Source organism: Beduini sp., from assembly GCF_047239305.1.
Lineage (GTDB): Bacteria > Bacillota_I > Bacilli_A > Erysipelotrichales > Coprobacillaceae > Beduini.
On record NZ_JBKTEM010000010.1, the window covers coordinates 1 to 57,546 of the forward strand.

Annotated in this window: 60 protein-coding genes and 1 other annotated feature (1 of these 61 only partly in view); of the genes, 42 read left to right on the top strand and 18 right to left on the bottom strand. The window is 34.6% G+C overall.

From position 1 onward, the window contains the following. The first annotated feature begins 188 nt into the window (after window positions 1-188). From ACLRVU_RS11935 to rlmH, 4 genes are all read left to right on the top strand, one after another. Window positions 189-1,460, top strand: coding sequence for a UDP-N-acetylglucosamine 1-carboxyvinyltransferase (locus ACLRVU_RS11935; protein ID WP_147550892.1), 1,272 nt, complete (start codon window positions 189-191; stop codon window positions 1,458-1,460). 123 nt (window positions 1,461-1,583) lie between these two features. Continuing rightward, complete coding sequence (gene rpmE / locus ACLRVU_RS11940; protein ID WP_041138092.1) at window positions 1,584-1,787, top strand: 50S ribosomal protein L31; 204 nt, start codon at window positions 1,584-1,586, stop codon at window positions 1,785-1,787. 66 nt (window positions 1,788-1,853) lie between these two features. Then, entirely contained in the window at window positions 1,854-2,663 is an 810-nt protein-coding gene (locus tag ACLRVU_RS11945) for an MBL fold metallo-hydrolase (RefSeq protein WP_147550894.1), read from the top strand. Beyond that, a complete protein-coding gene (rlmH, locus tag ACLRVU_RS11950) occupies window positions 2,602-3,081 on the top strand; it encodes a 23S rRNA (pseudouridine(1915)-N(3))-methyltransferase RlmH (protein WP_147550896.1) in 480 nt (159 codons plus the stop codon). The genes ACLRVU_RS11945 and rlmH overlap by 62 nt, the downstream gene beginning before the upstream one ends. A gap of 34 nt (window positions 3,082-3,115) precedes the next feature. Here rlmH and ACLRVU_RS11955 read toward each other — a convergent pair whose 3' ends face one another. Next, window positions 3,116-3,460 carry an ArsC/Spx/MgsR family protein gene (locus ACLRVU_RS11955; protein ID WP_147550898.1) on the bottom strand — a complete coding sequence of 115 codons (345 nt, stop codon included), beginning with the start codon at window positions 3,458-3,460 and terminating at the stop codon, window positions 3,116-3,118. 156 nt (window positions 3,461-3,616) lie between these two features. Between ACLRVU_RS11955 and ACLRVU_RS11960 the strand changes: the two genes are divergently transcribed. Beyond that, a complete protein-coding gene (locus ACLRVU_RS11960) occupies window positions 3,617-3,979 on the top strand; it encodes a VOC family protein (RefSeq protein ID WP_412096876.1) in 363 nt (120 codons plus the stop codon). A 337-nt stretch (window positions 3,980-4,316) separates the two neighbouring features. Here the strand turns inward: ACLRVU_RS11960 and ACLRVU_RS11965 are convergent, their stop codons facing one another. After that, window positions 4,317-4,742 (bottom strand): hypothetical protein, encoded by a 426-nt coding sequence (locus tag ACLRVU_RS11965; protein WP_147551022.1) that lies wholly within the window; start codon window positions 4,740-4,742, stop codon window positions 4,317-4,319. A 228-nt stretch (window positions 4,743-4,970) separates the two neighbouring features. Between ACLRVU_RS11965 and ACLRVU_RS11970 the strand changes: the two genes are divergently transcribed. The 9 genes from ACLRVU_RS11970 (at window position 4,971) to ACLRVU_RS12010 (ending at window position 15,465) form a co-directional block, all read left to right on the top strand. After that, a complete protein-coding gene (locus tag ACLRVU_RS11970; protein WP_147551024.1) occupies window positions 4,971-5,813 on the top strand; it encodes an HAD family hydrolase in 843 nt (280 codons plus the stop codon). A 94-nt stretch (window positions 5,814-5,907) separates the two neighbouring features. Then, window positions 5,908-8,100, top strand: a complete 2,193-nt coding sequence (locus ACLRVU_RS11975) for a SpoIIE family protein phosphatase (protein ID WP_147551026.1) — start codon at window positions 5,908-5,910, stop codon at window positions 8,098-8,100. A gap of 68 nt (window positions 8,101-8,168) precedes the next feature. Further along, a complete protein-coding gene (locus ACLRVU_RS11980; protein WP_412096877.1) occupies window positions 8,169-8,861 on the top strand; it encodes a GNAT family N-acetyltransferase in 693 nt (230 codons plus the stop codon). 9 nt (window positions 8,862-8,870) lie between these two features. Further along, complete coding sequence (gene tilS, locus ACLRVU_RS11985; RefSeq protein WP_147551030.1) at window positions 8,871-10,124, top strand: tRNA lysidine(34) synthetase TilS; 1,254 nt, start codon at window positions 8,871-8,873, stop codon at window positions 10,122-10,124. A 30-nt stretch (window positions 10,125-10,154) separates the two neighbouring features. After that, window positions 10,155-10,688 (top strand): hypoxanthine phosphoribosyltransferase, encoded by a 534-nt coding sequence (gene hpt, locus ACLRVU_RS11990; RefSeq protein WP_147551032.1) that lies wholly within the window; start codon window positions 10,155-10,157, stop codon window positions 10,686-10,688. Window positions 10,689-10,699: 11 nt separating this feature from the next. Further along, window positions 10,700-12,715, top strand: coding sequence for an ATP-dependent zinc metalloprotease FtsH (gene ftsH, locus ACLRVU_RS11995; protein WP_147551034.1), 2,016 nt, complete (start codon window positions 10,700-10,702; stop codon window positions 12,713-12,715). A 205-nt stretch (window positions 12,716-12,920) separates the two neighbouring features. Then, a complete protein-coding gene (hslO, locus tag ACLRVU_RS12000) occupies window positions 12,921-13,793 on the top strand; it encodes an Hsp33 family molecular chaperone HslO (RefSeq protein ID WP_412096879.1) in 873 nt (290 codons plus the stop codon). A 224-nt stretch (window positions 13,794-14,017) separates the two neighbouring features. Beyond that, window positions 14,018-15,034, top strand: coding sequence for a tRNA dihydrouridine synthase DusB (gene dusB / locus ACLRVU_RS12005; RefSeq protein WP_147551038.1), 1,017 nt, complete (start codon window positions 14,018-14,020; stop codon window positions 15,032-15,034). Further along, window positions 15,022-15,465, top strand: a complete 444-nt coding sequence (locus ACLRVU_RS12010; RefSeq protein WP_147551040.1) for a DUF188 domain-containing protein — start codon at window positions 15,022-15,024, stop codon at window positions 15,463-15,465. Before dusB ends, ACLRVU_RS12010 begins: the two co-directional genes overlap by 13 nt. A 15-nt stretch (window positions 15,466-15,480) precedes the next feature. Here ACLRVU_RS12010 and ACLRVU_RS12015 read toward each other — a convergent pair whose 3' ends face one another. Then, window positions 15,481-15,930: a GNAT family N-acetyltransferase gene (locus tag ACLRVU_RS12015; RefSeq protein WP_412892035.1), complete on the bottom strand. Its 450-nt coding sequence runs from the start codon at window positions 15,928-15,930 to the stop codon at window positions 15,481-15,483. Window positions 15,931-16,097: 167 nt separating this feature from the next. On the opposite strand from ACLRVU_RS12015, the gene ACLRVU_RS12020 reads away from it, so the two are divergent. The 3 genes from ACLRVU_RS12020 to ACLRVU_RS12030 are packed head-to-tail and all read left to right on the top strand — an operon-like array spanning window position 16,098 to window position 18,017. Beyond that, window positions 16,098-16,955 carry an ABC transporter ATP-binding protein gene (locus tag ACLRVU_RS12020; RefSeq protein WP_412892036.1) on the top strand — a complete coding sequence of 286 codons (858 nt, stop codon included), beginning with the start codon at window positions 16,098-16,100 and terminating at the stop codon, window positions 16,953-16,955. A 1-nt stretch (window position 16,956) separates the two neighbouring features. Next, on the top strand, window positions 16,957-17,595 hold the full coding sequence (locus ACLRVU_RS12025) for an ABC-2 transporter permease (RefSeq protein ID WP_412892037.1): 639 nt from the start codon (window positions 16,957-16,959) through the stop codon (window positions 17,593-17,595). A gap of 53 nt (window positions 17,596-17,648) precedes the next feature. Next, the gene (locus tag ACLRVU_RS12030; protein ID WP_147551046.1) at window positions 17,649-18,017 is read left to right on the top strand and encodes a GntR family transcriptional regulator; all 369 of its coding nucleotides are present in this window, start codon (window positions 17,649-17,651) and stop codon (window positions 18,015-18,017) included. Window positions 18,018-18,074: 57 nt separating this feature from the next. Here ACLRVU_RS12030 and ACLRVU_RS12035 read toward each other — a convergent pair whose 3' ends face one another. The 3 genes from ACLRVU_RS12035 to ilvD are packed head-to-tail and all read right to left on the bottom strand — an operon-like array spanning window position 18,075 to window position 21,706. Beyond that, the gene (locus tag ACLRVU_RS12035; protein WP_147551048.1) at window positions 18,075-19,010 is read right to left on the bottom strand and encodes a sugar kinase; all 936 of its coding nucleotides are present in this window, start codon (window positions 19,008-19,010) and stop codon (window positions 18,075-18,077) included. Beyond that, window positions 19,010-19,978 (bottom strand): bifunctional 4-hydroxy-2-oxoglutarate aldolase/2-dehydro-3-deoxy-phosphogluconate aldolase, encoded by a 969-nt coding sequence (locus ACLRVU_RS12040; RefSeq protein WP_147551050.1) that lies wholly within the window; start codon window positions 19,976-19,978, stop codon window positions 19,010-19,012. The genes ACLRVU_RS12035 and ACLRVU_RS12040 overlap by 1 nt, the downstream gene beginning before the upstream one ends. A 12-nt stretch (window positions 19,979-19,990) precedes the next feature. Continuing rightward, window positions 19,991-21,706: a dihydroxy-acid dehydratase gene (ilvD, locus tag ACLRVU_RS12045; RefSeq protein ID WP_147551052.1), complete on the bottom strand. Its 1,716-nt coding sequence runs from the start codon at window positions 21,704-21,706 to the stop codon at window positions 19,991-19,993. A gap of 109 nt (window positions 21,707-21,815) precedes the next feature. On the opposite strand from ilvD, the gene ACLRVU_RS12050 reads away from it, so the two are divergent. The 7 genes from ACLRVU_RS12050 (at window position 21,816) to ACLRVU_RS12080 (ending at window position 26,726) form a co-directional block, all read left to right on the top strand. Then, complete coding sequence (locus tag ACLRVU_RS12050; RefSeq protein ID WP_147551054.1) at window positions 21,816-22,493, top strand: FadR/GntR family transcriptional regulator; 678 nt, start codon at window positions 21,816-21,818, stop codon at window positions 22,491-22,493. A 91-nt stretch (window positions 22,494-22,584) separates the two neighbouring features. Then, entirely contained in the window at window positions 22,585-22,854 is a 270-nt protein-coding gene (locus tag ACLRVU_RS12055; RefSeq protein WP_147551056.1) for an autorepressor SdpR family transcription factor, read from the top strand. Then, window positions 22,847-23,494, top strand: coding sequence for a DUF1648 domain-containing protein (locus ACLRVU_RS12060; RefSeq protein ID WP_147551058.1), 648 nt, complete (start codon window positions 22,847-22,849; stop codon window positions 23,492-23,494). The genes ACLRVU_RS12055 and ACLRVU_RS12060 overlap by 8 nt, the downstream gene beginning before the upstream one ends. A gap of 80 nt (window positions 23,495-23,574) precedes the next feature. Then, window positions 23,575-23,810, top strand: a binding site (T-box leader). A gap of 39 nt (window positions 23,811-23,849) precedes the next feature. After that, complete coding sequence (gene lysS, locus ACLRVU_RS12065; RefSeq protein ID WP_147551060.1) at window positions 23,850-25,334, top strand: lysine--tRNA ligase; 1,485 nt, start codon at window positions 23,850-23,852, stop codon at window positions 25,332-25,334. Window positions 25,335-25,619: 285 nt separating this feature from the next. Next, window positions 25,620-25,919, top strand: coding sequence for a hypothetical protein (locus ACLRVU_RS12070; RefSeq protein WP_147551062.1), 300 nt, complete (start codon window positions 25,620-25,622; stop codon window positions 25,917-25,919). A 276-nt stretch (window positions 25,920-26,195) separates the two neighbouring features. Further along, on the top strand, window positions 26,196-26,474 hold the full coding sequence (locus ACLRVU_RS12075; protein ID WP_147551064.1) for a hypothetical protein: 279 nt from the start codon (window positions 26,196-26,198) through the stop codon (window positions 26,472-26,474). 24 nt (window positions 26,475-26,498) lie between these two features. Then, window positions 26,499-26,726 (top strand): DUF4177 domain-containing protein, encoded by a 228-nt coding sequence (locus ACLRVU_RS12080; RefSeq protein WP_147551066.1) that lies wholly within the window; start codon window positions 26,499-26,501, stop codon window positions 26,724-26,726. A gap of 509 nt (window positions 26,727-27,235) precedes the next feature. On the opposite strand, the gene ACLRVU_RS12085 is transcribed toward ACLRVU_RS12080, so the two are convergent. Next, window positions 27,236-28,078: a deoxyribonuclease IV gene (locus tag ACLRVU_RS12085; RefSeq protein ID WP_147551068.1), complete on the bottom strand. Its 843-nt coding sequence runs from the start codon at window positions 28,076-28,078 to the stop codon at window positions 27,236-27,238. A 710-nt stretch (window positions 28,079-28,788) separates the two neighbouring features. Between ACLRVU_RS12085 and ACLRVU_RS12090 the strand changes: the two genes are divergently transcribed. Both ACLRVU_RS12090 and ACLRVU_RS12095 read left to right on the top strand, forming a co-directional pair. Continuing rightward, window positions 28,789-29,184, top strand: a complete 396-nt coding sequence (locus ACLRVU_RS12090) for an ATP-binding cassette domain-containing protein (protein ID WP_412096882.1) — start codon at window positions 28,789-28,791, stop codon at window positions 29,182-29,184. Window positions 29,185-29,373: 189 nt separating this feature from the next. Next, a complete protein-coding gene (locus tag ACLRVU_RS12095) occupies window positions 29,374-30,576 on the top strand; it encodes a class I SAM-dependent rRNA methyltransferase (protein WP_147551070.1) in 1,203 nt (400 codons plus the stop codon). A gap of 629 nt (window positions 30,577-31,205) precedes the next feature. Here ACLRVU_RS12095 and ACLRVU_RS12100 read toward each other — a convergent pair. From ACLRVU_RS12100 to ACLRVU_RS12130, 7 genes are all read right to left on the bottom strand, one after another. Beyond that, the gene (locus ACLRVU_RS12100) at window positions 31,206-31,931 is read right to left on the bottom strand and encodes an HAD family hydrolase (protein WP_147551073.1); all 726 of its coding nucleotides are present in this window, start codon (window positions 31,929-31,931) and stop codon (window positions 31,206-31,208) included. Window position 31,932: 1 nt separating this feature from the next. Further along, entirely contained in the window at window positions 31,933-33,105 is a 1,173-nt protein-coding gene (locus ACLRVU_RS12105; RefSeq protein WP_147551075.1) for a methyltransferase domain-containing protein, read from the bottom strand. Window positions 33,106-33,227: 122 nt separating this feature from the next. Beyond that, window positions 33,228-33,992 carry an ABC transporter ATP-binding protein gene (locus ACLRVU_RS12110; RefSeq protein ID WP_147551077.1) on the bottom strand — a complete coding sequence of 255 codons (765 nt, stop codon included), beginning with the start codon at window positions 33,990-33,992 and terminating at the stop codon, window positions 33,228-33,230. Next, window positions 33,989-35,281, bottom strand: coding sequence for a hypothetical protein (locus tag ACLRVU_RS12115; RefSeq protein WP_147551078.1), 1,293 nt, complete (start codon window positions 35,279-35,281; stop codon window positions 33,989-33,991). The genes ACLRVU_RS12110 and ACLRVU_RS12115 overlap by 4 nt, the downstream gene beginning before the upstream one ends. Then, window positions 35,278-36,033: an ABC transporter ATP-binding protein gene (locus ACLRVU_RS12120; protein ID WP_412892038.1), complete on the bottom strand. Its 756-nt coding sequence runs from the start codon at window positions 36,031-36,033 to the stop codon at window positions 35,278-35,280. Before ACLRVU_RS12120 ends, ACLRVU_RS12115 begins: the two co-directional genes overlap by 4 nt. Window positions 36,034-36,369: 336 nt before the next feature. Further along, window positions 36,370-36,924, bottom strand: coding sequence for a nitroreductase family protein (locus ACLRVU_RS12125; protein WP_412892039.1), 555 nt, complete (start codon window positions 36,922-36,924; stop codon window positions 36,370-36,372). Between the two features lie 97 nt (window positions 36,925-37,021). After that, window positions 37,022-37,702 (bottom strand): PHP domain-containing protein, encoded by a 681-nt coding sequence (locus ACLRVU_RS12130; protein WP_412892040.1) that lies wholly within the window; start codon window positions 37,700-37,702, stop codon window positions 37,022-37,024. 248 nt (window positions 37,703-37,950) lie between these two features. Here ACLRVU_RS12130 and ACLRVU_RS12135 point away from each other — a divergent pair, with 248 nt between their 5' ends. The 3 genes from ACLRVU_RS12135 to ACLRVU_RS12145 all read left to right on the top strand — a co-directional run bounded on the left by ACLRVU_RS12135 (window position 37,951) and on the right by ACLRVU_RS12145 (window position 41,070). Next, the gene (locus tag ACLRVU_RS12135) at window positions 37,951-38,931 is read left to right on the top strand and encodes an ROK family protein (protein ID WP_412892041.1); all 981 of its coding nucleotides are present in this window, start codon (window positions 37,951-37,953) and stop codon (window positions 38,929-38,931) included. Continuing rightward, on the top strand, window positions 38,931-39,821 hold the full coding sequence (locus tag ACLRVU_RS12140; protein WP_412892042.1) for a PHP domain-containing protein: 891 nt from the start codon (window positions 38,931-38,933) through the stop codon (window positions 39,819-39,821). The genes ACLRVU_RS12135 and ACLRVU_RS12140 overlap by 1 nt, the downstream gene beginning before the upstream one ends. A 76-nt stretch (window positions 39,822-39,897) precedes the next feature. Beyond that, the gene (locus tag ACLRVU_RS12145; protein WP_412892043.1) at window positions 39,898-41,070 is read left to right on the top strand and encodes an MFS transporter; all 1,173 of its coding nucleotides are present in this window, start codon (window positions 39,898-39,900) and stop codon (window positions 41,068-41,070) included. A 353-nt stretch (window positions 41,071-41,423) separates the two neighbouring features. Here ACLRVU_RS12145 and ACLRVU_RS12150 read toward each other — a convergent pair whose 3' ends face one another. Both ACLRVU_RS12150 and msrB read right to left on the bottom strand, forming a co-directional pair. Beyond that, window positions 41,424-43,022: an amidohydrolase gene (locus ACLRVU_RS12150; protein WP_412892044.1), complete on the bottom strand. Its 1,599-nt coding sequence runs from the start codon at window positions 43,020-43,022 to the stop codon at window positions 41,424-41,426. 112 nt (window positions 43,023-43,134) lie between these two features. After that, window positions 43,135-44,088 carry a peptide-methionine (R)-S-oxide reductase MsrB gene (gene msrB / locus ACLRVU_RS12155; RefSeq protein ID WP_412892045.1) on the bottom strand — a complete coding sequence of 318 codons (954 nt, stop codon included), beginning with the start codon at window positions 44,086-44,088 and terminating at the stop codon, window positions 43,135-43,137. A 165-nt stretch (window positions 44,089-44,253) separates the two neighbouring features. On the opposite strand from msrB, the gene ACLRVU_RS12160 reads away from it, so the two are divergent. Further along, complete coding sequence (locus ACLRVU_RS12160) at window positions 44,254-45,681, top strand: deoxyguanosinetriphosphate triphosphohydrolase (RefSeq protein WP_412892046.1); 1,428 nt, start codon at window positions 44,254-44,256, stop codon at window positions 45,679-45,681. Window positions 45,682-45,714: 33 nt separating this feature from the next. On the opposite strand, the gene ACLRVU_RS12165 is transcribed toward ACLRVU_RS12160, so the two are convergent. Further along, the gene (locus ACLRVU_RS12165) at window positions 45,715-46,635 is read right to left on the bottom strand and encodes an AEC family transporter (RefSeq protein ID WP_412892047.1); all 921 of its coding nucleotides are present in this window, start codon (window positions 46,633-46,635) and stop codon (window positions 45,715-45,717) included. 76 nt (window positions 46,636-46,711) lie between these two features. After that, complete coding sequence (locus ACLRVU_RS12170) at window positions 46,712-47,128, bottom strand: DUF2871 domain-containing protein (RefSeq protein WP_412892048.1); 417 nt, start codon at window positions 47,126-47,128, stop codon at window positions 46,712-46,714. A gap of 192 nt (window positions 47,129-47,320) precedes the next feature. On the opposite strand from ACLRVU_RS12170, the gene folD reads away from it, so the two are divergent. From folD to ACLRVU_RS12230, 12 genes are all read left to right on the top strand, one after another. Further along, the gene (gene folD / locus ACLRVU_RS12175; RefSeq protein ID WP_412892049.1) at window positions 47,321-48,172 is read left to right on the top strand and encodes a bifunctional methylenetetrahydrofolate dehydrogenase/methenyltetrahydrofolate cyclohydrolase FolD; all 852 of its coding nucleotides are present in this window, start codon (window positions 47,321-47,323) and stop codon (window positions 48,170-48,172) included. A gap of 12 nt (window positions 48,173-48,184) precedes the next feature. After that, a complete protein-coding gene (locus ACLRVU_RS12180; RefSeq protein WP_412892050.1) occupies window positions 48,185-48,385 on the top strand; it encodes a DUF951 domain-containing protein in 201 nt (66 codons plus the stop codon). Between the two features lie 138 nt (window positions 48,386-48,523). Next, window positions 48,524-49,447, top strand: coding sequence for an ROK family protein (locus tag ACLRVU_RS12185; protein ID WP_412892051.1), 924 nt, complete (start codon window positions 48,524-48,526; stop codon window positions 49,445-49,447). Window positions 49,448-49,456: 9 nt separating this feature from the next. Then, complete coding sequence (locus ACLRVU_RS12190) at window positions 49,457-50,374, top strand: aldo/keto reductase (protein ID WP_412892052.1); 918 nt, start codon at window positions 49,457-49,459, stop codon at window positions 50,372-50,374. Window positions 50,375-50,402: 28 nt separating this feature from the next. Beyond that, the gene (locus ACLRVU_RS12195) at window positions 50,403-50,879 is read left to right on the top strand and encodes a GNAT family N-acetyltransferase (RefSeq protein WP_412892053.1); all 477 of its coding nucleotides are present in this window, start codon (window positions 50,403-50,405) and stop codon (window positions 50,877-50,879) included. Then, window positions 50,860-51,639: a radical SAM protein gene (locus tag ACLRVU_RS12200; RefSeq protein ID WP_412892054.1), complete on the top strand. Its 780-nt coding sequence runs from the start codon at window positions 50,860-50,862 to the stop codon at window positions 51,637-51,639. The genes ACLRVU_RS12195 and ACLRVU_RS12200 overlap by 20 nt, the downstream gene beginning before the upstream one ends. 211 nt (window positions 51,640-51,850) lie before the next feature. Further along, window positions 51,851-53,143: an immunoglobulin-like domain-containing protein gene (locus tag ACLRVU_RS12205; RefSeq protein ID WP_412892055.1), complete on the top strand. Its 1,293-nt coding sequence runs from the start codon at window positions 51,851-51,853 to the stop codon at window positions 53,141-53,143. Window positions 53,144-53,431: 288 nt separating this feature from the next. Beyond that, window positions 53,432-55,420 (top strand): immunoglobulin-like domain-containing protein, encoded by a 1,989-nt coding sequence (locus tag ACLRVU_RS12210; protein WP_412892056.1) that lies wholly within the window; start codon window positions 53,432-53,434, stop codon window positions 55,418-55,420. A 9-nt stretch (window positions 55,421-55,429) separates the two neighbouring features. Continuing rightward, the gene (locus ACLRVU_RS12215) at window positions 55,430-55,804 is read left to right on the top strand and encodes a hypothetical protein (RefSeq protein ID WP_147551118.1); all 375 of its coding nucleotides are present in this window, start codon (window positions 55,430-55,432) and stop codon (window positions 55,802-55,804) included. Then, the gene (locus tag ACLRVU_RS12220; RefSeq protein WP_156133040.1) at window positions 55,804-55,968 is read left to right on the top strand and encodes a hypothetical protein; all 165 of its coding nucleotides are present in this window, start codon (window positions 55,804-55,806) and stop codon (window positions 55,966-55,968) included. The genes ACLRVU_RS12215 and ACLRVU_RS12220 overlap by 1 nt, the downstream gene beginning before the upstream one ends. Window position 55,969: 1 nt before the next feature. Next, window positions 55,970-57,142, top strand: coding sequence for an ATPase, T2SS/T4P/T4SS family (locus ACLRVU_RS12225; protein WP_412892057.1), 1,173 nt, complete (start codon window positions 55,970-55,972; stop codon window positions 57,140-57,142). After that, window positions 57,129-57,546 carry the 5' portion of a hypothetical protein gene (locus tag ACLRVU_RS12230; protein ID WP_412892058.1) on the top strand. Its footprint extends 359 nt past the window's final position, so only the first 418 of its 777 coding nucleotides appear in the window; it begins with the start codon at window positions 57,129-57,131; its stop codon lies beyond the right edge, outside the window. Before ACLRVU_RS12225 ends, ACLRVU_RS12230 begins: the two co-directional genes overlap by 14 nt.

The window sequence follows — 57,546 nt, forward strand, 5'->3', positions numbered from 1 at the left end:
TCGCGAAAATAGCAGATTGCCGGGTAAGAGAAGAGAGGAGGGTTTCCTCCTTTTTCTTTATCACAAAAGTAAGTACTGCATATAATAAGTAATAAAGTTGTTTTATTTGACTATTTCATTTATAATAGTCAAGAGTATAAAAATATTATATGTGATAAATATAAAGAGACAGGATTGAGGAGATTACTATGTCAGAAAAGATTATTATAGAGGGTGGGCATAAATTAAATGGTACGGTAATGATGAGCGGTGCTAAAAATGCGACTGTTGCATTGATTCCTGCAATCGTTTTAGCCGAAGGACCGGTAACTGTTTTTGGTGTGCCTGAAATATCGGATGTAGAAGCCTTAGCGACGTTGCTAAGAGAATTAAATTGTAATGTAGAAACATTTGAAAATCACATTATTGTGGATCCTACCCATTTGCAAAGTGTCCCTTTAGTAAGTGATGCAGTAAATAAATTGCGTGCCTCTTATTATTTTATGGGGGCTCTGCTAGGGCGTTTTAGCTATGTTAAAATGAAAATGCCGGGAGGATGTTATTTAGGTCCTCGTCCAATTGACTTACATTTAAAAGGATTTGAAGCTTTAGGTGCTAAAATTACTTGTGATGAGGATGGAACTTATGAAATCTATGCTGAAGAACTGGTAGGTACTAAAATTTACTTAGATTTCGCCTCTGTTGGTGCGACAATTAATATTATGCTAGCGGCTGTAAAAGCGAAAGGCAGAACAGAAATTGAAAATGCGGCTAAAGAGCCGGAAATTATTGATGTAGCGAACATGCTGACAAAAATGGGGGCTAAGATTCGTGGTGTTGGAACAGACACGATTACAATTGAAGGTGTAGATCATTTAGGGGGATGCTATCATGAGATTATCCCTGACCGCATTGAGGCGGGAACTTTTTTGATTTTAGCTGCGGCGGCAGGTGAAAGAATTGTTATACAGAATGTTATTCCTCAGCATTTGGACTCATTGATTTCTAAATTGAAAGAAATGGGAGTTAAAATGGAGGTTTCTGGAGATAGTGTGGTTGTTTATGGATTAGAGTCTTCTTTGAAAGCAGTGGATATTAAGACTCAGCCTTATCCGGGGTTTGCTACCGACTTACAGCAGCCTTTAACAACGCTTTTAACACAGGCTACGGGGCAATCTAGTGTAGAGGAGACCATTTATCCGGAAAGATTCAAACATTGCGCAGAATTGAATAAAATGGGAGCAGATATTGATATTCATTCAGGTTATGCCAATATTAATGGCAAGACAAAATTAAAAGGAGCGAATGTTTGTGCGACTGATCTGCGCTGTGGTGCTGCTTTAGTTATTGCAGCATTGATTGCCGAGGGAGAAACAGAGATTGGCAATGTCTATCATATTGATCGAGGCTATGATAACATCGATCATAAATTAATTATGCTTGGTGCAAGAATTACCAGAATTGAGCGGGAAGATGATTAATCTCTATCTTTATAATAAAAAATACTGAATAATACTTGTAAAATTTAATTGAAGATGCTATTATAATTCAGTAACTTACTTTGGAGTTAGACAAAAAATTTCAAGGCGGAAGGAGAAAGAGCAATGAAAAAAGGAATTCATCCAGATTATAAAAAAGTAAAAGCAGTATGTACATCTTGCGGAGCTGAATTTGAAACTGGTTCAGTTTTAAATGAAATTCGTGTGGATACTTGTTCAAACTGTCATCCTTTCTATACAGGAAAACAACGTTTTGCAAGTGCTGATGGACGTATCGATAAATTCAACAAAAAATACGGACTTAAATAATAAAGTGGCAGATTTGCCACTTTTTATTTTTTCGTGATATAATGAGTTAACGGAAGGAGCGATAAGATGGAATATCATGTTTTAGCGAGTGGATCAAAGGGAAACAGTACCTTTATATACAGCAATGGTTTTGGGATATTGATCGATTGCGGTATTTCTAAAAAGCAATTAGTGACGCGTTTAAATCAAGTGGGGTATAGTGAATCGGATATAAACTGCGTTTTATTAACACATGATCATAGTGACCATAAAAAAAATATACATATATTTGATCCTTCTATAGTATATGCGGGTCTAGGATGCTTGGAAGGACTGTCTTCACGCCATATTCTTAAACCTTATCAGTCAATTGGATTTGAAAATATAGAAATTACTCCTTTATCTATTTCACATGATGCAACCAGTCCACTGGCATTTGTTGTGAATGACACGGTTTCAAAGCTTGTCTATATGACTGATACGGGTTATGTGAGCAAAAAAAATATGGGCTTCATAGAAAATGCTAACTATTATATCATTGAAAGCAATCATGATATTGATATGCTGATGAACAGTGCCCGTCCCATCTATCTGAAAAAACGTATTTTGTCAGATGTAGGCCATTTATCAAACGATTACAGCGCTCGCTTAATGTGCAAAGTTTTAGGTGATCAGACACGGGACATTGTATTAGCTCATTTATCTCAGGAGGCGAATACTCCGGAATTAGCAATGGACTGCTACTGTAAAGTGTTTGAGTACAGTCAGATTAATATTGAAAATTATAATATAAAAATTGCGAGCCAAGTAGAAGTTGTAAGTGGAGGAGATACTATTGAAAATCAGGATCGTCAGTATTGGCAAGATCAAAGAGAAGTACTTGTTGGCGGGGATTAATGAATATAAAAAGCGTTTAGGTGCTTTTACTAAAATAGAGATAGTAGAATTAGAGGATGAAAAAATTTCTGATAAGGCTTCTTTAGCGGATGAACAGCTGGTCTTAGATAAAGAAGGCAGAAAGATCTTAGATCGAATAAAAGACGATGAATATGTCATTCTTTTGGATCTTCATGGAAAAGAAATAGACTCTGTTCAATTATCTAAACTAATTGAAACAAAGATGATTGAAGGGAAAAGCACGATTACTTTTGTTGTCGGGGGATCGCTTGGTCTCGCAAAAGATGTTGTTGCACGCAGTAATTTTCGTATTTGCTTTTCTAAACTGACTTTTACACATCAGATGATTCGTTTATTTTTACTGGAACAGATCTACCGTTCTTTTAAGATTATGAATAATCACACCTACCATAAATAAAAAACCAAGCAATGATACAATTGCTTGATTTTTACTATCTTGGCAGAAAAGCGCGGATATCCTCACTGTTATAACCGGCTAAAAAACGTTTATCATCAAATATAATCGGTGTTTTTATTAGTTTAGGATCACTGATCAGAATTTTGACTAGTTCACTTAAACGCAAATGATCAAAGTGATGAACTAAAGAACGTACACTATCCGACTTTATGGATAAGATCGAAGTCACTTCATCGGGATTCTTTTCTAAAATATCAATCATCTCATCCTCAGTCATTTTGGAACTGATTTTAATTTGCATGACAGGAATCTGGTAATCGTCAAAAAATTGACGCGCATTTCTTGAAGAACGGTTGTTGGAAATATACATTGTTATCATCTTTATCACCTCGAGATTATTATAGCGGAAATAAAGTTAAGAACAGGGCAGCAACTATCATTCAACACCAATATACTGGTGTTATAATTTTTTTGTTCAATGTCCTTTTAAATTGTGAGTAATCTTGCTATTATGAAAAAAGGAGGACGATATATTATGAAAGCGATCTTTAATCACTGCAATATTAATGTTACTAATTTAGATCGAAGCCTTGCTTTTTATAAAGAAGCATTGGGCTTAGAGGAAATAAGAAGAAAAGAGACGGAACATTTTACTCTTGTCTATTTAGGCGATGGAATAACGCCTTTTAGCTTAGAGTTAACTTGCCTGAACGATCACCCGCAGCCATATGAACTGGGAGAAAATGAGAGTCATATTTGTTTTACCGTAGAGGATTATGATGCGGCTCATGCTTTGCATGAAAAAATGGGATGCATCTGTTTTGAAAATACAGCAATGGGATTGTATTTTATTCATGATCCTGATGACTACTGGTTTGAGATTTTACCAAAACGTTAAAAGTGCCTATAATAAGGCACTTTTTTAATCTGATAACTATTTCTTTTTTGCTGAATACACCATTATAACCAAAATTTGAACCACAAATAATACAAGTGTAATTATGGTGTAATGAACAATTCTCAGAAATACCGAAATAAGGTATATTAAACCAGTCCATGTGTAATAATGCTTTTTTTGAGTTTTACTGCCTAAATGATATAAATAGAGAGCTATTAGTTGAAGAATGTTGAAAAATAAACCATATTCATCATACATATTAATCATCTCCTTTAATTAAAGTTAAGAAGAAAATGAACATAAAACTTAATTTTGTCAAATCATCTAAGACTTGTTTTTATAGAGACTGAAATAGTTTTACAGCTTCTTCATTATATTCAGTTTTCATTATCGCAAAGCCATTGTTTACCACTATTTCAAAATCACCAAAGCCTTCAAGTGTAATGATTCCCTCTGATTCAGCTTTTTTATAGGCATCACTTGTCTTATCAAATTCGTAAAATTCTAAACTGCCCTTGTCTGTTTTATATTTAAATCCACTTTTAGCGCCAATCATTGACGCCGCCATTTCGGTTTCTTCACTGATTGTATAGCCGTTATCCTCATATACTTTCTTTATCGTATCAAAAGACAGCTCTTTATTAGTTTCTTCTTTTGTTGGTGTATCGGTATTTGTCTCTTTCTTTCCGTCGTCTTTTGGACTACATCCAGCTATTCCAAACAACAATACTGCAACTAATAATAATGAGAATCCCTTTTTCATTATGCTATTCCTCCTATATATCTTTATTATACTACAATTATCACTATAAATGATAATTTTGCCGATAATGAATAAAAATTATAAATAAAGCTAATGTGGGAAACCAGGTAAACAAATAGAGATTTAAAAAGAACCTTACATAGTCTAATCAAACGTTAATTTTCATATCGTAAAAAAGCGACAAGAAAAAAATAAAAATGATTATAATAATACAAAAGGGGGAATTCCATGAATAAAAAGATAGTGTTTTTTGATATCGATGGAACCTTAGTTGGGGCTTCCAGAAAAATAACTGAAAAAAATAAAGAAGCAATTCATTTGCTAAGAGAAAATGGGCATTTAGCCTTTTTATGTACGGGACGCGCACCTGCTTCAATTGAGCCTTCATTAACAGACATTGGGTTTGACGGGGTAGTAGCATCAGCTGGCGGACTGATTAAAATTGGCGGTGACTATGTTTTTGAGAATTTTATTAATCAATATTTATTAAGTGAAATTATGCTGCTGTTCACTAATCATCAGGTTTTATTTTCATTGGAAACAAAGGAAGCTATTTATCAGGCACCGGGAATTAAAAATTTTTTTGATACAATCAATAAAGAAAAGTTTAAAGATAATCTTGAACTGGCACGTACGTTTGAAGACCGTGAGAAAAACTTCAGACGTAAAACGTTAAAGGATTTTGATATAATGACAACACCAGTAATGAAGATGTGTTTTATTTCTCCGGATAAAGAAAAGTTCTTTCAATGTGAATCCTTTCTGAAAGAATTCTTTAATATTGTGATCTTTAGTGATCCTAAAGAAAGCTACATCAATGGGGAAATCATATTAAAGCATTGTACTAAAGGCGATGGGGTAAAATTTGTCACTGAATACTACGGTATACCTATTGACGACAGTATTGGCTATGGGGACAGCATGAACGACTATGAGATGCTTCAGGTTGCAGGGTATAGTGTTGTATCTGAAAAATCTTCTGACATGCTGAAAGAATTAGCTGATGATCTTTTTGAAGAACCTGACCATGATGGAATCTATAAACACCTAAAAAAACTCAAATTAATCTAACTATGGAAAATTTTCATAGTTTTTTTTTATTTCTTACCTAATATGACAAATAACTACGAACCATATCTATATAATTCAAGTTGAGGTGAGAATCATGCAACTAACAAAGTCTATTGAGATGAAAAAAGTCAAAAATCTAGTAAGAAAGGGTATATTTTTTATTATCGTCGGTTTACTTAGCCAGGTACCGCTTTTTGGGATAAAAGGGTTATTAGGGATGACCATGCTTTCTATCGCTTATGTATCAGGTTATGAATTTGTTTTAATGTATTTTGTAGCGATGGGATTATCTTTTAATGTTCCTTTAGTGATCCTAAGCGTAGGAATATATGTATTATTGGAATTAACCAATCTGCTTCATTTATTAAAAAGTTTTCTAGTTCCCATTGTGGTATCGTTATTAATCGGGATCTATATCAACTTAATGTATTTTGATTTCTCGATTGCGGGAATTAGTGAGAGCTTACTTATTCTCTTATCCCAATATATGTTACAAACCATAAATTTAGAACTTACTAATTTCTTTGTACATACCCATGCAAGAAAGGTAACAAAACGGGAATATACATTGCTGCTGTCATTGTTGATTGTAGCTTTAATGAATGTGGTTCCTTATAATGCTAATCTGGTTTTAACACTCGTTTATGCAATCATTCTTTATTCAGCCTACAGTCTCTCTTTAACAAGTGCATCGTATTTAGGACTGTTTTCTTTATTCTTATTTATATTTATGCAGCTGGGCAGCGTTTATGACTTAGTCACGATGATGTTCCCGATGATTGTATTTAATGTCTACAAGCCCAAAAATAAATTTATATTTGCTTTCTTATTCATCTTATCTAATGCATGGATTCCATTTTTATCAATAGAAACCTTAAAAATACAAGCTATAAAAATCGGTATTGCCACCTTAATATTCTTGATCGTTCCAGCTATTAAAAACAGTGCGCTTGAAGCACGTTTATCAACTTCTGCTCAGTTAGAAAACGATCGTGGAAAAATGAAAAGAAAAGTATTGGAATTTAGTGAGTTGTTCAATAAAATCACCTCTTCTTTCCAAATCGAGACAACACCGACCAACACTAAACTTTATGTAGGACACCTATATGATGAAGTCTGTAAAGAATGTACTTGTAAAGATCAATGTTTCGATCGATATAACGGAAACCATCGTTTAATTAAGTTATTTATGAAAGGTTTAGATACCAAGCTGCAGCTTCATGAGATGAAATATGTGCAGAACTATTGTTTAAATGCTAAGCAATATAAAGATCAGCTGAAAGTAGAGACGACTCTATTTGAACAGCAGGAAAAAATGAATAAAGAATATGATTTGTTGAAGAAAAATCTATATGAACAGCTAATGGTTGTTTCAAGTATGCTGACAGATTTCCAAAACAATTTAACGAATCAATACACCAGTCAAGATGATTATGTCATGGATCTGTTGAAGGGCTATCATTTTGATGTGGAATATCTGCATTGTGAAACGATTGCCAACAATCAGTATGAGCTTGATTTAGGTGTTAAAAATATTACGGCTAATGAGGTGATTGATGATTTAATTCCATTGTTGAATTTAGGGTACAATACAACCTTCCGTTTAAAAAAGCAAACAATTCCAAAACACAAGGGGTATGTTCATTTAGTATTAGAAAATAAAACATTATCTTATTTAACCTATGGAGTTTTTCAATCTTCAAAGGATGATAAATACTGTGGGGATCAGTATGCTGTGTTTGATTACGGCAATAAAAATGTACTGGCTATCAGTGATGGTATGGGACACGGTAAAGTAGCTTATGATGAAAGTTCATTCCTGCTTGATGTTTTACAGAAACTGATTAAGACTGGAGTGGGTATTGAAAAAAGTATTACCACTATGAATGCGCTTCTAAAAATTAAAAACCGCTCAGATATGTTTACTACTTTAGATTTAGCTGTGTTTAACCCGTATAAAAATGAAATAGAATTTTATAAAAACGGCAGCATGCATTCCTTTATTATCAGGGATGAAGCGATCGTTGAAATTGAAGGCCGTACGCTGCCAATAGGAATCATGAGTGAAGTTGAAACCAAACATGAGAAATATGAATTGCGTATTGGTGACTATATTGTGATGTTAAGTGATGGAATCGATGAAGGCGAAGAAACTCGCATTATTGATTATATCATTGAACATAATAAGCAAAATCCACAAATGATTGCTTCCACCTTCTCTACCTCCCTAGAAGAAGCTTCGGCAATTGATGATGTGACACTGCTTGTTATGAGAGTAGAGGGCTAACCTCTACTTTTTCTTTTATTCAATTGCTTAATCGACTATAATAATAGAAGCAATGCTAGGAGGTCATGATGAAAAAGATCGCATTAGATTATTTATTAAAAAATGAACAGTTACATATTGATATGCTAGAAACGATGCGTCATGAACGTAATCAATTAGTGTTTGCCAGTGATAAAGGTGTTTTGCTGTTCAATGAAACAGCAAAAATATATATGCTTACTACAGAGGACTTAAATCTTGGAGAAGAGTTAATTAGGCAGCATTTGAAAGCAGGGACAGGGATTGTTATTCATCAAAGAGACCTGGAACCTGTTGTTAGAAAATATTTTAAAGTGAATGAACGATTGGAATGCTATCAGGAGATATTTCCTAAAACAGAGTTAATGACATTGCCCGGGCAATTGGAAATTAGAGCGATGACAGATACGAAGAAGGTATGCCAATATTACAGCCATGACAGTGATCCGGAATATATTCAAGAAATTATTGCCAGCGGCTGGATGTTTGGACTTTATGAAAATGAGACCTTGGCTGGTTTCATAGGGCGCCATACGGATGGCAGCATGGGGCTTTTAGAGATTTTGCCTGAATATAAACGCAAGCACTATGCGACATATTTACTTAACTATATGTGCGTTCAATATCAAAACAGGGGCTGGACAGCTTACTCACAGGTAGAAATACAAAATGAAGCTTCTTTGCATTTACATATAAAGGCGGGAGCGATTAAATCAGATACAGCGATTATTTGGCTGATGTAAGGAGAAAATATGGAAGCAAAGTTAAAACAGCGTTTAAAACAGTATCCTAAAGATATTCCATATATTGTAGGGGTATCCGGCGGGTGTGATTCGATGTGTTTATTAGATATTTTATATAAAGAAGGATATCAAGTCATTGTTTGCCACGTGAATTATCGTTTGCGACCTAAAGCAGAGACGGACAAAGATTATCAAATTGTCAGTGATTTCTGCAAATTACGTCATATTGCTTTTTACTATAAAGAAGTAGATAAATATCAAAAAGATAACTTTCAGCAGCTAGCCCGCCATATTCGCTATGATTTTTATTTTGAAATTGGTAAAATTTACCATACTAATAAAGTATTTTTGGGTCATCATAAAGATGATGTCTACGAAACGATCCTCATGCAAAAAGAGCGTGGCGGAGAAGAACTTTATTGGGGCATCAAAGATGAAAGTGAAGTTCGAGGAAATCAGGTTTATCGTATTTTTTTAGATGTGACAAAAAAAGAAATTATGGAATACAGCCATAAATATAATATTGAATATCATGATGACTATACTAATTTTGAAACACATTATAAGCGTGATTATATTCGCAATGTTGTTCTGCCGAAAATGACAGATCAGGAAAAAGAATGGCTATTGATAGAGGCTAAAGCACATAATGAAGCATTACATCTAAAAAGAGAACGAAGCAAATTATTGTTACAAACGCATCTGATTGATCAGCGTCTTTATTTTAAAAATCTGGATGAAGCGGACTTACCTGAAGTTGTTCATCGATATTTAGAAATGTATTTGCCTAGTAAGCGTATTTCTAAGATGTTAATCGGTGAAATTTTAAAGGTAATAAAAAATAACCGTCCAAATTTAAAAATAACTCTGCCAGTTAATCTTAGGTTCATAAAAGAATACGATAATGGATACATTCAAACAAGTGGCGAGAAGGTGAATTATGAGTATTGTTTTACTCATTTTTACGAGTTTGAATGCGACTATTTTGAATTGGCGGCAAGTGGACAGCTTAATGAAGGCATTTATTTATCTAAAGAGGATTACCCTATCACGATTCGTAATTTTAGACCAGGTGACATCGTTCATACAAAGTTTGGACATAAGAAAGTCAGCCGATTATTCATTGATAATAAAATACCGCAGATTCAACGTATGACTTGGCCGATTTTATTAAATAAAAATGGTGAGATTCTGCTAATTCCTCATATTGTGAAAAACTTGAGGTATATGGATACAAAAGCGAACGTTTTTGTGGTAAAATGAATAATAAATTTACTGGAGGTATTTTTAGGGATGCATAAGGATGTAGAGCGTATTTTATTCTCAGAAGAACAGATAGTTGAAAAATGTAAGGAACTTGCATGTCAGATAGATGACTTTTATAAAGATGCAGATCATATTTTTACGGTAGGCTTACTGAAAGGATCTATTCCTTTTATGGCAGAGCTGTGTAAACATCTGCAGACACCATTGACGATGAACTTCATGCAGGCGAGCAGTTATGATGGTGTGGAATCTAAGGAATTAAAGATTAAACATGATTTAGAAGCAAGTGTCGAAGGAGAACATGTTTTAATTATTGAAGATATTTTGGATACCGGTAAAACATTGTCAAATGTGAAAAAATTACTGGTTGACCGAGGTGCAAAGGATGTTACGGTGGTGACTTTATTAGATAAAGTAGAAGGACGTACATTCGATTTTAAAGCGGATTTTTATGGTTTTGTTTGTCCAAATGAATTCGTTATCGGATTTGGTTTGGATTTTAATGAGAATTATAGACAATTACCTTACGTAGGGGTATTAAAAGAGTCATGTTATAAGTAAAGGAGAAGTGTATGAAAAGTAAACCAACGAGTTTAATTAAAACGATATTGCCTTGGCTGTTACTGTTAATCTTAATTGGTGCTGCATATACCATGCTTAATCCTAGTACAAGCAAGACATTAACGACTAGCGAATATGAAGCATTGGTAGAAAGCGGAACAAAGATTGAAGAAGCTGAAATTACACCAAGTGATCTCGTAATCAGTATGACGGGGGTATATAAAGAAGACGGGAAACCAGTTAAATTCTCAGTCACTTTACCGAATACAGAAACTCAGATGAACGAATTGCAGGCAGCTTTGGCAGCAAGCGGAACGTTGTATACAGTACGTGATGCTTCCGGTGATGGAATGTTCATGTCTGTCATTATGACCTTCTTGCCGACTATTCTGTTGATTGGTGTTATGTTCTTTATGATGACTAAAATCGGTGGCGGTGGCGGAAACGCGAAAGCCTTTGAATTTGGTAATTCAAGAGCAAAATTAGAAAAAGATCAAAAGACACGTTTTACAGATGTAGCGGGTGCTGATGAAGAAAAAGAAGAATTGAAAGAATTAGTGGAGTTCCTTAAAAACCCTAAGAAATTTGCCGCTATGGGCGCAAAAATTCCTAAAGGGGTATTATTGGTAGGGCCGCCAGGTACCGGAAAGACATTGCTTGCTAGAGCGGTTTCCGGAGAGGCTAATGTACCATTCTTCTCTATTTCAGGTTCTGAATTCGTCGAAATGTTTGTCGGAGTTGGTGCCGGCAGAGTTAGAGATATGTTTAAAAAAGCAAAAGAAAATGCACCATGTATCATCTTTATTGATGAAATTGATGCTGTAGGACGACAAAGAGGTAGTGGTATCGGTGGCGGACACGATGAACGTGAACAAACATTGAACCAGCTATTAGTTGAAATGGACGGATTTGCCGGAAATGAAGGAATTATCATTTTAGCGGCAACAAACCGTGCGGATGTATTAGATCCTGCATTATTGAGACCAGGTCGATTTGACCGTCAAATTCAGGTAGCAAATCCGGATAAACGTGCACGTGCACAAATCTTGCAGGTACATGCCAGAAATAAAAAGTTTGCAGCAGATGTAAACTTTGATAATATTGCGGCTCGTACACCAGGATTCAGCGGTGCCGAATTACAGAACGTATTAAATGAAGCCGCTTTATTAGCAGTTCGTTTAGGACGCGATGTTATAACAATGGATGATATTGATGAAGGGATCGACCGTGTTATCGGCGGACCAGCTAAAAAGTCACGTAAATATACTGAAAAAGAACGTAAATTGGTGGCTTACCATGAAGCAGGCCACGCTATTATCGGGTTAACATTGGAAGATGCCAATAAGGTACAAAAGGTAACCATTATTCCACGTGGAAATGCCGGTGGGTATAACCTGATGACTCCTAAAGAAGAAACCTACTTCCAAACAAAAAGTCAATTAGAGGCTAGTATTACCGGATTTATGGGTGGACGTGTAGCTGAAGAAATCTTCTTTGGCGATGTAAGCTCAGGGGCACAAAATGATATTGAACAAGCAACACGTTTAGCTCGTTTAATGGTTACTGAACTGGGAATGTCTGAATTAGGTCCAATCAAATATGGTAGCGGACAAGATTCTGTGTTCTTAGGAAGAGACTATACTTCAACGAATAACGATCATTCTGGGCAGGTTGCCTTTGAAATCGATCAGCAGGTACGTAAGATTATAGATGAATGCTATAAAGAATGTACGCGTATTATTAATGAAAATAAGGATAAGTTAGAATTGATTGCTGCTGCTTTATTAGAATATGAGACGTTAGCAAACGAACAAATTGAAGCTTTATATACAACGGGCAAAATGCCGGAAGTCAGTGGTAAGACAGCAAATGGTACAGATGTTATTTTACCTGCTGAAATTACATTCGGTGATCAGGAAGAAGAAAAAAAAGCAGAGGAAAGTGAAACTGCACCGGCTGAAGAACCAAGAGTGCGCAAGCCTGTTTCTTATGAAGATTTAGATGATTTAATTGATGATATGAAATAATAGATTTGGGGTTGGCGAAGCCAGCTCCTTATTAATTTCAATAATTACTTTTTTTTACAAGTACTTTTGTATATAATGAGATAGGTGATAACAATGACAAAAAACAATCGTAAAAAAGTAAATAAATTCTTGGTAATCATGATCATTTTCGCAATGGTCGTTCCCAGCCTAATTACGGCTTTGATTATCTTATTTGGAGGATAGTATGAAAGATTATTTAGTAAGAGGGATAGTAGACAGTAAAAATGTACGCGTATTTGCTTGTTCTACGACGAACCTTTTAGAAGAAGCAAGACAAAAACATGGACTTTGGCCTACTGCCTCTGCAGCATTAGGAAGAATGATGTCTGTGGTTTTAATGATGGGAAGCATGATGAAAAGCGAAAAGAGCTTATCATGTACAATTAATGGCGGCGGTCCGATCGGAACGATGATCTGCAGCACTAAAGGTGATGGTAAGGTCAAAGGCTTCGTTGCAAATCCGGAAGTTCATTATACTTATAATGATACTGGAAAATTAGCGGTAGGCGTTGCAGTTGGAAAAGAAGGCTATTTGGAAGTGGTACGTGATATGCAGCTTAGAGAAGCATTCAGCGGTCGTGTAGCTTTGCAGACCGGTGAAATCGGTGATGATTTCTCTTATTATTTTGCAGCCAGTGAACAAGTTCCTTCTGTCGTTTCAGTAGGTGTCTTAGTAAATGATACAAATGAGATATTAGCAAGCGGAGGTTTTATTATTCAATTACTGCCTGATGCAACAGATGAGGATATTGAGTACATTGAAGAAAAAATGAAGGATTTCCCTGCTGTTTCTGCTTTAATCCATGAAGGAAAAACTCCGGAACAAATCTTAGAGATGATTTTTCCTGATGTTAAAATACTGGATCATCAAGACCTATCTTTTGAATGTGACTGTTCAAGAGAAAGAATGGCAGAGGCCTTATACAGTATAGGTAAAGATGAATTAACGGCTATGATCGATGAAGATCATGGATGTGAAATCAAATGTCATTTCTGTAATACGGCATATCAGTTTAATGAAGAAGAACTGTCAGCAATTCGTGATTCAATTAAATAAAAAAATACAAAACCAGCATTAAGCTGGTTTTGCACTATATTAGGAATAAACTAATGATTAGATAACTTACGTCTATTTTAAATTGGGGGAGGAAAAATAGAGGGGAATCGGTAAGTTATCTGTACTAATTATGCCCCAATTAAAAAGTTATTATACATTTGTTTTTGCATATTTTTAAAAATATATTATAATTTGTTAAGTATAAAAATGAAGGAAGTGAAAACATGCATATTGGTAATGTAGAGATTAAAAATAGAATTATTATGGCACCCTTGGCAGGTATCACGAATATTGCGTTTCGTAAGATTATTAAATCATTCGGAGCCGGACTTGTTTATTCCGAGATGGTAAGTGATAAAGCGATTATATATGGAAATAAAAAAACATTAGAAATGCTTCAAGTAGATGAAAGTGAGCATCCAATTAGTATGCAGGTATTTGGCGGGGATAAGGAATCAATCGTGGAAGCCGCTCAATTTATTGATCAGCATTCTAATTGTGATATTATTGATATTAATATGGGATGTCCGGTGAATAAAGTATTAAAGTCAGATGCCGGAAGTAAGCTTTTGCTTTATCCTGATAAAATATACGATATTGTTAAAGCAACGGTAGAGGCAGTAAGTAAGCCGGTAACGGTTAAAATTCGCAGTGGCTTTGATTTTGATCATATTAATGCAGTGGAAGTAGCAAAACTGATTGAAAAAGCAGGAGCTAGTGCGATCGCTATTCATGGACGAACTCGTTCTCAAATGTATGAAGGAAAAGCAGATTGGAGCATTATTAAACAAGTTAAAGATGCTGTGAGCATTCCTGTTATTGGAAACGGAGATGTCAAAACAGCAAAGGATGCGCAGCGCATGTTAGACGAAACCGGTGTGGATGCAGTTATGGTGGGACGTGCGGCATTAGGAAACCCATGGGTTATTCAGCAGATGGTGGCTTATGTAGAAAACGGAATTGAGCTTGCTGATCCAACCTATGAGGAAAGAATTGAACAATGTTTAAAACATGCTCGGGAACTGATTGAATTTGAGGGAGAGCGTTTAGCGATTCGCGAAATGCGCGGACACGCACCTTGGTATATAAAAGGGGTTAAATCTTCAAGCTACGTTAAAAATCAATTGTCAAAGATTGAAACATATCAGCAATTAGAAGAAATCTTAAACGATTATTCGCAGTATTTAAACACCGGAGATAAAAGTATTATTGAGAAATGGGATAAACAATGCGACTCTTAGTTGATGGAGATGCCTGCCCTGTATTAAGTATTGTTGAAGAGATGGTGCAAGAAAAACATTTGGAACTGGATATTTTCTGTGATATGAATCATGCCTTATACAGTGACATTGGAAGGGTACATATCATTGATCAGGGAGCAGATGCCGTTGATTTTGCCTTACTAAAAGCAGTCAGCAAAGGAGATATTGTAATTACACAAGATTATGGTTTAGCAACCCTCGTCTTATCTAAAGAGGCAAAAGCCTTGCATCCTGATGGGCGTATCTATGATAATGATAATATTGAAGAAATGCTGTTTGGTCGCTATGTGAGTAAAAAACAGCGCCAATCCAAACAAAAAGTCCACTTACGCGGACCGAAAAAACGAACTCGAGAAGATGATGAACATTTTTATGAGCAGCTTCTGCTATTAATTGAAACCAATCAGTAACTGGTTTCAATTTTTTTACAGATTTTTTAAAAAAGCTTTTTTTGCATTAGAATCAAAACCACAGTCTTTATAAAAGTTAAGTGTACTTTTTTCTTTGGAACCAGTCATCAGCATCACTTTATAACAATCTGCCTCTTTTGCAATCGTGACTGCTTGATCAATCAGCATAGAAGCATAATGTTGACCACGATAATCACTATGTGTAACAACGTTTTCAATGAGGGCATAAGGACGATGGTTATGTGTTAAATTTTGAATAATAATAAGGGTGACTGATGATACAACATGCTGATCTTTGATTCCGACAAGCAAGTGGTAATAAGGATCTTTCTCAAATGAGGCTATCATCTTTTTCCAAACATCAATATCCTGTGGCTCTTGCGATGGTGTTGACGTTAAATGTTTTAAATAAAGTTCTTTCAAATCTTCAGCGTCATGTATACATGCTTTTCTAATTTCAATCATAAAAATCTCCTTTTCTTTAATTTATATATAGTTCTGATAGGAAGTCAATAGTACTGATAGTCTCTCTATTAAAAATTTAATATTGTTTTATAAATCTATTGACAAATAATAGATATAACATTATATTGTATATATACGATATATACAATATATAAGGAGAGATGAAAATGACACAGTTACTATCAGTAAAAAATTTAAACAAGCGTTTTCCTAATTTTCAGTTAAAAAATATAAATGTGAAGTTAGACGGTGGTTTGGTTTTAGGATTGATCGGTGAAAATGGTGCCGGTAAAACAACCTTCTTAAAGTGTATCTTGAATATGATGCATATCGACAGCGGCGAAGTTTTAATACTCGGGCAAAATATGAATAATGCCGAAAAGGATGTAAAAAAAGAGCTTGGAGTAGTTTTTGAGCAGTGTCCGTTTGGAGATCATATAGAAATCAAAGATGTGGCAGACATCATCAGAAGAATGCACCCAAAATTTAATGAAACGAAGTTTTATGATTACACAGAGCATTTTGGACTGCCTAGAAAACAGAAAATAAAAACTTTTTCAAAAGGAATGAAAATGAAGCTGTCAATCGTGACTGCATTGGCGTGTGATCCAAAGTTACTTATATTAGATGAACCTACCAGCGGATTAGATCCTGTAGTTCGAGGTGAAATTTTGGATATCTTCTCTGATTTTGTCAGTGATGAAGAACATGGCATCATCTTTTCGAGTCATATTACCAGTGATATTGAGCAGATTGCGGATTATGTTGTTTATATTGACCATGGACAAATAGTCTTTAATAAGGAAAAGGATGAAATCAGAGATAACTTTGCTATTGTTAAAATGACGGCAGAACAATTTAGTCATTTTGACTCACAGCTTTGCTTAGGGTATGAAAAAAATCAGTTTGGCGTTGAAGCATTGGTAGAAAATAAATCAGATATTCAGGAAGCCTATCCGGAATTAATATTTGAACGTGTGAATCTTGATCAAATCATGAGATACCATAGTAAGGGAGGAAAATAAAATGACAGGATTAATGTTTAAAGATCTAATAAATTTGAAATCTTATGCTAAATCTGTTGGCTTAATGTGTGCTGTTTTCTTGGTTATCAGTATTATGAATGAATCACCGGCTTTCTTTACCGGATATATTCAGATGCTGAGCATTGTTCTTATTTTAGCTACATTTGGATATGATGAAAGAGTAGAATGGGATCACTACGCAATGACCTTGCCAATCAAGCGAAATGATATTGTTAAATCTAAATATATCCTTGCGTATAGCACGGTTCTTCTTATGACGATTATCGGAGCAATAACTATTGTTATTGTAAGTTTGGTTCAAAATAAAGATATTATGGCGGATGGAAATATGTTTGCGAATATATTAATTGCATCCATTGTCAGTCTGGTGATAGCAGTCGTTATTCCCTTCACATTTAAATATGGAAGTGAAAAAGGTCGTTATGTTATGATGTCTATCGTTGTGATTCCTTTTGGAATTGCCGCTATATTAAATGCATTAAATGTCTCAATGGAAAGTGTTGTTCAATTTGTAGAGATCCTTTCTAAATACCCTGTTATATATCCTTTTGTTATTATTATTGCAATAGGAATTTCCTATATGTTTTCGCTCAAAATTTTTGATAAGAAAGAATTTTAATTGACAAATTCTAAAATATTTGGTTGTATAAAAGAAAGGATTGGGGTGTGAAAATGGATATTATCATAAATAATGCGAGTAATCAACCATTATATGAACAGATCGTCACACAGATTAAGCAATTAATCATTTCCAATGTTTTAAAAGAGGGAGAAGCACTTCCCTCTATGCGTTTGTTAGCAAAAGAATTAAAAATCAGTGTCATCACGACAAAGCGTGCCTACGAAGAACTCGAAAGAGAAGGATTCATCGAAACGGTTACCGGTAAGGGCAGTTTTGTTTCAGCAAAAAATCCGGAGCTTCTTAAAGAAGAAAGCTACCGAATCATTGAACAATATTTGAATAAAGTAGTGGAAAAAGCGAAGCTATGCGGGTTAAGTAAACAGGAAATATTAGAATTATTAGATACATTATATGAATAAAAGGGATCTTTGTGATCCCAATGGCGTAAACCTAGAATTATCGGTGCTTACGCTTTTTTATTTATTCATAAAGGCATTTAACTGATCGATAGTTGGCAGCCCCTCATTATCGCCCATGACACTGACCTGTATAGCCCCAATGGCATTTGCTCGGTCACTGGCTTCTTTTAAAGAAAGACCTTCGAGTACAGCACTGATCATTCCTACCGCAAAGCCATCCCCGGCACCAACGGTATCAACAACTTTTTCGACTTTATAGCCAGGCTGTATGAAACATTCCTGATCACTTTTTATGAAAGCACCATCGCTACCTAATTTAATAATCACTTTTTTGATTCCCATCTGATGATAATAATCTGCAATTCTATTAGGATCATCACTTCCCATTAGAGTTTTAGCTTCGCTGATTCCCGGCAGAATCATATCGGCATAAGCGGCAATTTCATGAATAGTTTCAATCATCACTTTTTCACTAGTCCATAAAAGCGGACGTAGATTAGGGTCAAAGGAAATCTTTAAACCGCTTGATTTAGCTTTTTTAACAAGCCGCATAGTCGCTTCACGACAGTTTTCACTTAATGCACATGGAATACCCGTTACATGAAGCAGATCGTATTGGTCTAAGTTTAATGTATCTATAATACTTGGATTCATTTGGGAAAAGGCAGATCCTTTGCGATAATAAGCAATTTCCGGATCTCCTTTTTCAACAATGTTTTTCATCATCATTCCCGTTTTATAAATAGGATCGTAACTAATCATTGAAGTATCAATATTTTCTTCAATTAATTTTTGACTAATACCATGACCTAAAGGATCTTCTCCTAATCTTGTCAGGTAAGTGACTTTATGACCTAGACGAACGAGTCCGATTCCAACATTAATTTCCGCCCCGGCTAAACTACGCTCAAATTTTTTAACTTCATCTAATGAACCATATTCCGTTGCGGTAAAAAGAGCCATGGGTTCCCCAAATAATAATATCTTTGCCATTATTTCACCTTCTTATCTATCAAATGACAAGCCATGCCGCCAATTTCTTCTTTAAGATAAATAAAGGTAATCTGTCCTTTTTCATTTTTACGGACTGTCTCATAATCAAAAGTATAGCCCGCCTTTTCAAGGAAAAAGATCGCTCTTTGAACATTAGCGGTTGAAAAACCTAAATGCCCGTTAGTTCCCGGTGAACCTGCTGGCATTACTTCTAAACGATCAACAAATATAGAAGCCGGCTTCTTGTCCAATGGCGTACCTAAAAACTGGCTGAAACGATGTGCCACCTGTGAACTGGACTGATCCTTTGGACTATTAATACCTACATGATGAAATTGAATATCCAGCATTTTTAAAACCGCAAGTTGAGTTAATTCAGCAATCTCATCAAAGCGTTTTTCCTTTACTAAAGCATCTGGCACCATCCATGTTCCACCACAAGCAATTATTTTATCAAACTCTAAATAACTATTTAAATTATCAGGGTTAATCCCGCCTGTAGGCATAAATTTTAGCTGTCCATAAGGTGCTGACATAGCTTTAATGCTTTTTAAGCCACCGCTTGCTTCAGCAGGAAAGAATTTAACGACATCTAAACCAAATTCAATCGCTTTTTCCATATCACTTGGACACGATGTTCCTGGTATTATAGGATAATTTTTTTCTAAACAATAAAGGACAGTATTAGGGTTAAAGCCCGGTGAGATAATAAATTCACTGCCTGCTTCAATCGCTTCATCAACTTGCTTACTATTTAAAACAGTTCCGGCACCAATCAGCATATCGGGACAAGCCTGTTTCATTGCTTTAATGGCCTCAGCAGCGCAATCCGTTCTAAATGTCACTTCCGCTACAGGTAATCCCCCTTGACACAGAGCTTTTGCTAAAGGGACAGCGTCTTCTAGTCTTTCTATTTTAATAACGGGGACAATCCCGTACTTTGCTAGTTTTTCAACAATTGGATACATGATGTTTCCTCCTTATATCATTCGTCCGCCATTCATCGGTGAATCGGCTAAACGGGTATAGATGGATAAGATTCCATCCTTATATTTAGCTGGCTTTGGCTTCCATTTATTTTTTCTTTCAGCTAGTATTTTTTCAATAGTTTCAGGGCTTTCCTCTTTTCCATTAATTCCAATTATAGCGAGTATACGCTTTTCAACATCAATGTGGATTAAATCGTTTTCCTCAACCAATGCGATAGGACCCCCTGTTTGCGCTTCTGGTGAAACATGACCGATAACAGGTCCTTTACTTGCTCCAGAAAAACGACCATCTGTGATTAAAGCAATGCTGGCTGCTAATTTGGGATCTGAACTGATTGCTTCTGAAGTGTAAAACATTTCCGGCATTCCGCTGCCTTTAGGTCCTTCATAACGAATAAACACGGCATCACCTGGCTGTATGCGTTTATGAATAATCGCATCAATGGCTTCTTCTTCACTATCAAATGGACGTGCTTTTAATGTTGCTTTCATCATCTCTTTTGGACAAGCTGAATGTTTGATCACGGAACCATCCGGTGCCAAATTTCCTTCTAATATCGCAATCGTACCATCTGTTCCGATCGCATGGTCAAAATCACGAATAACATCTGTGCGTTTTAATCCGGTCTTATCAAGATAACCCTGACATTTTTCATAGTAACCATTTTGTTTTAATTCATCTAAGTTTTCACCTAATGTTTTCCCTGTCACTGTCATTACATCTAAATGCAGCTGATTTCTGATTTCTTCCATGACTGCCGGAACACCGCCAGCATAATAGAAATATTCCGCAGGCCATTTCCCAGCAGGACGAATATCTAATAAATAATGGGCTCCACGATGCAGTTTATCAAATTTTCTTGCATCCAGATCAATTCCGAATTCCTTTGCAATGGCAGGAATATGAAGCAACGTATTTGTACTTCCGGATATTGCTGCATGAACCATAATGGCATTTTCAAAGGATTTCATAGTGACAATTTCTCTTGGTGTTAAATTTTTTTTAGCTAGTTCAACAATCTGTTCCCCCGCTTTTTTAGAGATTGTCTTTAAATCTTCACATGTCGCAGGCATTAAAGCACTTCCTGGCAGCATTAAACCCAGTGCCTCCGCCATAATCTGCATAGTAGATGCCGTTCCCATGAATGAACAGGCTCCACAGCTTGGACACGCGTGATGTTTATAGTATTCAAATTTTTCTTTAGTAATTTCACCACGTAAATACATCGCACTGTATTTACCGATTTGCTCTAAGGTAAGAAGATCCGGACCAGCCTCCATAACTCCACCAGTAACAAAAATGCAAGGAATGTTAATACGGCCTGCTGCCATTAAATGAGAGGGTACCCCTTTATCACAGCTGCAGACAAACATTGCCCCATCAAATGGTGTAGCATTAGCATGGATTTCCGCCATACCGGCAATCATATCACGATGAGCTAGTGAATAGTTGATACCATCATGCCCCTGCGCCTGTCCATCACAAATATCCGTAGTAAAATATTTAGCTGCCTTTCCTCCAACTTGATTGACTCCCTTTTCAGCTTCTAAGACCAATTCAAATAAGTGAGCACTTCCGGGATGGCTGTCTCCATAAGTGCTTTCAATCATAATTTGCGGTTTAGACAAATCTTCTATGCTCCAACCCATACCAATTCTTAATGGGTCCATTTCGGGAGCAATTTTCCTAATCTCCTGACTTCTCATTATTCTCCTCCTAGACATATGACGTCTTATCTGCTATTATTGTATCATGGAGCTGATATTTGTCAATCGGCAGATGAAAAATAACGATGAATTGAAATAAGGTGAGAAGATGGATAAAATAACAAGAAACAAACCGTTAGCACAAATAGCGGCAGATCATATTGTGGATTATATTATGAATGGGACCGTAAAAAAAGGCGAACGTCTTCCAAGTGAGGGAGAATTAATGGAAATGCTTGGAGTTGGCAGAGGAACGATTCGTGAAGCTATCAAGATATTGGCATCTTTACACGTGGTAGAGATCCGCAGAGGGGTAGGGACATTTGTTTGTGAAAATATGGGGGTAAGTGAAGATCCTTTAGGTTTTCAGTATATTGAAGATAAATACAAGATTGTCTTAGATACTCTTGAATTACGCATGCTAATTGAACCTAGCTTAGCAGCAAAAGCGGCTAAGAATGCAACCCAGCAGCAAATTAGTGAAATCGGTCGCTTATGTGATTTAGTAGAAGAAAAGATTAACAATAAAGAAGACTATTTGAATGAAGATCGATTGTTTCATACTAAAATAGCTGAAAGTTCAGATAATTTAGTGATTTCTAATCTCTTACCTATAATCCATGGATCCATCGCATTATTAATGGAAACAAATAAGAAGGCTCTAACTAAGGAAACCGTGGTTACTCATCGTAAAATATATGAAGCAATCAAGGCACATGATGAAAAAGAAGCCTATCAGGCAATGGACGAACATCTGCGCCTTAATTTTAAGTCTATTTCTAAATAAATGAGTTTAAGGGTTGCTTAACCTTTTTTTTTATAGGTATTATATTAATAGATAATTAGACAATCATCTAAATAAGAAAGGTGGGAGAAATATGAATAATATTTTTAAAGCATTAAGTGACCCAACCCGACGTCAGATTCTGGAACTTTTAAAGGAACAGTCATTGAATGCCGGAGAGATAGCAGAATATTTTGATATTACCAAACCCTCTATTTCTCACCATTTGTCGATATTAAAAAACTGTGATTTAATTACTGATGAAAGACAAGGTCAAAATATCGTATATTCTTTGAATAGTACTATCTTTCAAGATGTGATAAAATGGTTTTACGATTTCATGGGGAGGGATCAAAATGAATAGAAGTAGATTGTTTATTCTGATTGCTGGAATTTCATTTATTATATCCTTAGTGATTATATTGAAATTGCCAGCTATTGTACCTATTCATTGGAATGCATCAGGAGAGATTGATGGATATGGTTCAAAATGGACATTGCTTTTTCTTTCGGCAATGCCATTGATCATTTACTTTGGGATGGGACTTACTCGAAAAATTGATCCTAAGAAAGCTAAGATTGATAAAAGACCGGAAGTCTATGAATTTTTTAGAGTGCTGACCAGCAGTATCTTTATTGTTTTAAATGCAGTGATTTTGGTTGGAACATGTAATTTGGGAATTGATATCTCGATGATTGTTCCATTTGTAATTGGGGTTATGCTGATTGTAATGGGGAATTATATGCCGCGTATTCCTCAGAACTATTTTTTAGGGTTCAGAATCCCTTGGGCTTTAGATAATGAAAAGGTGTGGATTCGTACCCAAAGAATGGGCGGATTGGCTATGGTAATTTCCGGTATAGTGACGATTATCGCAGGATTCATGCGTGGAGATATAGCATATATTATTATGCTGGGAGTGACAGCAGGATCTATTTTATGGGCAACGATAGATTCATATATTTATTTTAAAAGAGTGACTAAGAAAGAGCATGAAGAATAAAAAACATTGACATTGTCAAGTTTATTTAAACAATCACTTGACAAAATGAAAGAAAATTATATATAATCAAACACGTAGAAATAAAAGCGATGAAGAGAAGAGTAGCTTATGACGCTAAAAAAGAGAGTCCTAGAGGGTGTGAATGGATATTAGCTAGTAGAGTGAAAAAAGCCTTGGAGCTGCATAAGGAACCATATTGGGGATAATATGCCGGATGTTCACGTTACGAACTAGACTATGTTTGTAGTCAACAAGGTTAATATGGTGACATATTAATAAATTAGGGTGGTACCGCGAATCAACTCTCGCCCCTATGAGATTTCATAGGACGAGAGTTTTTATATTTTAGGAGGAAATTATGGAAAGAGAATTTAGTGAACAAGAATTAGTACGCCGTGAAAAGGCGAAGGCATTGGCTGAAGCTGGAATTGATCCATTCGGTCAAAGATTTGATATTACTCATTTTTCAAGTCAGATCAAAGAGGAATTTGCTGGCAGAACACATGAAGAATTAGAAGAAATGGCTGTCCCTGTTAAAGTGGCAGGAAGAATCATGACAAAGCGTCGTAAAGGCAAAGTATGCTTTATGCATATTCAAGACAGAGATGGGCAAATCCAGATCTATGTTAGAAAAGACGTTATTGGTGAAGAAAATTATGAAATCGTGATCAAGAGTGATATTGGTGATATTGTTGGGATTGAAGGAACTGTCTTCGTTACCAATACTGGTGAATTATCTGTAAAGGCTGGTCAATTTATTCATTTAACGAAAGCATTGCGTCCTTTACCGGAAAAATATCATGGATTAAGTGATGTCGAAGAAAGATATAGAAGAAGATATGTAGATTTAATTATGAATGAAGAAGCAAGAAAAATTGCGTTTGCAAGACCAAAGATTATTCGTTCTATTCAGCATTTCTTAGATTCTAAAGGATATGTGGAAGTGGAAACCCCGGTATTGAACCCAATTTTAGGTGGTGCGGCTGCCAGACCGTTTACTACTCATCATAATGCTTTAGATATGAATTTCTATTTAAGAATCGCAACCGAATTATCATTAAAGAGATTGATTGTCGGAGGAATGGATGCGGTTTATGAAATCGGACGTTTATTCAGAAATGAAGGGATGGACAGAACACATAATCCTGAATTTACAACAATCGAGGTGTATAAAGCGTTCAGTGACCTTGAGGGAATGATGGATTTAACAGAAGGAATTATTTCTAATGCTGCCATGGAAGTGTGTGGTACATATGAATTAGAGTATAAAGGTCATCAGATTTCTTTAGCTCCGGGATTTAAGCGTATTTCAATGACTGAAGCGATCAAGGAGAAAACTGGAATTGATTTTGCTGAAGAATTAACTTTTGATCAAGCTAAGACATTTGCAGAGGAACATCATATTGAAGTGGAACCTCATTTTGGCTATGGTCATATTGTGAATGCCTTCTTTGAAAAATATGTAGAAGAAACAATTGTGGAACCTACTTTTGTTTATGGGCATCCGATTGAAATTTCTCCATTGGCTAAGAAGAATATGCAGGATCCACGCTTTACACAACGTTTTGAGTTGTTTATTTGTGGTAATGAATATGCGAATGCTTTTACTGAATTAAATGATCCAATTGATCAGTATGAGAGATTCTCAAATCAGTTGAAGGAAAAAGAGCTAGGTAATGATGAAGCCAACGAAATGGATTTAGATTATGTAGAGGCTTTAGAGTATGGACTACCTCCAACTGGTGGTATGGGTATGGGGATTGATAGATTGGTTATGTTGTTAACTGGACAAGAATCTATCAGAGAGGTTATTTTATTCCCACATATGAAAAATAAGTAGAACCTTATACAACCTATGTACAATAGGCATACAACAAAAAAAGCACGATAAAATCAATGTATTTGACCGTATATACCCTTTGTACAATCGTAAATAAAAGTCATGAATTTTTGCGTGATTTTCCGTGAAAATTCCGTGAGAATGAAGCAGATTTCTTAGATGATATCTGCTTTTTTATTAGAAAAATAATTGAAGAATAGATTTAATTGTTGATGTAAAGTTTCTATGATACAATAAAAATAGAAAGGGTCTCATAAATTAGAATTTACAGAGGAGGTCATTATTATGGCAAAAACAGCTTGGATATTTTCGTATAAACTTAAAAAGAATGTTAGTGAGGAACAATTTATTGAGTTAACACAGAAATTACATGATGAAGTAATTTCTAAAGCAAAGGGGTTTATTTCTTGGGAGCATTACTTACAAGATAAGACATGGACTGACTTTGTTCTTTGGGAAACAAAAGAAGATGCGAATAATGCAACAACAATAGGACAGGGAAAAGAAGTAACTGCAAACTTCTATGCGTGTATTCAAATGAATACTTGTAGAGCGTTGATTTCAGAGTTCGTAAAGAAATATTAATATTTTAAATAAAGATATAACTTCAAATTTATCAGTCTTTCAAACTGTAATTTGTGGAGGTAATAATGGTTAAAGAAGATTGTTCGTGTAAAAAGAAAAGTTGTGAACAGCACGTTAATTGTGATGCTTGTAAAGCATATCACGCAGAGTCTAAACGAAAGCGCTCATGTGAAAGAGACAAGGATACTTTTCTTTCGATTAAGCATTGAACTGATTAAATCAACAACTTTCAGCTTGTGCTGTTGGCAAATTAGAATACATGAGGGAGGATTAGATATGAAATTTCCTTTCTATGATGCACCAAACACAGCAACCATAATCTGCTGTCATGCAATGAATGGCGAAGAACCTATTTTATTTGTATCACATGATGAAGATGACGGTATGTGGCAATTCTTATGTGGCAAAACACATGAAACAGATGATGCAAAATTAGTATCACTGGAGTTTGTTTTTAAGTTAGACAATTCAATCGGAGCTTTGATAGATATGTCTTGTGGTTATTATGCGATAAGAGAAAAGCAAGAGGATAATTGGATGATTAGGAAATGTTAAATTAGAATTTGTGGAGGATACAAAATGAAAAAATATGAATACAAGTTTATTGAAGTTCCTGTTGTTTTTGAGAAGAAAGGCATAATAAACATTGTTCATAAAGGCGATACCTTTGAGGAGTGTAAATTAGTTATAAACAAAGAAGCGGTAAACGGCTGGAGATTAAAACAAGTTGTAGTCCCTTTTAATGAAAAATCAGGAGTATATGGTGCAAATTGTTATCAAGTGATATTTGAAAAAGAACTAGATTGATTGTTTCGCTAATTTAATTTAAAAAGTGGATACAAAAGATAACTTCCAGTTTGATGAATAAAATTCTAGGAGAGTAAAGATAAGAGAATGGTTAAAATAGAATAAATACTACATAACAAAATTATTCTTAATTGTAATAAGTACAATCATACTTATTTTTTTATATATTGATATAAATATAGAATGGGAAGTAGCAAATTTTTTCAAATATTAATTATAGAATTTATTATTAATTATGGCGACTATTTTATAATTAAGATTTTGTAGGAAAAGAATAATATTACTAAACACAGCGAAACTTTATTGGTTATTTTAACGCTATACTAAAAATTAGTATCCTTACTGTAATGATTAGGATTAGAAATAATTTTTTCTTTGGAAATCAAAGTGTAAACAGTTTTATAAAAGAAGTATATCAAAATAGTAATACATGAATAAGTCATATATTACTATTTTTTATATAATGAATCATTTAGAACGCTCAGCAGATTAATATCCCTAAACCATGATTAAGAGGAATGCTTCTCTGCTATCAGTTTCCTTATCATGGCTATTTCTTGTTTATGCCCTTCATTATCGAGAGGAGTCTCAATATAAAAAGGGATATGTTGAAGTTTGGGATGGGTTAGAACCTTAAGTATGGACTCTAATCCAATGGAACCATTTCCAATATAAGTATGCCGATCTTTCAATGAATGAAACGGAGTCAAACTATCATTAAGATGGATAGCTTTTAATCTTCTTAAATCTAGGATTGTATCAAACTCTTCAAGTATCTGATCAATATTTCTAATATCATAGCCAGCGGAGTATACATGACAAAGATCTAAGCAAATACCAACCTTTTGCGGGTGTTCTAATCCATCAAGAATCCTTTTTAAATGTTCAAAGCGATACCCAACCTCCGTTCCTTTCCCGCTCATTGTTTCTAATAAAATATGAATGTCTTCATTACCTGTGATAATTATATTAAGACCTTGAATTATATTGTTTATGCCTTGCTCTACGCCTAATCCAACATGACTGCCGGGATGAAGGACAAACATTTCAATGTTTAATTGTTGCATTCTTTGAATATCTTCTTGAATGACATTACATGCAAAAGTAAATATTTTTTCATTAGAACTAGCAAGATTAACGGTATATGGAGCATGTGCCAGCAAAGGACCAAAATGATTCTTTATTCTGATTTCTTGAAAATCATTTATTTCTTTTTGTGAGTATTTTTTATAATTAGATCCCCGCGGGTTACGACTAAAAAACTGCATAGTATTAGCCTTGATATCAACAACATCTTGTGCAGCTTTGGCTAATCCTTTTGCTATAAACATGTGTGGTCCAATAATCAGCATAGTATCTCCTTATCTATTATCATGATAATATCATTATCCCCCTTAAGACTATTAGATATGCACTAGATTTTCATAGAAGGGTTAAAAATAAATTCAAAGAAACTTAAATCTAGATAATAATAGAACCATTATTTCGTCAGGAAAAGAACATTTCCATGTTTAAAAAGGAATAAATTATTTGTAAATATAAAGTTAGAGATTGACAAAGAAAGATACCCTAAATATCTAAGCTCTATCTTAAGTTCATATAATGTATTTTAATTATTATTTGACAGATATTCACTAAAATGAGTATTAAAACTGATGTTACTACCTAAAACAAGAGAAAATAAAGGTGCTTTGATAATAATGCGTTAATTGCTGTAATGGATTTGAGAGAAGAAAATTTAAAATAAGTGACTAAAACACATAGTATTCATGATGACACTAAGACCGAACTAAATGATGTAAAATACAATTTGATGGTATAATTCAAGAACACTGTTGTATAGGGATAAAAGTGATAAAATCGGCACACAAAGAAAAAGTTGCAGAATCTCATAAATGAGGTAAAATGCAGTGATTGTCATGGCAAAAGGTTGAGTGAAACAAGCCTTAACTGTAAGATTCGTGGTTTTTTCGTTGCTGACATGTATGGTTTAGAACTTACGCAGCTGTGAGAGGTCTTATCTGAAATATCTGATCCTACAGTCAATATTTTAATTCAGACCTTGATAGAGAGGTTTGATCGTATGATTGACATCTATCTTTATTTGAATCGAAAAACGCCTACACTTTCCGGTGGTGAACGGCAAAGAATAAAGCTCGCTAAAAAATTGAAAAAGAAAAGCAGTATTATTATCATGGATGAACCCACAACAGGACTGCACATGTCAGATATTCAAAATATATTAAGACTGTTTGATTCGATTGTATCTCATGGCAATACACTTATCGTTATAGAGCATAATTTAGAAGTAATGAAACAAGCTGACTGGATCATTGATATTGGACCTGACGGTGGCAAAAATGGCGGCGAGGTAGTGTTCGTGGGAACCCCGACTGATATGATAAAAAATTCTGAAACACTGACTGCTGACAGTTTGAGAGCGGCTTGTTCACAATAACTATTGAATAAGAAATCTTATTCTTCAAACTATTTTTATCGTATCTTAATTTCAAAATTAAGACAAGGAGAGCAAACAAATCTCCTTTTTTAGATATGTAGATAAAATTTATTGAGACAAGAAGCACTATAGTGTAAAATGAACACAAAAGAGCGTGGCTCATAAAAGAATATAGAGTGAGGTAAATGAATGAATAGAAAATATCCTAAAGTGACAATTTCAAAAGAAGGAGAAAAATGGCTTAATCAAGGACAGATGTGGATGTACAAAAATAATGTGGTGGATTTAGATGATACGATTGAAAATGGAACATTAGTTGATATTATGACTACCAGTGATCGTTATTTAGGAACCGGTTTTTTATCTAAACAAAGCCATATTACAGTGCGTATTCTAGCTATTGATCTTAATGAAACCTTTGGAAGGGACTTTTTTAAAAAGAGAATACAATTTGCCTATGACTTTCGTAAGACTTTAGAATCAGAAAATATGACGAATTGCCGATTAATTTTTGGTGAAGCGGATCAATTACCAGGATTAACGGTTGATCGCTACAATGATATTTTAGTGACTCAAATTAGTTCTTATGGGCTGGATAAAATAAAAGATATGCTGTATGAGGTACTGCTTGAGGTATTAAGAGAAGATGGGCAGGATATAAAGGGAATCTATGAAAGAAATGATATCAATGTACGTTCCAAAGAAGGGCTTCCATTAGAAAAAGGATATTGGCGAGGAACTAATTTACCGACTACGACAGTCATCAATGAAAATGGAATAAAGTTGAATGTGGATGTGGAGAATGGTCAAAAAACAGGTTACTTCCTAGATCAAAAAGAAAACCGTGTTTTACTAAGAAAGATGGCTCATGGAAAAAAGGTATTAGATTGTTTTACGCATACAGGCGGGTTTGCTTTGAATGCGGCTTATGGAAACGCTAAAGAAGTTGTTGCTGTTGACTTGTCGCAGACAGCATTAGATCAGGCATATGAAAATGCAGTGCTTAATCACTTAGAAAATAAGATTCAGTTTGTACAGGCAGATGTTTTTAAATATTTAGATGAATGTAAGACAGGACAATATGATATTATTGTGTTAGATCCGCCCGCTTTCACTAAATCTAGAAGAACAATTGATCATGCCTATAATGGATATAAGAAAATTAATATGAAAGCGATGAGACTACTTGGAAGAGGGGGCTACCTTATTACTTGCAGCTGTTCACGCTTTATGGAAACGGCAAATTTCGAAAAGATGCTAAGGGAATCTGCTCATGAGGTGGGAGTTACATTAAAACAAGTTTCAGTTACTCAGCAGAATCATGACCATCCTATTTTATGGACGATGGAGGAAACGTCTTATCTTAAATTCTATATTTTCCAAATCATTTAGAGGAACTAAATATATAGTAGGGGGTTCAGGTGAGAAAAGATAAATAGTGGCATATGTATCCATATGTCATTTTTATTTTGAAAAGAGAAGGAAGAAAAAGAAATCTATTGTATAGGTAGAGTCAGTGCATTATATGAGGTTAAAATAGTGAGGTGAAAAGTTTATATTTATTTAGATTTACATGGAGAATATTCTATTTTCAAAGATATAAAGGAGCATATTGATTCAAGAAAAGATAAAGACTTAGATTTATTGGGGAATTACTGTGGTTATGACAAGGCAACGTATCTTTATTAAAATATCAGTAAGGATTAACTAATACTTAGCGTAATATTACCTGTCTAATACTCAGCTATGAGGAGATATTTTTAAATTATGTCTAGCCTAAAGAAGAGAGGTAATTCTTTGTTGTCATGACTGTTATCTTTAAAAAGACATGTAGAAATATCTGCCGATGCATACAAATTAGTGGGAGTAAGACGTAATAAATATATTACTTGCGATATGTGGGAAATTTATTCTGTTGAACACATCTGTAACTAAAAAAAGAAGAAATCTAATCTAAATCAACCTAGAATATCTAACTATTTGGGTTAGTTTAAATTTCTTCTTCTAAATGTGATGCGGGTTTATTTGAAAATATTAAGTAATTCCCGTATATTTTCAATTCTGTAATCAGGCTTGATACTTTCATCCATGGGAATAGGGGAATGATCACGATTAACCCAAATGGCTTTTAACCCATATTTTTTAGGAGCAACCACTTCCCAAAGGTAATGATCGCCTACCATACAGGCTTCACAAGCATTTGCATTACAGGCATTTAAAACATTATCGTAAGCTTGTTTTTCAGGTTTTCCAATCCCTTGTTCGCCATCGATGAAGATAAAATCCAATGATTTTTCTAAATCAAAGCGTACTAGTTTTTCTCGCTGTGTCAGAGCATCTCCGTTTGTCAACAGTGCCAGTATATATCCTCTGTCTCTTAAAGTTTGTAGGGTTGGATGAACATCATCAAAGACATAGACAGCTTCATGCTTGCATTCTGCATAATGCATGACTAGAAATTCAATTGCTTCTGAATTATTTATCTTTAAATTATAAAAAGCTTTTTGAATAATACTTCGTCTAAGCTCATCAAAGGAAAAATTTCCTCTTGGTCTTTTTGCCTCATCTTCCCAGATACTGTTGTTTACTTTATAAATTTCATCCGATAATACTAAGGCATCACAATGGGTTGGAAAATGCTTTACCATTTCAGTACATGTCAGATCCCATGCTTTTTTTGTTACTCCTCCATAGTTTATCAGTGTGTTATCTAGATCAAAAATAATCAGTTTTATATCTTTTATCATTTTAGTGTTCTCCTAATTTTATATTCTTTGATACAAACATTCCGACATGAGAGGTCAACTTGAAATGTTCAAATCTTTGTTGATATTGTTTTAAATAATCATACAGTTTATCCTGCTTTTTATATAAGGGCTCTAATCCTGAGCCCAGCCCTTTGCTGCTTAGTAAGAAATGATAATATTCGTCTAAATCTGTGATTTGGTAGATTTCTTTTCTTTCATACAGCTGAATATCATTAAAATAATGGGCTAGTTTTTCTTTTCCATTTTCATAGCCGAATTTTTGATACAAAATAGGCTGATCAAATGAGATCTTTTTATCAAATTTAGAAAGCAAAGCATCTCGTTCTTTCATCATTTCTTTTCCAATAGTAGAACAATAAAATAATCCATCGATTTTTAACACACGGCATATTTCGTTTAATGTTGAGGATAAATCTTCAAAATACATTAACACATGATTGGCTATAACGATATCGAATTGATGATCACTATATAAAAGGTGGTAACAATCCGCAATCTCGTAAGCTTTGATTTGTTTTATATGCTTTAAATTCTGTTGACTTTCCTTTACCATGCTTTCGGAAAGATCGGTAAGTGTTATTTCAACATCGTTAGGAATTTTATCTGCGTTTGATAGCCAGAAACTGCCATCTCCACAGCCAATTTCCAGTATTTTTGCTTGAGGTGTAAATGAATAATGACTGAACATCCATTGATGATAATTATCATGAAATTGGGTATGATGCTGATGAAATTTAATGCGTGTCTGTAACCCTGCAGGTGTTTGAAACTGTAATTGCAGATTAGAAGCATTCTGAATTCTTAAAAATTCTCTATAGATATCTTGATTTCCCATACCATTATTTTGTTTCAGTCTTTCGATAAGACCAAGCATAGTTTTAATATTGGTCATTTGAATATTCAATAAGTCTTGCTGCATAATCAATTGATCTTCGATTTCTCTGTTAGAAAGAATCTCTTTTATTTCCATTAAAGTGTAATTTGCTTTTTTAAGTAATTGAATGGTCTGCATTTTAATCAGATTACTGTCATCTAAATATTTTATTCCATTAATTAATTCATCCTGCAATAGACCAAGAGATTCATAATATCTCAAGGTTCTAATGGTTGACTGACTGATTTTTGAAAATTCTCGGTAAGTTAATTTTGACATCTCTTTTCATCTCCTACATTGATTCTACAGTGGAACGTACCGTGCCTGTCAATAAGAATTATAGAAAAAGCAGAACGGCAATAATACTGTCCTGCTTAGCTTATATAATTATTTAAAACAAATTAGCTTTCTTCATCTTCAAAACAATCTCGGATACGATGCAGATAATCAAGTTGGCTTAATTCTCCACGTTCAAACTCAGTGGTGATCTGACCATCTTTTAAGTAAAAGAAACGACTTGAATAGCTTGCCACCAAGAGATCATGTGTTACAAGTAAAATTGTTAGGTTTAAACGTTTATTTAACTTTTGCAGTATTTTAAGCAGTTCATGAGCATTCTTTTGATCTAAATTCCCGGTTGGTTCATCAGCGACAATTAATTTTGGATTAGTGATTAATGCTCGGGCTACAGCTATGCGCTGCTTTTGACCACGTGAACACTGATCTGCCATTTTATCAAGCTGATCTTCAATATGCAGTAGGTAGGCAATATCTTGAACACGATGTCTTATTTCTTCTTTATCAACATTATTTACAAGCAAGGGTGTTGCAATATTTTTAAATACACTTAGACGCTCATTTAAATAGAAATCTTGGAAAATAAAGCCTAGATGTTCATGCCTGAAGTCTGCTAATCCAATTAATCCTAATTTACCCACACTGATATTATTAATGATGACAGATCCGGTAGTGGGTGCATCGATTGTAGATAATAAATTGAGAAGTGTTGTTTTTCCGCTTCCTGAAGGACCCATAATACACACAAATTCACCACTGTAGATTTTTAAGTCAATGCCTTTGATGACATCATGGCGATTGGTTCGGTATAAGCCAAATGATTTTGTAAGATGACGTGCTTCTAAAATAATATCTTTTTGTGAACTCATGATAAGGCACCTTCTTTCATTAATAATCGTTTGCGATAACAATAGGTTGCAATTAATGAGATGATTGTACATAATACACTAAAGCAAAGAAGGCTCAATCCCATAGATACTGGCATAAATGATAAATTCGTTACGATCATCATTCCGCCAAAAATAATAGGAGAAATAATCATCATAATAAATAGGATAAATAATTCTAAACGATTAATTTTATTTAACTGTTTACGTTGAAAACCAAGATAGTAGAGTGTTCTAAATTGCTGCATCTGATTAGGTGTTTCAATAAGATTACGATAAAACAAGGCAAGATTCATTAATACAATGATAATAAAGTAACTCATACATAAGATAGAAAATATTTTTGTATCGTTCATCGTTTCGATCATAAATGCCATTAAAAAGGTCATCGCTATAAAGGTAATACAGATGTAACCGCATAATGAAATAATTAAATCTGAAGCTCGTCCGATGGCAATCATACTTTCTTTTTTGTTTACGCAGAATTTAGTTCTAATAAGCAGGAATACTTTAGACAAGGCTTTTTTTATAATTTTATTTAATGCGATTGCCCCTAGTCCACACATAAAGCATAGTGCGCGGCTTTGACCTGAAACAGTAGTTACTCCATATATTGCCGCAGCATATAGAAGCCACCAAACAATCTTAGGCATACGTATATGAGAGACAGGTAATGGCTTACTGTTTTTAGATGGACCACTTAATAAATCAATAAGTTCACTTTGATAAGCGAAGCCGACAGCCGCAATAGCTAGTGTTACGATTACAATGCCAATTACCATTAAACTGGAGACAACCGCTTCGCTGGAAATATAGAAAAGGGGAATCACCGCACTGGTAGTCAAACTTATAATACCATTAAAAATAGGATTCATTATAATAAATAATACAATACCAAGGGGTATAGCTTTAATCAACACCAGCGTAATCTGCATTAAGAAGTACACACTGATCCTGACAAGGTTTACACCGGAAAGATGCAGTATAGCAATTTCCTTGTTTTTTTGTTTAAGAAAAGTATTTGAAATGACATACATTAATCCACCGATTGCTAAGATCATTATTAATCCCACTGTCATAACAAAAAGGTTGGCATTATTTTCGGAAAAGAATGATCCACCAATGCTTACAACTTTGTAGGAATCATTGTTCATATAATTAAAGAATAAGAGTACAGAAGAAGAACAAAAAGCCAAAATAAACATGTATACATAATTCTTTTTCTTATCTAACATGAAATTTTCTTTAGAAAAATTAAATAAATCTCTCATAATAACGCCTCCATATCCGGAACAATTGCATTAAAGAGCAGCTTGTAGAATGCTTCATTAGTGAGATCTTCCTTATTATAAATATGCTGAAAACGTCCATCGACTAAGTAATAAACTTTATTAGCATAGCTTGCACAAAGCGGATCATGCGTTACCATTAAAATAGTTGTTCCTTGTTTATTAATCATAGTAAATTGATCTAACAGCTGACGTGTGTTGACACTGTCAAGATTACCGGTTGGTTCATCAGCGACAATGATTCTCGGTTGATCAAGCAAAGCACGAAGAATAGAAGCACGCTGATTTTGTCCGCTCGAGCATTCTCTTGGATAATGATAGAGCACTTGATCGATGTCAAGGATTTTGGCTAAATGATGAATCTGTTCCATAGTTTTTTTCTTTTGACGGATAGGATGTTTAATAATAATATTTTCAAATAAAGTGATGGAATCAATCAATTGATGTTCCTGAAAAATATAGCCAAGTTCAGTTTGTCGAAACTGACTCAAAGCGGCTTCATCCAAATCTGTTGACCTTTTACCGTTGATCATCACTTCACCGGAAGTAGGATAATCAATCGTTGAAATAAGATTGATTAATGTACTTTTACCACTTCCCGATGGTCCCATAATGCAAATAAAGTCACCAACATCAATTTTTAAATTAAGTTGGTCAATTGCCATAAACGGCTTAGGACCATTTAAATCATAAACTTTTGTCACCTCCTGCAAGGTGATAATATTATTTTTCATAAAATCTCCTCCCCAATTAATATGAAATAAATTAATGAAAATTATTTTTATTATTTATATACTTATATATTATTACAATAAGCAGATAATCGCAACTGTCTATTCAAAAATTGAAAACTTTTCTTTTTGTTATATATATAATTATAGATTCTTACTGCGAATAAAATACTGCTTTAAAGATTTTCTGCTGAAATGGAGCAGCCAATTTTTCACGTCATACAGATTAGAATAAAATAAATTACATACTTATTTAGAATAGAACTTTTATATATTATTTTTCATCTTTAATATAAATAAAAATGATCTATCGAAAGATAGATCACTACATATTCATTTTCATAATTTTTTGGATAATAAAATTTCTTCTCTTGATTTTCTTGGTCTTGGTTTAGGTGTTTCCGCCGGATATCCGATTGCAACAGCAGAAATTAAATGCAGATGATCACATCCGAGATATTTAGAAATAGCTCTTTCGTTAAACCAAATATCTCCGATCCATACAGAACCTAAGCCAAGATTTACACATTCAAGGCAGATATGTTCTATTGCAGCTCCCGTTGATAGAAGATCAGAAGCAAACCATTCTTCTTCATAGACTTGAAAAACAGCGATTAAAAGCGGTGCCCTTTTGATTATCTCCGCTGAATATTTTACGGTATTGACATAACCAAATATTTCTTTGCTTTCCTTATTGGAAGATTCCATCATCATATCTGCAACTTTGTTTTTTTCCTGTCCTTTTAGAATCATGAAACTCCAAGGTTGTCTGTTTTTTGCAGATTGACATAAGCGTGCACAATCAATTAACTGGTCGACCTTATCTTGCTCAACCTCTTGTAAAGTAAAGTGACGAATACTTCTTCGGTTTTGAATAACTTCATTAAATTCCATCTGTAATCCTCCTTTTAAAATTAGATTTAATTTTATTTTAAAAGGTTTATCACTGCTTGTCCTGTCTTAAATTGCGCATTCTTGTCTGTTTATTGATCTAATTATTATTCTTTGTTAAGCTATTGAAAAAATTATATTGTTTATTTTTAAGTGCCAGCACAAGTTCCTTGTTGTTATTAATGGGAACATCTATTTCAAATAATTTACAGCCAACGCTTTCAAAACCGTGGCAATCACTGCCGCAAATGTACTGTAAAAATGGATAGTCTTCTTGATGGTCTAAAGCCCATTGTTTTAAATCATCATTATAGTTGTTGTGAAAAGGGGTGTAATTAAATTCATAGCCATCTAAGACATCAGCGCCTTTTATCTCACATGGTTTTCTTAAAGGATGTGCCTGAAAAATAACACCACCTTCATGATGCACAATTTCTGCAACACTTTCTAAGCTTTCATTAAAAATAGTAGGATATTTAATAATGAAAGCTTCATCAATTCCATAAATTAGATAGTCATTAGGATGTGAGGCAAGATTAAGTTCCATCCCTAAAAATACCTTGATCGAAGATTCTTCCGCCTGTTTTAAAGCATTCCGATACCCTTTAAGATAATTGTTCTTTAGATCATCTTTAAAACGTTCATAAGTATTTTTTGAATAATGATTCGTAATCACAACTCCGTCTGCACCAAATTCTTGATAGGCTTTAATAACATCTTTGGCTTTTTCCCTTGCACAGGAACTTCCTTCACTGGTATGTGTATGCAATTCGATTTTCATATATTAGACCTCCTTGTCGTATTTCATTTAGTATAGCTTTGAAACAACAAGCAGTCAATATTCAAGAAGGATAAACAGTTTAAATGAATGCTGATACGAATAGTTATAATAAGCACAATTTGACAGTAGCAATATAGAAAAATCGAATTATTTCAGGTTATGAAAATAAAGCGTCTTAATCATCTGTTCAGCGTATACTTATTTTATAACATTCGTCATATTATAACGAAAGAAGCGGAGGTGATTGTTTGGCGAGAATAAATGAACTCAAACTTAGTAATATTCAAGAGATAAGAGAGTGCTTTTACAATGTTCAAGTATGGACTAAAAATGAATTGTCCGAAGAAACTGGACAATCTTTAGCGGGGATTACAAATATTCTTCATGACCTGATAGAAAAGAAAGAAATTGAATATATTGGAGAAGCGGAATCTACGGGGGGCAGAAAATCAAAACAGTATATTCTTAATAAAGATTATTATCATATGGGTATGATCATTTTAAAACGCGATCAAGATCAGTATCAGTTTATTGGCAGAACGATAGATCTGATGGGAACAACCCTTCATGAAGAAAAATTGGTAAGTAAAATAGGCAATTTAGAAGAATTAAACGATATAGTAGATCAGATGATGGCAAAGGATAGAAGTCTCTCTCTTTTAGTTCTCAGTATACCGGGAATTTGTCAGGATGGAAAAATAGATATCTGTGATTTTGAACAGCTGAATGGCTGTCATTTAGGTGAAACATTAAAGCAACGCTATGGAGTGGACTATGTCATCGAAAATGATGTGAACATTGCCTGTATTGGTTTATCCTATATGTATCCTAAGAGCCCACATCTAGCATTTATCTATCAGCCCTCAGCAGTCTATGTAGGGTGTGGTATGATGATTGATCATAAATTATATAATGGCTTCTCACATTTTGCCGGAGAATTGCGCTATCTGCCGTTTTATACGCACTCTCAGCAGGATCAATTATTAAAAGAAAATCCGCAGTTACTGCTGACTAAGCAAATAATGACACTATGTTGTGTATTTAATCCGGAAATAATCGGGGTTTGCAGTGATGTTGTAGAATCTGTTGAGCTCTTAGACAGCGGCAGTGAAATACCGAAGCACCATTATCCACAGATCGTTCAAATTAAAGAGATGAATGAAATGATTTGGAAAGGGCTCTATAGTATAGCGATCAGAAATTTAAAAGAGAACAAGGGGAAAAAATAATGAATAAATTTATTGATTTACACATGCACAGCATGTACAGTGATGACGGCGAGTTTATACCTGCTCAATTGGTTGACAAATGTCATGCTGCCGGAATTACAATAATGGCAATCGCTGATCATAATAGTGTCAAAGGTATTGATGAGGCAAAGAAAGCTGCAGAAGAATACGGTATGCATTATATTCATGCGATTGAAATTGATTGTACTTATAATGGCATTAATCTACATGTTTTAGGATACGGGATTGATCATAAAAATCCAATCTTCAGCAAACTGGAAGAAAATATTTTGAAACAGGAATTATCATGCAGTGAGGAAAAGTTAAAACTTACAAACCAGCTTGGCTTTGAACTGGATAAGAGTCAGTTAGACAAATTAAGTGCAAATGGTGTCTATACTGGGGAAATGTTTGCCGAAGCATTGTTGAATGATTCTCGTTATCAGGATCATCCATTATTAAAACCATACAGAGAAAATGGACAAAGAAGCGATAATCCTTATGTGAATTTTTATTGGGATTACTATGCTCAAGGAAAGCCTTGCTATACGGAAGTATTATTTCCATCATTAAAAGAAACTATCAAAATTATCAATGACAATGGCGGGATTGCTGTATTGGCTCACCCGGGAAATAATTTAAAAGGACAATTTGAAGTTTTCGATGAAATGGTAAAAATCGGACTTCAGGGCGTAGAAGCATTCAGCAATTATCATGATGAAGCCACCGTAAATTACTTCCTGCAAAAGGGGAGAGAGCATCAAATGCTGATCACCTGTGGCAGTGATTATCATGGAAAAACAAAACCGGCGATTGAACTTGGAGAAACACGCTGCCATATTGATGAACATGAGATTGAAGCGCAATTAAAAGAATATCATTTGATTTAAATAGACGAACAATTATTCAACAAAAGATGATAGAATATATCTAATAATATATTTTCTATAAAGAAGGAGAAGAAAAATGAATAGAGTCTTAAATATAAAATATTCATTGAGTCAGATTTTCTACTGTGCAGCAATCTGTGCAATGATGGGCTATGCTTCCGTTTATTTATTGGGGGAAGGCTTTTCTAACTCGCTCATCGGAATCACTTTGGCACTTAGCAGTATTGTGGCAGTTATTTTACAGCCGCTAATCGCAACGATTGCAGATAAATCTTCTACAGCGAAGATCAATCTTGTTATTCGTATCCTGTTGGCAGTGACGATCATTTGCTCAGCTGCCGTTTATTTTATTCCGATGAATAAGCAAATTCTGGCTTTCTTTGTTATCGTTATCTTTTCACTAACGACCTCATTAATGCCATTAATCAATTCCTTTGCTTTTGTTTTTGAAAAGTTTGGCTATAAGATCAATTTTGGGGTAGCCAGAGGATTAGGATCAGCTGCTTATGCCTTAACTTCCATTGCATTAGGATATGTTGTAAGTGCCGTAAACAGTTCAATTATTCCATTGGCTTATGTTTTATTTAATACATTGCTTTATATTATTATTCAGTTGTACACCGTAGTAGATGATAATACAGATAGTGAGCTAAATGAAGTAGAACAGAAGTCACAATTATCATTTGGACAGTTTGTGCATAAGTATATTAAATTCATGATATTCCTGTTAGGCTTTGTATGTATTTATTTTGCACACAGCATTATTAATAACTTCTTTATTCAGATTGTAACCAACGTAGGCGGCAACAGCAGTGATATGGGAAATGCAGTTTTTGTAGCCGCCATGCTTGAACTGCCAATCATGTTTATGTTCAATAAATTAAATGAAAAAGTAAACTGTACATTGCTTATTAAAATATCTTTAGTTTGTTTTGCCTTGAAGCACATTCTTACTTTAGCTGCAACCAATATGCCAATGATTTATATGGCACAGGTTTTACAAATGGGGGCGTATGCATTGTTTGTTCCCGCTTCTGTTTACTATGTCAATCAGATTATTGAGAAAAATGATATGGTTAAAGGACAGTCCTTTCTAACAACATCAATGACTTTAGCCGGTGTGTTTGCCAGTCTTGCCGGAGGTATTCTGCTCGATATGATTGGTGTACATGAATCTTTGCTGCTAGGAGCAATTGTTTCAGTTGCCGGTGTGATCTTAGGTTTCTTAACTTTAGAAAAAGTAAAATAAATAAACGAGGGCGAAGAAACATTTCTTAACGCCCTTTTATAATGTCATTATAGATCGTATAGAGCTTTGCCCAATGCTGCAATAGGCTACATTAGTTCATACTGTCTTTTTTAACTTTAAAAATACAAGCACTTTGATAAAAATCATTCAATGTTTATTGTAACTACTACTAACCATTTAATAAATTTATTACGGTTTTTATTGTTTTTATGGTTTATTGTCACTAAATTAATAGACTGTTTAATTGTCAAGGTAGATTTAATATATTAGTTTGCTGATTAAAAATAGAGGATGGCTATGAACTTACACAATAAAAAACGTCTTGCCGGTTTTAAAATGGCAAGACATTTTCTTTATTTCTCTCTTTGAAAAATTGTTTTTCCTTCTTTAATTGTTTCAAGTACAGTGATATCTGCAAGATCTTTAGGATCAGTTTCCAATGGATTTCTATCCAATATAACAAGATCGGCAAGTTTACCTGCTTCAATACTGCCTTTTTGATCCTCTTCAAAATATTGATAAGCACCATTGATAGTGATTGCCTTTAAAGCGCTGTAAACATCAATTTTTTCACATTCACCTATTGATTGCCCTTTTTTAGTTTGACGGTTGACTGCACACCAAACAGTTTTCATCATGTCCGGTGGAAGAACGGGGCTGTCTTGATGGAAAGTGAAGGGAATACCTAAATCCAATGCATCTTTTGCCGGCGAAATATGCTCAGCTCGCTCTTTACCAAAGTTTTCAATGTGGATATCTCCCCAATAATAGGTATGGGCAACGAAAAAGCTAGGCATCATATCTATTTCTTTCATTCTTTCCAGTTGATCTTTTCTAACTAATTGGGCATGAATCATTACTGGACGATGTGGTTCCCAATTCGGATGTTTCTGCAGTACTTTTTCAAATTGATCAATATATTGCTGAGATGCGGCATCACCGTTACAATGGGCTAAAAGCTGCTGATCTTCTGACAGGGCAGTTTCAATTAAAGTGTATAAGTGTTCATCTTTAAGGGTTGGATACCCACTGTAGCCATCTTCAGCATTTTGGTAAGGGGTACTCATCCAAGCTGTTCGTCCCTGTGGAGAACCATCTAAAAAGACTTTATAACCACCTAATTTTAAACGATGGTGATACTGATTAACATATTCCTTTTCACGAATTAAGTCATGAGCGTGATCTAAATCAATAAAACCGACTACATCTAATTGAAGCATATCCGATTCTGCTACATATTTTAATAATTGAAACAATGGCGGAGTAACCATTCCGTCTTGTACAGTGGTGATCCCATAGCTGGCATAAATATCCTGTGCTTTTAATACAAGTTTCAATAGAGTTCCAATATCTGTCATAGGAGTATTATTGCGAAATTCCGTAAAGGCATTTTCCTCCATGTATCCGTTAGGTTCATTAGTTCCTTCAATGCGATTATATTTACCGCCGTCAGGATCCTTCGTCTGATCCGTAATATGCTGGAGTTCTAAAGCCTTAGAATTTGCAATTCCCATATGACCGGAAGCATGAATAACAACAATCGGAAGATCTTTTGAAATCTGGTCTAATATAAATTTGTCAGGATGCCTTTTTTCCTTAAGAAAATTATGGTCATAATTTGTGCCAAAAACCCATTCTCCATCTTTGACTGGATTTTCTTTTATAAAAGCCTTCATTTTATTGATAATATCATCAAATGAAACAGCTTCAGAAAGATCGCATTGAGATAGCGAATTAGCGACACCAATAAAATGACTGTGCGGATCAATAAATCCCGGCATCATAACTTTACCTTGAAGATCTATAACTTGTGTTTCTTCCTGTCTTAATGGAAGAATAGATGAGTCATCTCCAACTTTTATAATTTTGCCATCTTTAATATATACCGCGGTGGCTTGTTTGTTATGTGAATCCATTGTCAAAATTGTTCCGTTATAATAAATAGTGTTCATAAAAGCCCTCCTTTATTTTATATCTATTTATATCATAACCCTTTTTATAAAAAATTAAAATGATATTGATGTTTCCCTTTTAACATTGATAAAAAAGAATCGCGAAACTCTTTTACTTTTGTATTAGTGGAATATATGCTTCATAGCCTTCTTCTTTCATCTTTTCTAAAGGAATAAATAACAGCGATGCACTGTTGATACAGTAACGTAGTCCCCCTTTTTCGATTGGACCATCGGTAAACACATGACCTAGATGAGCATCACCAAGACGACTTCTTACTTCTGTACGTTCCATATTGAAAGAAGAGTCTCGAAGTTCTTTGATAAGTTTACGATCAATCGGTTTACTGAAGCTTGGCCAGCCGCAGCCTGAATCAAATTTATCATCAGAGATAAATAACGGTACTCGAGTTGTAATATCAACGTAGATCCCTTTTTCAAAATGATCCCAATATTTATTTTGATAAGGCGGTTCTGTCTTGCCTTCCTGAGTAACCAAGTATTCTAATTCACTTAATTGTTCTTTTAATACTTCATCATTCGGCTTAGAAAATGAAATTTTTTCTTCTTTTGCATATTTTGCGGATTCAATCTTTTGACGGGATATATGGCAGTAACCATTAGGATTCTTTTGCAGATAATGCTGATGATACTCTTCTGCCGGATAAAAATTAAGTAAAGGTTCACATTCGACTGCTAACTGGTCTTGATAAAGTAATTGCAGCTGAGCCAATGCATTTAAAATAATATCTCGATCTTCATCCTGAAGGTAGTAGATCCCGGTGCGATACTGACTGCCAATATCATTGCCCTGACGATTAATTGAAACAGGGTCAATTACTTCAAAATACATTTTTAATAAAAACGCTAAACTTACTGCTTGCGAGTCATAAAGCACCTCGATAGTTTCGGCAAAACCACTGTCATTATGACAGACAAGGTCATAAGTTGGGTTTTCTAATGTTCCGTTTGCATAGCCTGCTTTGGTGGAAATAACACCGTTAATATTATCGAAATAAGACTGCATTCCCCAAAAACATCCACCCGCTAAATAGATTTTATTCATATGTATCACGCTCCTAACCTGATTATAAGTAAAGTATTTCAAAAATACTATTAATATGCTGTTATTATAATATGGTCATAAGTTCATGAGTGAATGCAAGCAATCTCTATCAGTTTCTAAAAAGATTGTGGTATACTAAGAATAGAAATTATGGGGGACAAACAGATGGAACGATTAAAATGGAACAAAATAACGAGTGAAGAAAGAATTCCTAAAAATAATTCAAAACAGGATCTCAGCGGTTTGCGTAGTGAGATAGAAAGTGATTATCATCGTATCATTCGCAGTGCATCTTTTCGCCGCCTGCAGGATAAAACACAAGTCTTTCCGCTTGATAAAAGTGATTTTGTCAGAACCCGTTTAACTCATTCATTGGAAGTTGCCGCGATCGCTAAATTGATTGGAAAACAAGTCTGTACAAAAATCAAAGCTAATCATTTAGAAGCTGAGGAAGATTTGCCTGATCCTTTAAACGTGATTGAAGTATTGAACTGTTCATGCCTGCTGCATGACATTGGCAATCCTCCTTTTGGACATTTCGGAGAAACAGCAATTCGCGACTGGTTTATACAAAACTTAGAGAAACTGACATTGAATAATAAGGTATTAAAAGAATATCTGACATCTCAGCAATATGGTGATTTAATCAATTATGAAGGAAATGCCCAAGCTCTGCGCATCGTCAGTAAACTGCATCGTTTAGTTGGAAATAATGGAATGCATCTGACATCAAGTGTAATGGATACGATCATTAAATATCCAACCAATTCTCTTGTTAAAATGAAAGAAGATGAATTGCCTAAAAAAGAAAGAAGCCTGCTAAGAAAAAAGATCGGCTATTTCCAAAGTGAAGAGTGTATTTTCAATGAAATAAAAGAGAATACCGGCTGTTATGACTGTCGTAATCCACTGGCATTTATTTTGGAGGCGGCAGATGATTTAGCTTATACCTTTGCCGATCTGGAGGATGGCTTCAATAAATCACTTTATTCTTATGAAGATCTCTTGAAAGTCATTGTTGATTCAGGAGATGTGAAAGGTGCAGAAAGCCTTGAAAAAGCTTATTGTGACGGTAAAAAATTAGTTGCTGAAAAGGAGAAAGGATTTGATCCTTACAAGCATGCTGTGTTTTCATGGCTGACTTTAAAGCAGCTTTATTGTATCTCACAGGCAAGTGATGCCTTTATTTATCATTATGAAGAGATTATGCAGGGAACATTCAATAAAGAATTATTGGCAGTTTGCACACAGGCAAAACTGATTGATGGTCTTAAACGTTTCTCTTTCGATCGTATTTATAATGTGTCACCTATTTTAAAACTGGAATTAATGGGAAATGAGATATTAACCTTTTTATTAGATCGCTTCATGAATGCGCTGATTGTTTATGAAACCGATTCCATTACGGAAATTCAATCTAAATATATTGATTTATTATCACGCAATTATTTAGATAATTATCATAGAAGTGTTAAAGGGATCACCAATGAAGGTGAACGTTTATATCATCGTTTATTGCTGGGCTGTGATTTTATTGCCGGAATGACAGACAGCTATGCAAAAAGTCTTTATCAAGAATTAAAAGGAATTTAAAAAGAGGTACTCATTACTGGGTACCTTTAGTGTTTAGTAGATAAATTCAATAATCATGCAAAGAATAGGAATCGTGATTAGGGATAAAGCAGTGGATAAAAAGACAATCTGTACTGCCAGCTTAGCATCACTTTCATATTTCTCTGCCAGAATTGCCGTTGTCGTTCCGGCAGGCATTCCTGATAAAACGGTGCAGACTGCCACAGCTAAAGCAGACAGTTTAAATAAAAAGCAAAGACTTAATACAACAGCGGGAATAATGATTAAACGTAAAAAACTGTAGTATAAAGAAAGCTTGTTCAATACACTTTTTAAATTAATCTCTGCTAATATTCCGCCAATGACAATCATGGATAGAGCGGTAGTGCAGTTACTGGTAACCTTGATGGTTTTGGTCAGAAATAGCGGAAGCTGAATTTGTGTCAGCATTAAGATCATTCCGATTATAACCGCAATAATGCAAGGATGAGTAATTACCTTTTTAATAACATCTTTTCCTTTGGCATCAGTAAAACAGGAAACACCGGCAGACCACATGACTATTCTTTGAGGAATACAGTAAATAGAAGCAAACAACAATCCCGTTGAGCCATAAATGCTTTCAATCAGTGGATTCCCCATAAACCCGGCATTTGAACAAATAGTTCCATAGGATAATACCGGAATTTGCTTTTTATTAGCCATAGGATATAGGTGTTTTCCCAATAACTGACAAAAAATTTGAATAATAATAGAGATGATTAAAACAATAATTCCGGATTGGATTATATCCCAGTTCATCTCAATTAAAAATGAATTAATTATATTTGCAGGTAATACTACATAGATTACCAAGTCAGTCAGCGACTTTCTTGCTGATGCCGGAATCATATTGATTTTACGCAAAATATAGCCAATCATCATCAATATAAACAGCTCAATTTGCAAATCAATCAGACTACTAAAATCGACCATGCCCATTTCCCCCTAGTATTTTTATCTTATCATAATACAAAATGGGACTTATGAAAAGATGAACGGAAAGAGAACTTTATTCATTGCTAAGTTTTTCTTTGAGTATTAAGAAAAAGTAAAGCAATCCAATCCCTAAAAGAATATGACCAACTCCTGCAATTCCACTGATGGCTGCATTCATGGCTGAAGACAATGAAGTATCTAGGACAGTAGCGATACCTCGTACAACTAACATGATAATGGTGAGTGATAATCCAACGTTATAAAATAGTAAGAATGGTTTTATTTTTTTGTTTTTAGTTAATTTAAATTGTTTTTCTAGTAATAAAACAATCAAGAAAAAGAAAAAACCAAGCATAAAAGCATGTGTATGGACTAAGCCAAGTGAAGTAGTTCCGGTAAATTGATTAAATTTAGTGAATTCGCGGTAAAAGATTCCACCGATAATGCCAATAAAAGCATATGTCGCAGATAAACGATAAAATTTTTTCATATTTTCCTCCTTTTTTAATTGGTAATAATAATCATTATTAAATATTTACAGATAAAGCATATACTTCTCTTGAGGATTTGTCAAATTTCATGCTGGTATGGTGAAAATGGTAAATAAGAAGGATTATTTTCTGCTTGTTTGCAGCTCTTTTTTTGAGTATAATTAGTAGTAATTTAAAAGGGGGCTGGGAGAATGATCATTAATGGAAAAGAGATTTCTTTAAAAGTAAAAGATGAAGTCAAAGAGGAAGTAGAAAAACTTAAAGAAGATGGTAAAAGAGTTCCTACTCTTGCTGTTATTTTAGTTGGACGCAATCCTGCAAGTATGACTTATGTGAAAAATAAAGAAATTGGGTGTCGTTATGTTGGAATTGGTTCAATTAAAATTGAAATGTCTGAACAAACAACACAAGAGGAATTATTAAAACAGATTAATACATTGAATGCAGATTGTTCTGTAGACGGAATCTTAGTACAGCTGCCTTTACCTGCTCATATTGATGAGACAATTGTGATTGAAGCTATTGATCCTAAAAAGGATGTGGATGGATTTCACCCGGTAAATATTGCGAATTTATTCTTAGGCAAAGCCAGCCTATTGCCATGTACACCCTATGGGATGATGGTGATGCTGGAGAATATAGGTTATGATTTAGAAGGAAAAGAAGTGGTTGTGGTAGGGCGCAGCAACATTGTCGGAAAGCCGGTAGCATTGCTTGCCTTATCAAAAAGTGCAACTGTGACCATTGCGCATAGCCGCACTAAGAATTTAAAAGCAGTTTGTCAAAAAGCAGATGTATTGATTGCTGCTGTAGGACAAGCTAAAATGTTTGATGACAGCTATATTAAAGAGGGTGCTGTGGTCTTAGATGTAGGAATGAACCGTGATGCAAATAATAAGCTGTGCGGAGATGTCGATTTTGAAAAATGCAAAGATAAAGCTCAGGCTATTACACCTGTACCGGGCGGAGTCGGACCTATGACCATTGCCATGCTTTTGCATAATACGTTGAAAGCATATAAACAGAGAGAAAATATAGATTAGGAGGTTCAAATAATGATCGATCATCAATACGGATTAAATGATATTGTGGAAATGAAAAAACAGCATCCTTGTAAGAAATCGACAGAGTGGCAGATCATTCGTATGGGTGCTGATATAAAGATTAAATGCTTAGGCTGTGGTGCCGTGATAATGTTTACCCGAAGAGAATTTGAAAAGAAACTAAAAAAGGTGGTAAAGCATTATGATGATTAACAGATCGTTGCGATCTGTTTTTTGTATAATTTTAGAAAATATTTCTTGATTTGAAAAACACTATCTCCATAAGTTCAATGTACTATACTTATCATAGATGCCTGTAAATAGGCAGATAACAAAGGAGTGAGTGAAATAATGGATATCAATTATATGGTGTTTGATATAGGGGGAACAGCTATTAAGTGGGCGGTTGCCAATGAATTTGGCGATATTTTAGTGGATGGAAAAATTTCTGTTCCTAATGATGTGGATGCTTTTTTTGAGGCACTGGCAAATAAAACAAATGAATTAAAAAGTTATAATCTAATGGGAATTGCAATCAGCGCACCGGGAGCAGTTAACTGTGAAACCAGTGTCATTGGCGGAAGCAGTGCAATCAAATATATCCACGGACCTAATTTTCGACGCATTCTGAATCAAAAAACAGGGCTTAATGCAGAAATTGAGAATGACGCTAACTGTGCGGCTTTAGGAGAATGCTGGCTGGGTGCCGGTAAAGGACATCAAGATTCTGCTTTCGTTGTATGTGGTACTGGAATTGGCGGAGCAGTCGTTAAAAATAAGCGTATCCATGGAGGGATACATCAGCATGGCGGTGAATTTGGCTATTGTATTATGGATTTTGATCCTACCCAAGAAGCACCGGAAAGATTTAAAACTTGGTCACAAGTGGGATCAACGGTAGCATTAGTCAGAGAAGTCGCTAAAAGAAAACAGTGCGATCCTAAAACCTTAAGCGGATTGCAAGTGTTTGAAATGGCTGCTAATCAGGACCAGGATGCGATTGAATGCATTGATCGTTTCTATTATTATATGGCAATCGGTATTTATAATATTCAATATCAGTACGATCCTGAGATCATCGTGTTGGGTGGTGCCATCAGTGAAAGAGAAGACTTCTTAACTGAAGTTGAAAAACGTATGGACGATATAATGGAATCCCTGCCCGACGCTAAAATACGACCAAAGATTGCCGTTAATCAATTTGGGAACAAAGCGAATTTATTAGGTGCTTTATATAATTATTTGAGCAGAAATCAATCTATAGATGAAGAATAGGAGAAAAGAATGAAATATATAGATATTTTAAACAGTGATTTAAAAGTATCACAAATTGCTCTAGGATGTATGCGTATTGCCGGAAAGACACCTGAACAATTAGAAAAACTGATTAGTAAAGCTATGGATTTAGGTATAAACTTTTTTGATCACGCTGATATTTATGGTGGTGGAAAATCTGAAGAAGTATTTGGCGAAGTTTTGAAAAGATATCCAAAATGGCGTGAAAAGATGATTATTCAGACAAAATGTGGAATTTGCAAAGGTTACTACGATTTTTCTAAAAAACATATTATTGAATCTGTCAATAAAAGTTTAGAAAGATTACAGACAGATTATGTAGATGTATTATTGCTGCATCGACCTGATGCCTTAATGGATCCAAAAGAAGTAGCGGAAGCATTTGATGAATTGTATGAAAATAAAAAGGTAAAATATTTTGGTGTATCTAATATGACACCATATCAGATTGAACTGATTCAAAAATATACAAAGCATAAATTATTGTTTAATCAAGTTCAGTTCAATGTTGTCAATGCAGGTATGATTGATTCAGGGATTAATGCAAATATGACGAATCCTCAATCAGTAGATCATGATGGTGGCATTTTAGATTATTGTCGTATCCATGATATTACAATTCAGCCTTGGTCTATTTTACAGGCATCATGGGAAAAAGGTACCTTCCTAGATCACCCTGACTATCAGAAATTGAATGACCTTCTTGCCACTTTGGGAGAAAAGTACAAAGTAAATAAAAGTACCCTGTCTTTAGCTTGGATATTACGTCATCCTGCTTCTATGCAGCCAATTGCCGGAACGACTTCACCCGATCATTTAGAAGAATTATGTCAAGCTGTTGATATTGAATTAAGCCGAGAAGACTGGTACGCTCTTTATTTATCTGTAGATCGTCCGTTACCTTAGAGATAACTTTGTTATCTCTATTTTTATAATGATCAGACGTTTAGAATTAAAAGATACGGATAAATTAAAAGGGCTGCTTGACAAAGTTACAATGGATTTACTGGATCGGGGAATTCCTCAATGGCAATATCCATGGGATACAGCATTTTTAATAGAAGAAATAAATCAAAACGATGTATTTGGACTATTTAAAAATGAAGAACTGATAGGCAGTTTCTCTATGAAAAAGATAGAAAGAGGCTATTACTTTTACCGACTGGCGATATCACCTTATTTCCGAGGAAATGGGGAGACTAAAAACATCATGGATTTCTTGAATCAACACTATCCCAAGCAGACAGAGATTTATTTAGACTGTTACTATAAAAACGAAAAATTAAAGATATTATATACTGCCTTAGGCTTTGTATATATAAAAGATTTGCCAGAAGAGGACTATTATGTTAGTGTGTTTCATTATCAGACTAAAAGGGGAGAAAAGAAGCATGGAGATTCAGGAAATTGAAGTAAATAGTTTTCTAACGAAAAGCAAACCGTTCGATCATGTTTTTAATCCTTATCGAGGATGTATGCATCGATGTAAATATTGCTATGCCCATTACATGAAAGATTATACTCAGCACAAAGAAGCATGGGGAGACTATGTGGATGTGAAAAAGATTCAGAGGTATCATATCCCCAAAAATGCTAAACGAATTATGCTTAGCTCGGTGACTGACCCTTATCAGCCGATAGAAGCAAAATATAAAGTGACACGAAATGCTTTGAAACATTTGATTGGTTTTAGTGGAAAGGTTTCGATCCTGACAAAGTCGAAGCTGGTGACCCGTGATATTGATCTGTTTAAGCAGATGGAGCATGTTGAGGTAGGGATGAGCATTGCTACAGTAGATGAAAAATTCAGATACATTATGGAAGAAGGGGCATCACCGATAAAAGAAAGAATGGAGGCATTGAAAAAAATTCATGATGCCGGCATCACCACATATGTTTTTGTAGCTCCGATACTGCCTAAGTTAACCAACTATAAAGAAATTATTAGAGAAAGTAAGCCGTATGTTGACTATTATATGTTTGATACTTTGCGTTTGAAAGGAGAAAATAAAACGTGGGTAATGGAAGAGATTAAGAAACATGCACCTACGCTTCTGCCCCTCTATCAGCAGATTTATAATCAAGGAAACCGACACTATTTTGAACTGTTATCTAAACAAATTGAAGAATTTTGTATACAGGAAAAGGTGGAGTATCAACTATTTTTTTAATAAAATTTCTATTGTATGTTAAAACTTATGATAAGTCGTAATAGTTCGACAAAACAACTTTTATTATCCTAGATTTATGTTAAAATAGAGATATATTAAGAAAATCTAAATATTCTTAAGAATTGCTAATTATTTATATAATTATATGTCAAATTGGGGATTTGATGATATAATGGTCTAGATATTTTAGTCGGACAGAAGGGTGAAGTTTATGGATAAGCGGGAGAAGATAATAGCGGGTATAATGAGTGCATTGCTAGTGGGTTCCGTCTCACTGGTAGGTCTTTTATTTACAGTTGATCCTGTCGCGGTTAAACAAAAGCAATTTACTTATGAAATCTATTCTGAAATCCCTACGACTGCTGAAAATTATTTGAATGCTAATGAAAAAGTATTAGAAAATGCAGTCATTAATTTATCCGATGTTCAAATTGACCAGATTGGTATATATACTGCATATGCAGAATATGCAGGAAAACAATATCCTTTTACGATTCAGATTCGAGATACGGAAGCACCGATTGCTTCTTTGATACAAACAAAATATGAAATTAAAGTAGGCGATACCTTAATTGCTGCTGACTTAGTAAAAGATATACAGGATGCTTCTGAATACATTGTTTATTTTGATGAAGAAGACAGACCTAAAACAAAGACCTTTACAGAAGCAAAAACTTATAATGATGTGTTTATTATTGTGGAAGATATCTATGGGAATCGTTCAAACAAGCTTCGTTTAAGTGTTGTAGTAAGTCAGGATAATGAGGCTCCAACCTTTAGCGGTGTGGATAATAAAGTAGTAAAGGTAGGTTCTGTATTTAATGCTTTGGAGGGTGTAAGAGCTAATGACAAAACAGATGGCGATTTAACTACTTCAATAAAGGTCACTGGAATGGTAGATACGAATACAGCAGGAAGTTATACTTTGACGTATACTGTATCTGATTTATCAGGAAATATCACCACTGTCAATCGTACTATTACGGTGCAAATTGATGGTGTCGATGAAACGGACAGTGTGCAGGATGTGGCGAATGGACCTTATCTGCCAAAAGAAAAATATCGTCAATTAGAAGGGAATTATCTAACGATCAGCCGAGCAATGTTTACAGCGACGAATCATTTGGATTTGGTGAAGCAAATGAATGATTATTTGGTGAAGTTTACTAAATATCTGCCAGCGGATGCTCCGGGTAAATATGCTAATTCTTCTTATGGAGCGATATGTAATAATGCGGCTACGGATGAAGGCTTCGCACGCGCATTTTTATATATGTGTCAGCAGCAAAAGATTGACTGCTATTATGTAGAGGGTACTTACAATAACATGGAAATGGTATGGAATATCGTGAAAGTGGGCGAAAATTATTATCATATTGATGTAGCTTACGAACGTATTTATGGAACTGGATTCCAATTATTATCGACAAGTGAAATGAAAGAATTGGGATATGCCTTTGATGAAAGTTATTATCCGCAATGCACTAAGAAATTTTCAAATTAGTTAAATAACGAAGTGATAGAAAAATTCCCGCCAATTTGTTAGTGTTTGGTCTAACATATGGTGAGCGGTTTTCAAGCTATCACTTTTTTTATTTATTCAAAGATTGTATAAATCTAAGAAAATATGGAGTGAATACTGCGATAATAAATAATCGGTAGGAAAAAGATAGACAGATAATTTTGGCTGAGATTTGGGATATTTTTTCTTCTAAATCATGTTAATATGATAGTGTAGAAAAAAGTATGGAGATACCTTTTTCTATTTTATTTTATTGAAAAGGGGGAAAGTATGAAAAAATGTTTAACTATGTGGAAAATGGCATTAAGCATTCTTGTAGTGTGCCTCTCTCTAACTTCTGTCAGTGCCTTGGCGAATGGGGATAAGGGGTTTATCATGAGGGAAGTTGTGGCTGGAATCATGACAAAGGCACAGGGAAAGATTGGCAATGATGAATACTTTAATGGAAAAGGAGGGGCAACTTATGATGACTTTAAGATCATGATTGCAGGAGCTAATAATGAATTTGTTTATTGTATAGAACCCGGTGTTGTTTCGATTGACAATAGCCAATATCAGGGAAGCAACGTACCGCTTTTGTTTGTTAAAGCGTATAATTCTAAAACTACACCAGACAGTAAATATCTGAATGTTTCAAAATTACTGCAGTTAGTACAAACACAGTATCGTTATGATGATGGAACAAATGAAACGAGATTGCATTATTTAGTTATTCAAACACTGATATGGGAAGTTATGTGTGAGGAGAGAAACGAAAACTTTAATTATATTGGATCTAAAAAGGGAACCACAGCAATTACGTATTTGCTTCAAGGAACAAATCAGCAAAATCTGAATCGCTTTAATGAACTTTACGATGTCTATGAAAAGAAAATGTTCCAGCATTCGCTTGTCCCGTCGTTTACGTCTAATCAAGCTGGAAAAGCGCCTACAGTTTACTTGAATCAATATGATGAAATAACGAAAGAATACTATACTATTTTAGAAGATACGCATCATGTTGTTGAAGGGTTTAAATTTCATACCGATGATAAGGTACAGTTCACGATCAATGATAATAAAATGAAAATTACATGTAAGATTCCCGATTATGATGGACAGATTAATGGATATAACAGCATGGTTCAAGGGGATCCGCTGAATCCCAAATCACAGGTTATTGGACATAGCCAAGGCAATAATCAGGCTTTGGTATCATTGTCATCGATTGGTCAGCAAAAAGACAGTGCCTTTCTAAAGGTGAGATCAGACAATTATACAGGAACATTATCGATTGACCCCAATGGTGGAATCTACAATGGCAAAAAAGAAGTAACCGTTGTTAAGAAAATGGCAGGAGAAATAACAGCTATTGAGCAAGTCAGCCGTTCTGGCTACAGTTTTGACCGATGGCAGTTATTAGGTGTTGGACGTTTAGAAAATAATCAGTACACCCACAGTAAAGGGCAGGCTACTTTAACTGCTCAATGGACAAACCATTCTCCTGTGATAACCAGCCCGATTGTAAATGGTGGTGATACCTATATTGAGGGTGAAAATCTCATCATTCAATTAGGGGATAAATTTGTGGCTTTAGACTATGCGACGGCTTATGATCAGGAGGATGGGGATATTACAGACCAATTGATTGTGACAGATAATGGAGTCTTACTGGATGAACAGCTGAATACCATTAAAAGCGGTCAGTATAAAGTGACGTATCAAATTACTGATCTTGCCGGAGCGATGGTTCAAAAAACAATTACGGTGATCGTAAATGATCCACCTGTCATAAAAGCGACGGATCGTTATTTTTTTGTTGATGATGAAGTGACGGATTCTTTGTTAGTTCAAGGCGTTCAGGCAACAGATCATGAAGATGGCAATATAACAAATAAAGTGGTGATCTCAAGTAAGTCAATAAATGAACATCAAGAAGGTGTTGGAGAAGTTACTTTCAGTGTCACGGATCGATATCGAAAAACCGTTTATAAAAAAGTGCTTATTCATTTTTTGCAGCCCAAAGAGAGGGAAACGGAAAAAGTGATTCGCTATATTGGAGATGATTATTTAGGCACTTTATATCCTCAATCTAAATGGCGAATAAATGGATCTATTCACCAGTTATTGAAAGATTCTTTGGATAAAGAAGCAGCTGATGAAAATAGTCTTTACATTTTTGAATGGAGCAGAGAGGAAAACAATGGATTGAAACAGCAGTTATTAAGTGACGGACAAATATTGGATTTGTCTTTTTTTAATGCTTATCGCCAAAGATAGGAGAGGAACATGAAATTAGCAGTAAAATTCTCTTTTTTGTTTATTTGTATGTTTATATTTTTCATATGCTTATCAGATATTAACGGACGTCCATTTAAAATAAATGAAACTCATAGCATTAGCTATGACAGCACATATTATCCGCTGAAACAACTGGCATCGCCATATCATCAGATTACATCAAATGATCAGCTGGTGGCAGAAGTGTTAAAACAAGTGGTACTTAGTAAGCAAAGCGACTGTGATATTAAAGTGCAGATTTTAGGAGTTGATCATATTAATGGACTGCTGGATGTTAATATTATTCAAACTTATCAGCATATTAACGGGAAAGAAGAAGTGATTCAAAGTCGTCAGACAATCATAATCGAGGAGGAATTATAATGGATTTTTCACTTAAACAGGCATTAGGTGTTGTCGTTGTCATTGCAGTAGCAGCATTAGTTGTCGTTGCTGCTATTAGTATAACGAACACAAATAATGAGAGTGCTCAAGGGGCGCAGACAAAAATGTGGGAACAAGCAATCAACGTAGTTCCAGAGGCGTAGTATGAAGTGGTTTAAAAAGAATGAGGAAATAGACTATTTTGAGACAATTTCAAAAATTGAGGAGGAATCAGAACCTTATATAGCGGAACTAGATAAGGCTCCGCAAAAAATAGAAAATATCCATGATCCAAGATTTTTTGGGAAGATACAGTATTTGATTGATGATATCAATATTACAGATATTAATTGCAATAGTCGTTCAGTTTGGATTAATCATATCAGCAAAGGACGCTATCAATGCCATGATATTACATTAGGTAATGAAGATATAGAGAAGCTCGCCTATAAAATATCAAATGTCGAAAACAAACAATTTAATGTGGTTTCTCCTATATTAGAGGCGGATTTTAATGATTTAAGGCTGCAGTTTACGCATCAGTCTTTTTCTACCAGCGGAACTTCAATGTCCATTCGTAAAACTCCCTGTATTGCAAGAATGAGTGAAGAGAAAATGACTAACCAGGAGTATTGTCCTAAGGAAGTTATTCAACTATTCAAAAACAGCGTTCAAAGTCACATGAATTTCTTTATCATTGGAATGACCGGAGACGGAAAAACGGAACTAGCTAAATTTTTAACTTCCTATATTCCTAACCATGAACGTATTATTACGATTGAGGATACGATTGAACTGCATTTAAACCAGCTTTATCCAAGCAAAGATATTGTAGAGTTGAAGGTGAATGAAAGGGTAGATTATAATATGGCAATAAAAAGCTGTATGAGGATGCTGCCAAAGTGGATTCTGTTATCCGAAGCTAGAGGCTATGAGGTCAAAGAGTTAATTAAATCTGTTTCAACGGGGGCTAAAATAATAACCACTTTACATACTGACCATGTGCTCAATATTCCTAAACGCATATTAAACATGTTAGAAGGAAACGAACTGGCCAATGATAAGATAGAAAATATTATTTATCAGTCAGTTGATATTGGAATTCGTGTGAAAGCAGATATTACAGATACAAAAACTTTTCGCTATATTAGCCAAATAGCTGTTTTTTGGTTAGATGTAAATAACCGTCGGCATCATAAAATGATTTATGAAGTAGTTAAGCGTCATAATCAATTTTTTGTCAGTTATCATCCTTTACCAAAATGGATGAAAGATCAGTATGCGGAATATAATTGTCATTTTCTATGGAAAGGAGACGAAAAACTTGCTCAAAATTAATCGTTTAAAAAGTTCTATTGAAAAATTAGGATATCATTATTCTGTACTGGATTATCTGAAGTCCTTGGTAATATATAGTCTGTTATTATCAGCGGTATCTTTGGCCCATAAACTAAAATGGCAATTTGCAGTATTATTAATATTGACGGTTGTCTTATTACTGCCATTTATTATTTATGCTCAGTTTAGCTATACCTTTGAATTTCAGCGTTTTAATGATTACTGTCTCTATTTGAAGCAAATGACTATCCAATATAAGACGCATAAAAAAATAAAGAGCGCTTTATTGCAGACTGCTGAGGCTTTCAAAGATAATACTTCAAGAATGCATGGCTGTATTTTAAAAGCAATAGAGGATATTGAGGATGGGGAAGATTTTGAAACAGCATTAATGAATATTGAAC

Bases quoted from the DNA above. Each gene is read 5' to 3' on its own strand.
- ACLRVU_RS11935 (WP_147550892.1), top strand. From the start codon at position 189: ATGTCAGAAAAGATTATTATAGAGGGTGGGCATAAATTAAATGGTACG.
- rpmE (WP_041138092.1), top strand. From the start codon at position 1,584: ATGAAAAAAGGAATTCATCCAGATTATAAAAAAGTAAAAGCAGTATGT.
- ACLRVU_RS11945 (WP_147550894.1), top strand. From the start codon at position 1,854: ATGGAATATCATGTTTTAGCGAGTGGATCAAAGGGAAACAGTACCTTT.
- ACLRVU_RS11955 (WP_147550898.1), bottom strand. From the start codon at position 3,460: ATGATAACAATGTATATTTCCAACAACCGTTCTTCAAGAAATGCGCGT.
- ACLRVU_RS11960 (WP_412096876.1), top strand. From the start codon at position 3,617: ATGAAAGCGATCTTTAATCACTGCAATATTAATGTTACTAATTTAGAT.
- ACLRVU_RS11965 (WP_147551022.1), bottom strand. From the start codon at position 4,742: ATGAAAAAGGGATTCTCATTATTATTAGTTGCAGTATTGTTGTTTGGA.
- ACLRVU_RS11970 (WP_147551024.1), top strand. From the start codon at position 4,971: ATGAATAAAAAGATAGTGTTTTTTGATATCGATGGAACCTTAGTTGGG.
- ACLRVU_RS11975 (WP_147551026.1), top strand. From the start codon at position 5,908: ATGCAACTAACAAAGTCTATTGAGATGAAAAAAGTCAAAAATCTAGTA.
- ACLRVU_RS11980 (WP_412096877.1), top strand. From the start codon at position 8,169: ATGAAAAAGATCGCATTAGATTATTTATTAAAAAATGAACAGTTACAT.
- tilS (WP_147551030.1), top strand. From the start codon at position 8,871: ATGGAAGCAAAGTTAAAACAGCGTTTAAAACAGTATCCTAAAGATATT.
- hpt (WP_147551032.1), top strand. From the start codon at position 10,155: ATGCATAAGGATGTAGAGCGTATTTTATTCTCAGAAGAACAGATAGTT.
- ftsH (WP_147551034.1), top strand. From the start codon at position 10,700: ATGAAAAGTAAACCAACGAGTTTAATTAAAACGATATTGCCTTGGCTG.
- hslO (WP_412096879.1), top strand. From the start codon at position 12,921: ATGAAAGATTATTTAGTAAGAGGGATAGTAGACAGTAAAAATGTACGC.
- dusB (WP_147551038.1), top strand. From the start codon at position 14,018: ATGCATATTGGTAATGTAGAGATTAAAAATAGAATTATTATGGCACCC.
- ACLRVU_RS12010 (WP_147551040.1), top strand. From the start codon at position 15,022: ATGCGACTCTTAGTTGATGGAGATGCCTGCCCTGTATTAAGTATTGTT.
- ACLRVU_RS12015 (WP_412892035.1), bottom strand. From the start codon at position 15,930: ATGATTGAAATTAGAAAAGCATGTATACATGACGCTGAAGATTTGAAA.
- ACLRVU_RS12020 (WP_412892036.1), top strand. From the start codon at position 16,098: ATGACACAGTTACTATCAGTAAAAAATTTAAACAAGCGTTTTCCTAAT.
- ACLRVU_RS12025 (WP_412892037.1), top strand. From the start codon at position 16,957: ATGACAGGATTAATGTTTAAAGATCTAATAAATTTGAAATCTTATGCT.
- ACLRVU_RS12030 (WP_147551046.1), top strand. From the start codon at position 17,649: ATGGATATTATCATAAATAATGCGAGTAATCAACCATTATATGAACAG.
- ACLRVU_RS12035 (WP_147551048.1), bottom strand. From the start codon at position 19,010: ATGGCAAAGATATTATTATTTGGGGAACCCATGGCTCTTTTTACCGCA.
- ACLRVU_RS12040 (WP_147551050.1), bottom strand. From the start codon at position 19,978: ATGTATCCAATTGTTGAAAAACTAGCAAAGTACGGGATTGTCCCCGTT.
- ilvD (WP_147551052.1), bottom strand. From the start codon at position 21,706: ATGAGAAGTCAGGAGATTAGGAAAATTGCTCCCGAAATGGACCCATTA.
- ACLRVU_RS12050 (WP_147551054.1), top strand. From the start codon at position 21,816: ATGGATAAAATAACAAGAAACAAACCGTTAGCACAAATAGCGGCAGAT.
- ACLRVU_RS12055 (WP_147551056.1), top strand. From the start codon at position 22,585: ATGAATAATATTTTTAAAGCATTAAGTGACCCAACCCGACGTCAGATT.
- ACLRVU_RS12060 (WP_147551058.1), top strand. From the start codon at position 22,847: ATGAATAGAAGTAGATTGTTTATTCTGATTGCTGGAATTTCATTTATT.
- ACLRVU_RS12070 (WP_147551062.1), top strand. From the start codon at position 25,620: ATGGCAAAAACAGCTTGGATATTTTCGTATAAACTTAAAAAGAATGTT.
- ACLRVU_RS12075 (WP_147551064.1), top strand. From the start codon at position 26,196: ATGAAATTTCCTTTCTATGATGCACCAAACACAGCAACCATAATCTGC.
- ACLRVU_RS12080 (WP_147551066.1), top strand. From the start codon at position 26,499: ATGAAAAAATATGAATACAAGTTTATTGAAGTTCCTGTTGTTTTTGAG.
- ACLRVU_RS12085 (WP_147551068.1), bottom strand. From the start codon at position 28,078: ATGCTGATTATTGGACCACACATGTTTATAGCAAAAGGATTAGCCAAA.
- ACLRVU_RS12095 (WP_147551070.1), top strand. From the start codon at position 29,374: ATGAATAGAAAATATCCTAAAGTGACAATTTCAAAAGAAGGAGAAAAA.
- ACLRVU_RS12100 (WP_147551073.1), bottom strand. From the start codon at position 31,931: ATGATAAAAGATATAAAACTGATTATTTTTGATCTAGATAACACACTG.
- ACLRVU_RS12105 (WP_147551075.1), bottom strand. From the start codon at position 33,105: ATGTCAAAATTAACTTACCGAGAATTTTCAAAAATCAGTCAGTCAACC.
- ACLRVU_RS12110 (WP_147551077.1), bottom strand. From the start codon at position 33,992: ATGAGTTCACAAAAAGATATTATTTTAGAAGCACGTCATCTTACAAAA.
- ACLRVU_RS12115 (WP_147551078.1), bottom strand. From the start codon at position 35,281: ATGAGAGATTTATTTAATTTTTCTAAAGAAAATTTCATGTTAGATAAG.
- ACLRVU_RS12120 (WP_412892038.1), bottom strand. From the start codon at position 36,033: ATGAAAAATAATATTATCACCTTGCAGGAGGTGACAAAAGTTTATGAT.
- ACLRVU_RS12125 (WP_412892039.1), bottom strand. From the start codon at position 36,924: ATGGAATTTAATGAAGTTATTCAAAACCGAAGAAGTATTCGTCACTTT.
- ACLRVU_RS12130 (WP_412892040.1), bottom strand. From the start codon at position 37,702: ATGAAAATCGAATTGCATACACATACCAGTGAAGGAAGTTCCTGTGCA.
- ACLRVU_RS12140 (WP_412892042.1), top strand. From the start codon at position 38,931: ATGAATAAATTTATTGATTTACACATGCACAGCATGTACAGTGATGAC.
- ACLRVU_RS12145 (WP_412892043.1), top strand. From the start codon at position 39,898: ATGAATAGAGTCTTAAATATAAAATATTCATTGAGTCAGATTTTCTAC.
- ACLRVU_RS12150 (WP_412892044.1), bottom strand. From the start codon at position 43,022: ATGAACACTATTTATTATAACGGAACAATTTTGACAATGGATTCACAT.
- msrB (WP_412892045.1), bottom strand. From the start codon at position 44,088: ATGAATAAAATCTATTTAGCGGGTGGATGTTTTTGGGGAATGCAGTCT.
- ACLRVU_RS12160 (WP_412892046.1), top strand. From the start codon at position 44,254: ATGGAACGATTAAAATGGAACAAAATAACGAGTGAAGAAAGAATTCCT.
- ACLRVU_RS12165 (WP_412892047.1), bottom strand. From the start codon at position 46,635: ATGGTCGATTTTAGTAGTCTGATTGATTTGCAAATTGAGCTGTTTATA.
- ACLRVU_RS12170 (WP_412892048.1), bottom strand. From the start codon at position 47,128: ATGAAAAAATTTTATCGTTTATCTGCGACATATGCTTTTATTGGCATT.
- folD (WP_412892049.1), top strand. From the start codon at position 47,321: ATGATCATTAATGGAAAAGAGATTTCTTTAAAAGTAAAAGATGAAGTC.
- ACLRVU_RS12180 (WP_412892050.1), top strand. From the start codon at position 48,185: ATGATCGATCATCAATACGGATTAAATGATATTGTGGAAATGAAAAAA.
- ACLRVU_RS12185 (WP_412892051.1), top strand. From the start codon at position 48,524: ATGGATATCAATTATATGGTGTTTGATATAGGGGGAACAGCTATTAAG.
- ACLRVU_RS12190 (WP_412892052.1), top strand. From the start codon at position 49,457: ATGAAATATATAGATATTTTAAACAGTGATTTAAAAGTATCACAAATT.
- ACLRVU_RS12195 (WP_412892053.1), top strand. From the start codon at position 50,403: ATGATCAGACGTTTAGAATTAAAAGATACGGATAAATTAAAAGGGCTG.
- ACLRVU_RS12200 (WP_412892054.1), top strand. From the start codon at position 50,860: ATGGAGATTCAGGAAATTGAAGTAAATAGTTTTCTAACGAAAAGCAAA.
- ACLRVU_RS12205 (WP_412892055.1), top strand. From the start codon at position 51,851: ATGGATAAGCGGGAGAAGATAATAGCGGGTATAATGAGTGCATTGCTA.
- ACLRVU_RS12210 (WP_412892056.1), top strand. From the start codon at position 53,432: ATGAAAAAATGTTTAACTATGTGGAAAATGGCATTAAGCATTCTTGTA.
- ACLRVU_RS12215 (WP_147551118.1), top strand. From the start codon at position 55,430: ATGAAATTAGCAGTAAAATTCTCTTTTTTGTTTATTTGTATGTTTATA.
- ACLRVU_RS12220 (WP_156133040.1), top strand. From the start codon at position 55,804: ATGGATTTTTCACTTAAACAGGCATTAGGTGTTGTCGTTGTCATTGCA.
- ACLRVU_RS12225 (WP_412892057.1), top strand. From the start codon at position 55,970: ATGAAGTGGTTTAAAAAGAATGAGGAAATAGACTATTTTGAGACAATT.